Here is a 56,176-nt window from a genome sequence, read left to right on the forward strand (position 1 = left end):
AGCGCGAGCGAGACGGTTAGTCCCTTTTTGCAACGCGAAGGGAGAGAGCACCATGGCCGATACCGAACATTTCGTGCGCGACGACGTGCGCGCATTTCTCGACATGCTCGAGCAGATGGGGGGCAAGGGAGTCGAAGAAGTCGGCGCGGAAGAAGGCCGAACACAGATGAAAACGCTGGGCGCGCTGGCGGAAGCTCCCGCGCGCGATCTCGCGATCATCAAGGACCTCACCTGCCCCGGACCCGCAGGTGACATCCCGCTACGTTTCTATGATGCCAAGGAAACGCGTGATCCCTCCCCTTGCGTGGTCTTCATTCACGGTGGTGGGTTCGTGATCGGCGACATCGACGTCTATCATTCGCTCTGCACCGAGATCGCCTACCGGCTCGATCTGCCCGTGGTCTCGGTCGAATACCGGCTCGCACCCGAGCACCCCTTCCCCGCAGCACCCGACGATTGCGAGGCGGCAGCGCGATGGATCGCGTCGTCACCCGAAGCGCTCGGGCGCAAGATTTCAGGGCTGGTAATCACCGGCGACAGCGCGGGCGGCAATCTCACGATCGTCACCACCAACCAGCTCGTGAATGATCCAGCGGACGTGCCGGTGATCGTGCAGGCGCCGATCTACCCCGTGGCAAGCGACGTCTCGCAGCATCGCTCGCTCAGGGATTTTGCGGAAGGCTTCCTTCTGACCGGCGCGGCCATGAGCTGGTTCACCGAGCAATATGGCGGCAGCGCGGACGATCCGCGCCACACGCCGATGGTCGGCGACTGCTCGAACACTCCGCCGACGGTGGTTTGCACTGCCGGGCTCGATCCACTGCGGGATTCGGGCCGCGAATATGCAGCGCACCTGATCCAGCAGGGCACCGAAGTCGTCTATCTCGAATTTCCCGGGATCATTCATGGCTTTACCACGCTTAGGAAAGCGATGCCGAGCGGGCAGAGGGACCTCGATGCCTTCCTCGACGCGGTAGAACTCATGGTGGAGCGTTACAGGTGAGCGAACTCGGATACCGACCCTGTGTCGGCGTCATGTTGGTGAACAGCCAGGGCCGCGTTTTCGTCGGTCGGCGGATCGACAACAAGGAGGGCGACTGGTGGCAGATGCCTCAGGGCGGTGTCGACGAGGGCGAGGACCTCGATCAGGCGGCGCTGCGCGAACTGGCGGAAGAGACCGGTGCCAAGCCCGAGCACGTCTCGCTAATCGACCGGACCAAGGAACCAATACGCTATGACCTGCCGGAAGAACTCATCGGCAAGCTATGGGGCGGGAAATATCGCGGGCAGGAGCAGATCTGGTTCCTTGCGCGCTTTTCCGGCGCGGACGAGGACATAGACCTCGAGGCGCATGACCCGGCCGAATTCTGCGACTGGAAATGGGTAGAGCCCGAGCAGCTGCCCGAGCTCATCGTTCCGTTCAAGAAACGCGTCTATCGCGCAGTCGTAGCGGAGTTCCGCGAGCTAGTCTGACGATCAGTTGGACTGGGGAGCCGGCGCATCAGGGATCGTGGCCTCTGCGGTCACGACCGGAGCGCGCTGGCCTGCAGCAATTGCATTCGCCAGACCCTGCGTCTCAGGGCAGCTGTCGCCGCACAGCGACTGGACCTTCGCGAGGCTCAGTCGCGCCTTCTCAAGCGCGCCCTTCTCGGCGAGTGCCTCACCCTCGCCGGCAATCGCGGCGAGATTGTCGGGATCGCGCGAAAGCGCCTCGCGGTAATAACGGATTGCCTTGCCCTGCAACTTGTCCTCGCGCGCAGCCTCGGCAAGGTGGAGGAAGATCGGCGTATATCCCGGGTCCACGGTAAGCGCGGCCTCGAAGGCATCGGTCGCAGCTTGCGTGCTGCCTTGCTTAAGCGCCGCTTCACCCTGAGCGATAAGCATAGCCGCCCGCGGGGTCGGATCGCGTTCCTGTCCCACGCTAACGCTCGCAGTCATGGCAAGAGCCAGGGAAAGGGCGGCGGCGGCGGGGGCAAAACGCATAATCGTCTCCGTTAGCGATGATCTCGCGGAAGGCTGAGTGTTAGCCATAGCGGGAAAGCTAACACGATCTAGCTGCACGGGCGATGAAAAACCCGTCCGTACCATCGTGATACGGCGTCAGGCGGATGCCGTTCCCGCGTGGTCGGCCCACGGGAAGCGTCACTTCCTGGGCGCTAAACTCCTGATGCCGCGAAAGAAACGCCTCGAACTGGTCAGCACCTTCTTCATCGAGCAGCGAACAGGTCACGAAGACCAGTCGCCCGCCGGGCTTAACCAAATTCGTTGCGAGATCGAGGATTTCGGCCTGCAGGCTCGTCAGGCGTGCGAGTTCGCCTTCATCGAGACGCCAGCGCGCCTCCGGATTTCGTCGCCACGTGCCCGTGCCCGAACAGGGCGCGTCGATCAGGACGGCATCCGCCTGCCCGGTCAGGTCGTCGAGCGCTTCCATCTCCCGCTTGGGGTCGAGCAGGCGAGTCTCGATATTGGTCGCTCCGGCACGCTCGGCCCGCGGGGCGAGGCGCGAGAGGCGGTTGCGATCGGTGTCGGATGCGACGAGCCTGCCGAGATTGTCCATTGCCGCCGCAAGCGCGAGCGTCTTGCCACCGCCACCGGCGCACAGGTCGACCACGGTCTCGCCGGGCTGCGCATCGACAGCAAGGCACGCCAACTGCGAACCGGTGTCCTGCACCTCGATCTTGCCTTCGCGCCACTCGGGCCATTGCTCGACATGCGTACCGGGCTCTAGACGCAGCCCATTAGGCGCATCGGTCTTTACGGCTTCACTTGGGAGCGAGATCGTCGCGCGGTCAGCCTTGAGCGTGTTCACCCGCAGGTCGAGCGGCGCACGGCCGAGCAATGCGTCAGCTTCAGCTTCTCCGATCCCGGATTTCTCAAGCAGGCCAGCCAGCCAATCAGGAGCAACGCCGCCGGTCGCCGCAGTCTCATCGCCACTTACGGGTTCGGGCCCATAATTCGAGCCGTCGAACAAGGGCAGGATGCTGTCGTCGACCTCGGCGAGTCGAAGCATGGCTGCACGGCCGCTCTGCGGCACTGGGCCACAGGCGCGGATGGCGGAGAAAACCAGCTCGCGGATGGCGCGGCGGTCCTTCGACCCGGCGAAGCGGTTGTTGCGGAACCACTCGGCGAGGATCCGGTCCGCGGGCGCACCCTTGGAACGCGCGGATTCGATGATCGCGTCGAGCAACTCGATCGAGGTCTGGACGCGTGCGGCGGGGGTCATGTCTCCCCTCCCCGATCAGCGCGTCGGATAGTTCGGGGCTTCCCGAGTGATCGACACGTCATGGACGTGGCTTTCGGTCAGGCCGGCGTTGGTAATGCGCACGAAATGCGCACGCTTGCGCAGGTCTTCGATCGTCGCACTGCCGGTGTAACCCATCGCCGCCTTGATGCCGCCGACGAGCTGGTGGATGACCGCGCTCGTCGGGCCCTTGTAAGGGACCTGGCCCTCGATACCTTCGGGGACCAGCTTTTGCTGGCTGACGTCCGCCTGGAAGTACCGATCCGCACTGCCGCGCGCCATCGCGCCGACGCTACCCATGCCACGATAGCTCTTGTAGCTGCGGCCCTGGTAGATGAAGGTTTCGCCCGGCGCTTCTTCGGTGCCGGCCAGCATCGAGCCGACCATGATGCTCGAAGCGCCGGCAGCCAGCGCCTTGGCCGCATCGCCGCTGGTGCGAAGGCCGCCGTCGCCGATGACCGGAACGCCCTGCTTCTCGGCTTCCTCGACGCTGTCCATGATCGCAGTGAGCTGCGGCACGCCGACACCGGCGACCACGCGTGTGGTGCAGATCGAACCCGGTCCGATGCCGACTTTCACCGCGTCCGCGCCCGCGCCACACAGCGCCTTGGTCGCTTCGCCGGTCGCTACGTTGCCTGCAATGACCTGGACCGCGTTCGAGAGCTTCTTCACGCGCTCGACCGCCCTGGAGACTTCCTTGTTGTGGCCATGCGCGGTGTCGATCACGACGACATCGACACCGGCATCGATCAGCGCCTCGGTGCGCTCGAAGCCCTTGTCGCCGACCGTGGTGGCCGCCGCGACGCGCAGGCGGCCCTGCTCGTCCTTGGTGGCATCGGGATAGGCAACCGCCTTCTCGATATCCTTGACCGTGATGAGACCGACGCAGTGACCGCCATCGTCGACCACCAGCAGCTTCTCGATCCGGCGCTGGTGCAGGAGGCGGCGCGCTTCTTCCTGGCTGGTGCCGAGGGGAACCGTGGCGAGGTTTTCGGTCGTCATCAGCTCCTGGACGGGCTGACGAGGGTTTTCTGCGAAGCGCACGTCGCGGTTGGTGAGAATGCCGACCAGCTTGCCGCTGCGATCGGTCACCGGAATACCGCTGATGCGATTGGCCGTCATGATTTCCTGCGCATCGCCAAGCGTAGCATCCGGGTGAATAGTGATCGGGTTGACCACCATGCCGCTTTCATAGCGCTTCACGGCGCGCACGGCGGCGGCCTGTTCGTCGATCTCGAAATTGCGGTGCAGCACTCCGATACCGCCTAGCTGCGCCATGGCGATCGCCATGTCTGCCTCGGTCACCGTGTCCATCGCCGAGGAGATGACGGGGATATTGAGCTGGATCTCGCGCGTCAGCCGCGTGGCGGTATTCGCCATCGAAGGAAGGATATCGCTCTCGGCCGGACGCAGGAGAACGTCGTCGAAGGTAAGACCGAGGGGAATGTCGAGATGTGCCACTATGAGAATCGCCTGCCGGAGGAATGTGGCGGCCCATGTAACGACGGTTTGTGGCGGATGCTAGAGGGCGCGGCTACTCCGCCGTCCAGCCTCCGTCGACGCTCCAGTTTGCGCCGTTCACGTTCTGCGCTTCATCGCGGCAGAGGAACGCGGCAAGCGCGCCGATTTCCTCGGGCTGGACGAACTTCTTGGTGGCCTGCTTCACCAGCAGCACGTCGTTGATGACCTGCTCGCGGGTCATGCCGCGCGCCTTCATGGTATCGGGGATCTGGCCCTCGATCAGCGGGGTCCAGACATAGCCGGGGCTGATGCAGTTGGCGGTGATACCGTGCTCGGCCAGCTCGAGCGCAACGGTCTTGGTGAAACCGTCCACCCCGTGCTTGGTCGCATTGTAGGCGCTCTTGAAGGGGCTCGCGACCTTCGAGTGCGCGCTGGCGGTGTTGATGATGCGCCCCCAGCCCTTCTTCTTCATGCCCGGCACCACGAGGCGCGTGCAGTGGAATACAGCCGAAAGGTTGAGCGCCACGAGCTTGTCCCACTTGTCGAGCGGGAAATCCTCGACCGGCGAGACGTGCTGCATGCCGGCGTTGTTTACGAGGATATCGATCTCACCTGCCTCGGCCATCATGGCTTCGACCTGTGCCACGTCGGTCAGGTCGGCGCCGCTATGGGTTGCGCCCAGTTCCTCGCAAAGCTTGGCGATCTCCGCCTCGTCGCCGAAGCCGTTCAGGACGACTTTCGCCCCTTCGGCCGCCAGTGCCCGGGCGATGGCAAGGCCGATCCCGCTGGTCGATCCGGTGACAAGTGCGCGCTTTCCTTCGAGAAACATTTGGCTCTCCGAGCGTTAGGGGTACATTCGACAACGGCCATCGCGCATCGGTTGCGCACTGTAAAGCGGCCAGAACGATGGGGGAATGAATGCGGCTCAATCCGTTCAATACCAGCAACATCAAGGTCCGCTCCAGTGGAGGCGGCGGCGTAGGCAAGGCTGGCGGTCTGGGCTGCGGCACGATCGTCATCGCAGCGCTCGGCTATTTCGTTTTCGGTCTCGACCCTTTCCAGACCGCAGCGACGGTCGAGAGCGTCCAGCAGGGCACGCAGCAGGCCGGGCCTGCGAACACCAACGAGGAAGAGATCTGCAATTCGAGCGAATATGCGCTCGAGGCTTGCAATGGACTGCAGTCGCTCAACCAGACTTGGGCCCGCATCTTCCAGGAACAGGGCCTTGGCGACCGCTTCCAGCAGCCGACGCTCGACCTGTTCCGCAACGGCCGCGTGACCACGCAGGGCTGCGGCAGCGCGACTTCGGCTTCAGGCCCGTTCTACTGCCCGGCCGACCAGACGATCTACATCGACACCAGCTTCTACGACCAGCTGGCACGCATGGCAGGCAACCGCGGCGACTTTGCGCGTTACTATGTTCTCGCGCACGAGTACGGACACCATATCCAGACTATCACCGGCATTTCCGGCCAGATCAGGAGTGCGCAGCAGAGGGCCAGCCGGGCACAAGCCAACCAGCTCAGCGTGCGGATGGAATTGCAGGCCGATTGCTATGCGGGCGTCTGGGCGGGCCGGAACCGCAACCTGATCGAACCAGGCGATATCGAGGAAGGCATGCAGGCGGCTTCCGCGATCGGCGACGACCGGCTTACCGGCGGGCGCGTTTCGTCCGAGAACTTCACCCATGGTACCAGCGCCCAGCGCAGCCAGGCCCTTCGACTGGGTCTCCAAGGTGACGACCGGGCCTGTCACGAGATCACGGTCCTGCGCTGACAGACCAGCCGTACGAACAAGGGGGCGCGACCGGGCTTGGTCACGCCCCCTTTTCATTTGCAGAGCGATTGTCAGCTCTCAGCGAGCTCTTCGCTCCGTCCTGCGCGCGACCACTCGACGTTGCGGGTCGCGTACATGACACCGGCCAGTGCGAGGAACATCGAAAGCGATCCCACGATCAGCGATGCAGCCTCGAGGCTGAGCAAGATGTAGAGCCCGGCGTAGAGGGCCGTGAGCAGCACCCCGATGAAGCTGGCGCGCTTCCACCCGCCCAGCACTGCGGCGCTATAGGCAGTTAGGAGCCCGATGATCGCGGCACTCGCCAGCACATATGCAAGGGCGAAGCCCATCACCTCGGCAAAAGCGAGTAGCATCACGAAGAAGAGCACCAGACCGGCACCGGTCAGCAGGTATTCCGCAGGAGCGACACGCGCGCCGCCGACCACGTCGAACAGCAGGTAGGTAAGGAAGGTGAAGCCGATGAACAGGAACCCGTACTTCACGCTTCGGTCGACCTGCGCATAGATATCGGCAGGCTCGACCATCCTGATGGTTGCGGTCTTGCCCGACGCCGCTTCAGCAGGCTCGGAGGAGGTGTAAACGTCACCTGGGAAATTGCTCACGCGAACAGGCGGCAGGTCTTCCTGCATGACCATCGACTGGCCCAGCGCAAGATTGCCGATCGACCAGCTGGCATTGAAACCCTCCGAAGAAATCTCGCTGCGGTCGGGCAGAAAACTTCCGCCGAAGCCGGGGTGTGCCCAGGGCGAGGAAACCTTCCAGTCGGTCTGTCCGCCACGCGGCACGAGTGTCAGCGAAAGGCTGCCGCGCAAGGTGTAATCATAGGCGACCGAAAGCGGCTCGCCGGAAGACCAGTCGATGTTGCCGTGGAAACCGGCGCCTCCGCTCGAACGGACGCCCTCCCCCGGCTGCAACTCGATCCGTTCGCCATCGACGCGCACATCCGCCACCGCGCGGAGCCCCCGTGGGTCGGAGGTACCGAAGCGGATCTGCGCCTCGTCGAGCAGAAGCTGTTCGCGTGTCGCACCAAAGCGCGACAGGTCATCGGGCAGTACGAAACGTGCCGTCCCGTCCATCTGCGCGAGGTAGATTACAGTCTCGTAGAGTGCCTTGCGTTTGCGTTCGGGTTCGAGCGTTGTTTCAAGCGTATGGCGCTCTGGCGACAGGAACAGTTGCTTGCGGATCGTCTGCGTGCGTGTGGTCGCAACGCCGTTGACCGTTTCGTTACTGACGCGCTGCTCTTCATATGGAATGACAAGTACCGGGCCCGAGACGACCTGGGCACCACCCGATCCGGCCGTGATCGCGTCCTGCGCCACGCGCGCCTGGTGCTGTCGGTCGGACACCAGCCCATAGACCATGATGAGGGGAATCATCAGGACGAGCCCGACGAGTCCGGCGAGGACCAGTTTGAAACCGGGGGATCTTTCTTGCATCACACATCTCCATCGTTGCTGCGATGAAACGTTCTGTGTGAGCGACGAACTGAATACGCATTGAATTGCGCTCAGGTGAACGAAAACGGCCGGCGCATCGCTGCACCGGCCGTCGGGTTACGCAGGACCCGCAGTCCCTGCGCCTCTTACTTTCTCTTCTTTTGGAGCTCCGCGATCTCGGCATCGACGGAGCGCAGCGCTTCGGCACGTTCTTCGGCGGACAGCGAGCTCTCGCTGGCGATCGCCGTACGAGCCGACTTCAGCGCCTGGAGCGCCAGCTCGTTGGCTGCAGTCTCGCAAACGAAGAGCGTGGTCTTGCCCTTGGCATCGGTCGACGAAGTGACAGGCTTCGACTTGTCCTTGCATGAGACGACAACTTCGGGTGCCATCTTCGCGGCCTCGCCTGCCTGTGCGACAGCGAGACGCATTTCGCGGCGGAACTCGCCACCCTCGGCGAACTGTTCACGCAGCTTCTTCATTTCGATGTCGAAGTCGCCGCCTTCGGCGAACTGTTCACGCAGCTTGGCCATTTCGGCCCGGAGCTCGGCACGATCGGCGTCGCTCATCTTGTCCCAGTCCTTGCCGTTGACGCGAATGCGGCGCTTCTCGACCCGGCGCTCGTCGCCTTCGGCCAGCTCACGCTCGATCTCGACGATCTCGCGGCGGACCTCGGCAACTTCGCGCTCGGCCTCTGCGACTTCACGCTCGGCTTCGGCGAGTTCGCGCTCCACCTCGATTTCGGTTTCGATACGCTCCTCGCGGACTTCCTGAACATCGGCCTCGGTCCACTCCTCGACGGAAGTTTCCGCGGCCTGCGCCGTGGCAGCCAGCAAAGTGGGCGTGCCTTCGGCATAGCAGATCGATGCAGTCAGCGGCACGGCCAGGAAGGCCGAAGCCAGTGCACCCCGGCCCAGAAGGCGGCGGCGCGGCGAAATATCGGACATGGATAAACTCCTCAAACGATGGATTATCGACTTGTCCCCCAGAACCGGACAAGCCATCGGCGCAGCCAGCGCAGGGCGCGGCGCAAGTGCCGGACGGCGTGCATAATCGGCGATGACATTGGCGTAGGTTGCCCGTTCGTCGTGCGAACGGGCGGCCACGACACGGGCATCGCAAAATGCTTCCTGGTCGCGCCGCAGCGCATTCCACCCGATATGGCCGAGCGGGTTGAACCAGTGGATCGCGAACAGCGGCTGGACGAGCATGTTGACGATGAGATCGCCACCGCGGTGGTGCGAGAGTTCGTGCGCAATCGCGAGGTCACGTGCCGCCCTCTCGCGGCTCGACATGAAACCGTTAGGCAGGGCGATGACGCGATCGATCACGCCGAAAGCCATCGGGCCGGAGATGGCCGAGGTTTCGATCAGCCTGATGGAGCCGACCTCGCCTACCGGGCGGGCATCCTCAAGCAGTTCGCGGCGCAGCGCGAAATAGAGCCAGAACCGGCGCACGAGCATGACAATTGCTCCGCCCAGCCACAGGAGTAGCAGCGGTGTCAGGAAATCGAACGGCTCGGCCGCCGTGGAAAGTGTCGTCGGAAGCGCCGCACCCGATTGGGCGACCGGCAGAACGATTGTTTCGGACTGTAGCGCAAAGACTGGCTCAGCCTCGACGACGGTCTCGGTCATTGGGCGCATCCAGGCCGGAAGCGTGAAAGGAGGAATGACAAGGCGAGCAAGCGGGAGGAACCAGAGCGCGTAAGCTGCACCGGCACCGAAATTCCGCGCCACGGGGCGGCGAAGCACCATGACCAGCGCGATCAGCGCGCCCGTCCACACCAGCGTGTCGAACAGGAACCAGTCCCAATATTCTCTCAGGAGTTCGGTCATTTGCGCATCTCCTTGAGGAGTGCCTCGATCTCGGCGAGATCGTCATCGGTGAGCGCTTCGCTTTCGGCGAGATGGGCGAAAAGCGGTGCTGCACGGCCTCCGAAGAGGCGATCGACGAGGCGACGGCTTTCGCCGCCGACATAGTCCGAACGCTCGACCAGCGGATGGTAAAGGAACTTGCGGCCCTGGGGTTCCGTCCCGACCGCGTTCTTCGCTACAAGGCGGCTCAACAGGGTCTTCACTGTGGGGATCGACCAGTCGTTGGCCGCACAGACGCGGTCGCAGACTTCGGCAGCCGACAACGGGCTGTCGTCCCACAGCGCTTCCATGACGGCGTGCTCGGCTTCGCTGATCCGGTCACCGGGTCCCTGCTTGCGCCTGGCCATCACGTCGTACTCCCCTCTCGAATTGCGTTCGATTACGCCTGTAGCCGCATCGACTACGATTGTAAACATGAAGCATAGATGAACGCGCGTTCAGGAAGCATTTTCCGGTTTCGCGGTCCACCGGAGCTCTGCGTGGGCCATCAAGAATTCGATGGACGACAAGCATGCGCGCGGTATTCTTCGCTCCATGATCGCACGCATCCTTGCTCCGCTCGCCCTCCTCTCCACGCCGCTTGCAGCGCAGGACGAGACCGCAAGTCCGCCCCAAGAGGTTGATTTCGAGACCACATTGGTGGTCCTGGAGACGACCATGGGCGACATTACCGTCGCGCTCGAAACCGAACGCGCTCCGATCACGGCGGGCAATTTCCTGCGTTATGCGGACGAAGACAGGTTCGACGGGACGGTCTTCTACCGCGCCATGCATCTCCAGTGGGGCGAAGCGCCCAACGGCCTGCTGCAGGGCGGGACCCAGAACAATCCCGAGCGCATCCTCGAAGGCGTGGCGCACGAACCGACCAACGAGACGGGGCTCAGCCACACGGATGGCGCGCTGTCGATGGCACGACTCGATCCGGGTACGGCAACCGGCGACTTCTCGATCATGATCAAGGACCAGAAAGGTCTCGACGCCCAGCCCGATAGCGACGATCCAAATCTCAAGGCCGGCTATGCCGTGTTCGGTTACGTTGTCGACGGAATGGATGTGGTCCACGCAATCCACGCATCGCCCCGCGATCCGGAGCTCGGCGAAGGCTGGATGAAGGGCCAGATGCTGGCCGAACCGGTCACGATCGTCGACGTGCGCCGGGTAGAGGTCGCGGCGGGGGATTAAGACTCGATAGGGATCAGCTCGCCATCGTCGGTCCGCAGGACCAGGGTTCGTCCACTTCCCGCAAGACCATATGGGCGGGTGAACGCCTTCAAGCGGACGTTCTCGCCAGCCTCGAGTGTCGTTTCGACACAGTCAAATTTCCAGTCATTACCGCCTAGAGCGAGCGCAAACGCGGTCTTCGTCGTACGGGCGGGATCGAGGGCAATCCGTTCGACATTCGAAGGGCACATACGAAAGTCCTGCGCCTCTTCCGATCGATTGCTGATTGTGAACTGCCAGCCCTCCCAAGCCGGCGAGCGATGGTTCGCATCGACCTCTTCGAAATCAGCCACGAATGGCGAAGCTGTGGAGATTGCGGTTGCGGCGATTAATGTCAGCATTTCATTCCCCTTCTTCGACACTTCCACCCTGAACCCGCCAATATGAATACTGCACAACGGTCTCAGCAAACTTCGGCGGTATTCTCCGGGATCGGTCCGGGAGGTACTCTCGCGGAGCTCATCCAGAAAGGATCCGAGCTGAGGCGATGATTTTCGCCATATGCCTTGCCGAGCGCGGTGTAGAGTTGCGGGTCATAGCTCGCGAGGTCGGGATGGTTCAGGATCGGTCGCCCATCGACCACCACCAGGCGGTTCGAATTGAACCAGATCTGCGTCCCCTCGGCCCAGTATTCCTGGATCGTCGTGGTCGTATACTCATCGAGCCAGAGGTCGTTCGACAAGGCGTTGGCATAGGCAGCTTCGACCTCGACATAGAGCGCGGGATCTGTGGCCTGGATGGCATCGAGGACGAGATGCCCCATCTCGTGCACGAAGATGGTCTCGCCATAATAGCGGCTCGACGGAAGGCCGAGCACATCCTCCGCCCCGTCTGCCATGCGCTTGCCGCCGATCGCGCGGGCGCGCTCGCTCCAGTATTCGCGATCGGTCTTGGCACCAATGCGCACGTCGTAATGCTTGATCTCGCACCGCGTCAGCCGCGGATCATCGCGCGCCGGCTTGGTCCAGCTTGCCTTGTCGGGCAGGTCGAGCAGAGCCTCGTCCTCTGCGATGATGGCGATGCGATAGTCATTGCCAGCGAGCCATTCGGCGAGGTCCGGACGGTGAGCGAACATATCGCGGACCATATCACTTGCAGCGACCAGGGCTTCGTCGGGGACTTTGCCCGAGGAAAGGATCGGAATGCCGCGTGAGGACATGTGCTTAGCGTAGAATGGCTCGGCCCCGAGCACGGCAGGGGGTGCTCCCGGCGTCGTCACGCATGCCCATAGGGCAAGCGCTGCGATCGAAATCGCAATCCCGCGGATTGGCCGAGAGTGATGATGGCAATCCACCCCGGTCAGCTCTCCAGCCCACCGAAACGTATGGCCCGTGTCTCGATCTCCCGGCACAGGCGCTCGAATTCACCTTTTTCGGGAAAGGTATGAGCAGACAGCTGGATATTCTTCCCCGCTTTCGCCTTCAGCCTGACTGCGGGCAAATGCTGGATGCGGAAACGCGTGATCGCAGTGACATCGTCCCACCTGAGCGACACGTCCGATGCCATGGCGCGTCCGCCCACGGTCAGCTTGCGCTCGTCAAGCCGGACATGAGGCTTTCCGCCTCGCAAGAACCCGAGAAGAAGAAACACGCCGGGCGCCAGCATCCCCAGCGTGCCGAGGAAGAAAAGGAGTTTCCAGACCCACGGCTCCAGCGAGAAGCCGAGATCCACCCCGCGATACCGTACTCCCGAGGTGTCCTCGAAGAACAGGCCGTAGGCGAAGAGGATACCGAACGCGAAGAAGAGGACCATCACCAGCAGGCTGGTCCAAAGCGGCACGTGCATGTGGAACACCAGAGCGCCGTCCGGCCTTCGTTCGATTGTCATCCGCTTCCCCGCCGCAAGCTTCGTCACCGAAACCGGAGCATAGCCGCGACGGGGTGAGAAGTCAGTAAACGCGCTTCTTCGGTTCGATGTATTTCACATCGTCGGTGAGCGTGTATTCGTGGACCGGGCGGTAATCGATCTTCACGCCGCCGCCGTTTCCGCCCCAGCCATCGAACCATGCGATGGTGTGCTTCATCCAGTTCTTGTCGTCACGCTCGGGGAAATCCTCGTGGGCGTGAGCGCCGCGGCTTTCCTTGCGGTTTTCGGCCGATGCCATGGTGACATTGGCCTGCGCCATGAGGTTGTCGAGCTCGAGGGTCTCAATGAGATCGCTGTTCCAGATCAGCGAGCGGTCGTGGACCTTAACGTCCTGCATCCGCGTATTGACGTCCTTGAGAACTTCGACGCCTTCGGCGAGCAGCTTGCTGTCGCGGAACACGGCGGCGTGCTTTTGCATGCCCTTCTGCATGTCGGCGCGCAGGGCTGCGGTCGGCGTGCTGCCGTCGGCATGACGGAAGTGGTCGAGGCGCGAGAGCGAAAGCTCAGCGCTGTCCTTTGGCAGCTCGTCCTGGCTCACGCCCGGCTTGATGATTTCCTTGAGGCGATGGCCGGTTGCGCGGCCGAACACCACGAGGTCGATCAGCGAGTTCGAGCCGAGGCGGTTCGCGCCGTGGACCGAGACGCATGCCGCTTCGCCGACAGCGAAAAGGCCGGGCACGATCTTTTCCGGATCCTTCGGATCGCCGGCCATCACTTCGCCGTGATAGTTACAGGGGATGCCGCCCATGTTGTAGTGAACCGTCGGGGTAACCGGCAGCGGCTGCTTGGTCAGGTCGACACCTGCGAAGATCTTGCCACTTTCGGTAATGCCCGGCAGGCGTTCGCCCAGAACCTTGGGATCGATATGATCGAGGTGCAGGTAGATGTGGTCGCCATCGGGGCCGACACCGCGGCCCTCGCGCATTTCGAGAGCCATCGAGCGGCTGACGACGTCGCGCGATGCGAGGTCCTTAGCGGAAGGCGCATAGCGTTCCATGAAACGCTCGCCTTCGGAGTTGGTGAGGTAACCGCCCTCGCCGCGCGCACCTTCGGTGATGAGCACGCCGGCACCGTAGATGCCGGTCGGGTGGAACTGCACGAACTCCATGTCCTGAAGCGGCAGGCCCGCACGCAGCACCATGCCGCCACCGTCGCCGGTGCAGGTGTGGGCCGACGTCGCGGTGAAGTAGCAGCGACCATAGCCGCCGGTCGCGAGGACCACGGCCTGGCTGCGGAAACGGTGGATGGTGCCATCATCGAGGCACATCGCGATCACGCCACGGCAGACCTTGCCGTCGGCCGTGTCTTCCATGATCAGGTCAAGCGCGAAGTACTCGATGAAGAAGTCCGCGTCATACTTCAGGCTCTGCTGGTAGAGCGCGTGGAGCATGGCGTGACCGGTACGGTCGGCTGCGGCGCAGGTGCGCTGCACCGGCGGGCCTTCGCCCATGTTCTGCATGTGGCCGCCAAAGGGACGCTGGTAGATCGTGCCGTCGTCGTTGCGGCTGAAGGGCACGCCTGCATGCTCCAGCTCGTAAACTGCCTGCGGGGCTTCGCGGACCATGTATTCGATCGCGTCCTGATCGCCGAGCCAGTCGGAGCCTTTCACGGTATCGTACATGTGCCACGACCAGTGGTCGGGCGTGTTGTTGCCGAGCGAGGCGGCGATACCGCCCTGTGCGGCGACCGTGTGCGAACGCGTCGGGAAGACCTTGGTGATGCAGGCGGTCTTGAGGCCAGCTTCCGCGCTGCCCATGGTGGCGCGCAGGCCAGAGCCGCCGGCGCCGACGACTACGGTGTCATAGAGGTGGTCGACGATCGGATAGCTGCGACCGCCGATTTCGAAAGTAGCGCTGTGGGCCATCAGGCGGCTCCTCCAAGGGCGATACGGGCGATCGAAACGAGACCGAATGCGCCGCCGCCGATGGTTGCAAGATTGAGAATGGTAAGCGTAGCGAACTTGGTGCCGGCATCGTGGACATAGTCCTCGATCAGCACCTGGAGGCCGAGGCGTGCATGCCAGAACACGCTGACGATAAGCAGCGCCAGCGCGGTTGCGGGCAGCGTCTGCGAGGCCCAGCCGGTCATGGTCGAATAGCCATAGTCGGGAAGCAGCGCGAGGCTGATCACGAGGAACAGCATCAGCACCAGGTTGCCGATGGCGGTGAAGCGCTGCACCAGCCAGTGATGCGCGCCCTCATGTGCCGAGCCTAGCCCGCGGACGCGTTTGATGGGTGTGTCGTGTGCCATGTGTCCGGGTCTTCCTTAGCGAAGCAGGACGACCGCCCAGAAACCGGCGGTCAGGAGGATTGCGATGATCGGCGAGAGGATCGACCAGACCCGGTTCATGTCCAGCTCGTAGCCGGCGCCTATGTCGAGTACGAAGTGGCGAAGACCGCTCATCATGTGAGTGAAGAACGCCCAGCTCAGGCCGACGAGCACGATCATGCCGATCGGCGAACCCATGACTTCCTGGAAGGTCGCATAGGTTTCGGGGCCACCTGCCATTGCGCCGAGCCACCAGAGCAGGACGGCTAGGCCGACGATGGCCATCCCGTCGCCGGTGATACGGTGGAGGATCGAGACCAGCATATGCGGGCCCCATTTCCAGATTTGCAGATGCGGTGAGAGCGGGCGGTTTGCCATGCGTTATCGTCCGTTACGGTAATTCGTCGCGCCTCCTTAGCGAAGCTGGCGTACGAGGCAAGGCGCGCGGCCTCGACATTTGTCGCAAAGTTTCGAATAGCGTGATGCATGACATGCATTCTTCTCACCGGCTCATCGCGTGGAATCGGCGCTGCTGCGAAGGCGGCTCTCGAGGCGCGCGGCGCCAAAGTTATCGGGCAGGCAACCTCGAGTGACGCAACCGATACCGTGCCGGCGGACTTTCGCGAGCCCTTCACACCGCAGGAGTTGTGGCAGGCTGCCCTGGCCCGCGCCGGCGGCAAGATCGACGTGCTCGTCAACAATGCCGGACTCTTCGCGCCCAACCCTATCGAGCGCTCCGACATCGAGTGGCTCGATGCCTGGGAAGATACGATGCGGATCAACCTGACCGCCGCCGCCCAATTGAGCCGCTTCGCGATCAAGCACTGGCGCGCACGTGGATGCGAAGGGCGGATCGTCCATGTCGCGAGCCGTGCCGGCCACCGCGGCGATTCGCCTGCGCACTGGCACTATGCGGCCAGCAAGGGCGGAATGCTGGCGATGCACAAGAGCATCGCGCGCGCCTATGCGTCGGAGAATATCTACAGCTTCGCGATCACGCCGGGTTTCACCGACACGGCCATGGCAGGCGATTATCTGGAGAGCCGCGGCGGGGCTGGATTGCTTGCCGACATTCCGCTCGGCCGTGTGGCCGAACCAGAGGAAATCGCGAAGATCATCGAATTCTGTGCACTCGATGCACCGCCCAGCATGACGGGCGCGACGCTTGATGCCAACGGGGCAAGCTATGTTCGCTAGACTTGCGCTTCCCCTCGCCCTGATGCTCGGTGCCTGTGCCAACACTCACGCCGGTGGGTCCCCGTCCGTCCAGCCCGTCCAATCAGAACCGCAAGTGCCGGATGAGCGCTTCGTGGAGGCCTGCGAAAAGTGGGACGAGTGGGACAAGCCGGCCCGGCCTTTCCGCCTGATGGGCAACAGCTGGTATGTGGGCACCTGCGGTATCGCGGCCATTCTGGTCACGGGCGACGCGGGCCACATCCTGCTCGACAGCGGGGTGGAGGCCGCAGCCCCCCACGTGCTCGCTAGCATCCACTCGCTGGGTTTCGAGCCTTCCGACATCCGCTACATCCTCATGAGCCACGAGCATTTCGACCACGTGGCCGGACATGCCGCGATCGCCGAAGCGACCGGAGCCGAAATCGTGGCCTCCGAGCGCGCCGCGCCGGTCCTCGAGAACGGAAAGCTGGCGAGCGACGACCCGCAGGCCAACTCGGGGCATCCGGACATGGAGCCGGTTCAGGTGAGCAGGATCGTGGCGGACGGTGATGTCGTCGAGCTGGGCAATCTAAAGGTCACCGCGCACACGACACCTGGGCACACGCCGGGCGCGCTCAGTTGGACCTGGTGGTCCTGCACTCCGCCCGACCAGCCGCCGGTCTGCAGCCGCATGGCCTATGTGGACAGCCTCTCTGCAGTGTCCGCGGGCGACTATCGCTTCACCGACCATCCTGAAGTAGTCGCCGCGTTTCGCACCAGCATCGACAAGGTGCGCTTCCTGCCCTGCGAAATCCTGACCACTCCACACCCGTCATCGAGCAACATGATCGAGCGCTGGCGCGAAGGCACCTATGGCAAACCCGGTGAGTGCCAGCGCTATGCCAATGCGCTGAGCAAACGCCTCGACGAGCGCCTTGCGAAGGAAGCCGCGCAGTGAGCGCCTGGAAGCTTTCGGGCGAAGCCCCCAAAAAGGTCGTGCAGGCAGCTCTCCTCGCCCACGAGGACGCGTGGGATTTTCCCGAGGAGCTGGTCGTCTCCGGCCGAGAGATCGCCGAGGACAAGCCGGACGAATGGATCCTCGAGGTCTGGCTCGACCACAAGCCGAACGCTGAGGACAAGAAGGCCGTCGCATCGCTTTTTGCCGACGGCGCGCCCGATCTCGAGGCCGAGAAGCTGCCCGAACAGGACTGGGTGACGCTAAGCCAGCTGGGCGTCGATCCCATCCGGGCCGGTCGTTTCCACGTGCGCACGCCGGAGCATCCGGCCGACCCGGAACTCGTCGATTTCATCATTCCTGCCAGCCAGGCATTCGGCACCGGCCAGCATGAGACGACCGCCGCCTGCCTCGCAATGCTCGACCTTATGAAGCGCGAGGGGCTGGTGGTGAAGAACCACGCCGACATCGGCACTGGCACCGGGCTGCTCGCCTTTGCCGCCATGCACCTCTGGCCCAATGCCACGGCAACCGCGTCGGACATAGACTATGTCTGCGCCGGAGTGGTCGAGGACAATTGCGCCCTGAACAATGTGCCCACCGGTGCCGGTCCAGGAGAACTGACGATGATCATCGCTCCCGGTACTGACGACGCGCTGATCCAGGCACGCGCGCCTTATGATTTGCTGATCGCCAACATCCTCGCGGGTCCGCTCGTCGAACTCGCGCCCGATTTCGCTGCAGTCACGGAGAGGGGTGGCAGCCTCCTCCTTGCAGGTCTGCTCCATACGCAGGAAGCCGAAGTCCGCGCGGCATACGCTAGGCAGGGTTTCCGCCTCGCCCGCCGTGTCACGAATGGCGACTGGTCGATCCTGTGGCTGCGCCGGAGCCGCGTGCGGTGACCCGCAAGGGCGCGTTCAAGTGGCTCGGCGGCATTCTCTGCGTCCCGCTCCTGCTTGCGATGCTGTTCTTCCTTGCTGCCTGGATCGGCAGCTCGATTCCGCGAAACGCGGACTGGACCGAGCCGGAGACGGGCATCCGGATCATGGTCGAAACCAATGGCGTCCACACCGGCATCGTGATGCCCATCGTCACGCAGGAGAAAGACTGGCGCGAAACCTTCCCCTCGGCGGGAATGCCCCGCGATGCCGATGGCTGGATGCCGACCCACGTGGCGATCGGATGGGGTGAGAAAGAGGTCTTCCTCAACACGCCGACATGGGGAGATCTCAAGGTCAGCACCGCGCTGCGGATCGCCTTCATGGGCGGTGACGGCCTGATGCGTGTCGGCCACTACGTGAACCCGCGCCCATCCGAATACCATCGCTACCTGACGCTGAGGCCGGAAGAATACCGGCGCCTGGTGGCGGAGATTGAGGCGACCCTGCCCCCGCCCCCGGAGGCCGGCGAGCGCTTCAGTTACGAGAGTTTCGAGAAAGGCGCGCGCAATTACGACGCGCTTGGCCGTTATACACTCGGCAACACATGCAACCAGTGGGTGGGCGACACGCTTGCGCGTGCAGGCATGAAAATGGGCCAGTGGACACCGCTGGCGGGCGGCGTGATGAAGTGGGTGGACGATCCGACCGCTGACTAAGCGACCGGGTCCTGCCGCCCCTCGTGATAGCGGACTACCGACCGCGTGACTCCCTGCATCATGTCGAAACGCTCCGCATAGGATGTGCGGGTCTGCCCGATCAGTACGGCGATAGTGTATTGCGTGCCATCGGGAGCGGTGAGGACGCCGACGTCGTTATAGCCGGACTGCACACCGTCGAAGTACTGGCCCGTGCCGGTCTTGTGGCCGAACTCCCAACCCTCGGGCACACCGCCCTTGAGGCGCCGCGGACCGCTCTTCGTTTGCTTTAGCGTGTCGAGCATGAAGCTGGTTGACGCGGGCGCCAAGAGATCGCCGCGCGCCAGCTTCGCCAGCGCTTCGGATATCCCCGCCGCACTGGCACCGTCGATCGGATCCGCGAGATAGGCTTCGAATGCCTGCCGCCGCCGCTTCTCGGGTACGCGGTCGCGCGCCTGGTAGAAGGCGTTTCCCGTCGAATAAGACTGGCGCCACTCCAGTCCGGCAATCTCGCTCTGCTTGCTGCGCTCGTCGGTGCCGAACTGCACGCCGGCTATCCGGTTTCTTCTAAGGAATGCCTCTACCGCCTGCGGGCCGCCTACTCGGCGGAGAAGGCGATCATTGGCGGTATTGTCGCTTTGCGTAATCGCGCGGGTCAGGAGGTCGCGATAATCGCTCGTGAATGCCCCTCGCGCCTTCACGATGTTCCTGACGGGCTGATAGAACAGCGTGAGATCTGCGCTGCGGATCGTCACCATCTCGTCGAGCGAAAGGCCGCCCTCTTCCGCAAGGTCCAGCGCGGTCAACGCGACCCACAGCTTCGTGACGCTCTGCTGCGGGAATGGCTCTTCGCCATTGTGGGTCACGGTCGAAAGGTCGGATACCTGCGTGACCGCAATACCGACTTCGCCGGCAAATCCTTCGCCGATGCCTCGCAGCTCCTCTTGGAGTGCCAACTGCGCTTCTTCGAGTTCGGGCGGCGGTGGAGGCTCTTGGGATGCCGCACCCATAACACGCCGTTCAAACTCTTCAGGCGTTTCGCCGGGCGTGCTCACGGATGTCGCCAGCACCAGGAAGGCGCCGACTATCAGGACGGTCAGGAACAGGATCGGAGAGCGTCTCACATCCAACTAACGCCATCAAATCGGATGGTTTCCGAGATTGCCGTCAGCTTTTGAATCCGCGTCCTCGTCGTCCTCTTCATCGTCTTCGTTCTTCTTCGACATGGAAGCGCTAAATGCTGCACCAAAAGCGACACCCAGCCCGAGACCGATCGCGAGATTGTCGAAGACAACCCCGAACATGACCCCGAAGATCAGCCCCAGCGAGATGCCTTGCGCGTTCATGGCCCCTACTCTGCTTCCGCCACGATTTTCGCCCAGCCTGCCTCGTCGATCACCTCGATTCCGAGATCGGCGGCCTTCTTGAGCTTGCTGCCGGCGCCCGGGCCGGCGACCAAGAGGTCGGTCTTGGCACTGACCGAACCGCTTGCCTTGGCTCCGAGACGCTCGGCCTGCGCCTTGGCCTCGTCACGGCTCATCGTTTCCAGCTTGCCGGTGAATACCACGGTCTTTCCGCTGACGGGGCTTTCCTTCGTTTCGACCTCATAGCGCGGGGGCGAGACTTCATTCAGCAGGTCGTCCCAGACTGTTTTGTTGTGATCCTCGTGGAAGAAGTCGCCGAGCGCCTCGACCACCGCGCCGCCGATGCCGTCGATCGAGGTCAGCGCCTGTGCGGCGTCTTCGTCTCCCGCGCGTGCAGCCTCGGCAGTCTGGCGCAAGGCCGGCAACTCGTGGAAATGCTTCATCAGGTCGCGCGCCGTAACAGCGCCGACGTGGCGGATGCCCAATCCGAACAGCAACCGGGCCGCATCCGGCTCGCGCCGCGCCTCGATGCTATCCACAAGCTTATCCACAGAGCGCTCCTGCCAGCCTTCGAGCCCGAGAATGGCGTCACGACGTTCGTGGAGACGGAAAATGTCCGCTGGGCTTTCCAGCCAGCCCAGTGCGAAGAACTGGTCGATGGTCTTCTCGCCGAGCCCGTCTATGTCGAGCGCACCGCGACTGACAAAATGCTTCAACCTTTCAGTGCGTTGCGCAGGACATATGAGACCACCTGTGCAGCGCACATCGACCTCGCCCTCTGCCGCCACAGCCTCGCTTCCGCATTCGGGACAGTGATCGGGGAACACGAAAGGCTCGCGCTCCACCTCGCGGGTCAGGTTTTCCACAAGCTGTGGAATAACGTCGCCCGCTCGCTGGACGACCACTCGGTCGCCGGGCCTGACGCCCAACCGCTCGATCTCGTCGCGGTTGTGAAGCGTGACGTTCGTTACAGTGACACCGCCCACCAAGACAGGCGCAAGGCGGCCGACAGGGGTAAGCTTGCCTGTACGCCCGACCTGGATGTCGATCGCCTCGAGCGTGGTCTCAGCCTGCTCTGCCGGGAACTTGTGCGCCAGCGCCCATCGCGGTGCCTTGGCCACGAAGCCGAGGCGTTGCTGCCAATCCAGCCGGTCGACCTTGTAGACGACCCCATCGATTTCATACGGAAGGTCGGGACGCTGCGAACCGATGCTGTCGTAATGCGCCAGCATTCCGGCGACGTCCTGAACGACGGTGAATAGCGGCGAAACCGGCACTCCCCACTTTTCGATCTTACGCACTACCTCTTCCTGCGTGGCACCGGGCACATCGGAGGCCGCGCCCCAGCCGTGCGCCCAGAACCTGAGCGGACGCTTTGCCGTCACGCTCGCATCCTTCTGGCGCAGCGAGCCGGCAGCTGCATTGCGCGGATTGGCGAAGAGCTTGCCGCCTGCCTCTTCCTGCGCGGCGTTGAGCGCTTGGAAGTCGGCCTTCGACATGTAGACCTCGCCGCGGATCTCGAAGACCTCCGGCACATCGCCCGAGAGCTGCTGGGGAATATCCGAGATATGCGCGACATTGGGCGTCACGTCCTCGCCCACCTGCCCGTCCCCGCGCGTTGCAGCACGAACAAGCTTGCCGCTCTCGTATCGCAGCGAGCAGGACAGTCCGTCAATCTTGTCTTCAGCAGTAATCGAGACCTGCTCGCTTTCGTCGAGCGAAAGGAAACGCCGGACCCGTGCCACCCACTCCTCGACCTCTTCGGCGGAGAAGGCGTTGTCGAGGCTCATCATGCGAACCTCGTGGGTGACCTTGGATAAGGCGTTCTCTGACTTGGTGCCTACGATCCGTTGAACACTGAATAGATCATTGGGCTGGAATTCCAGCTGCTTCTCTAGACTTTCCGCTTCGCGCTGCAGGCCGTCGAACTCGAGATCCGAAATTTCGGGATCATCGAGCTCATCATAGCGATGGCGATGATATTGGATCTTTCGGAAAAACTCACTGTGCTCGGCGGACTGATGTTTCAACATCTCCCGCCTAAGCAGGTCCTTTTGCTTCTTATTGAGAGGGCCACCCGCTTTCTTCAATTCGGCAAGTGGCGCGAGTGGAGCCAAATGCGGGAAGTAAGCCAAGACCTCAATGGATTGTCGCACTAATTCATCAATCTTCGCTTGAGGCAATTCCTGAGATTTTTCGCGGATTTCCAACCAAATTGATCGACCGATCTGAAAGTTTGCGCTTTCGAGGAATTCCGACGCGCTCGCGACTGTTAATTCCTCAGGCATTTTTACGGGCGTTTCCCTAGAGTTGGTTGGCACGGTAACCTCGCCGCATAGCCTCGCCGAGAACCAAAACCATCAAGTAGCCAACGATTCGCACGGTCACACTCCCTCAAGCAATCGATCCGCCTGCGCCCTCGCTTCGGGCGTGACTTCAGCACCCGAGAGCATGCGAGCGATCTCTTCCTGGCGACCTGCCTCGTCGAGCAGCGCCACGCTGGTGCGTGTCACCGTGCCGTCGGAGCTCTTGGCGATCATGTAATGAATCTGCCCGCGCGCAGCGACCTGCGGGCTGTGCGTTACAGCCAGCAGCTGTCCGTCCGAGGCCAGCCTTGCGAGGCGTTCGCCGATAGCGCTGGCCACTGCGCCGCCTACACCGCGATCGATCTCGTCGAAAATTACCGTCGCTGCCCCGCCCTGCTCGGCCAGCGCAACCTTCAACGCAAGGATGAAGCGCGATAGCTCGCCGCCGCTGGCGATCTTCGCGAGCGGCGCGAAATCGGCACCCGGGTTGGTGGCGATGAGGAATTCGACGCTGTCGACCCCATGCGCGCCCCAGCGCTCTTCCGGAAGCGCGGTCACAGCCGTCTTGAAACGAGCCGCATCGAGCTTGAGCGGCGCAAGTTCCGCCGCGACGGCTTCGTCGAGACGCAATGCCGCAGCCACGCGGTTCGCATGCAGCGACTCAGCCTCGGCACGGTAGCGCTTGCCCGCTTCTTCTGCGGCGGCTTCGAGCGCATCGAGCTCGGCCTCGCCGCCTTCGATCGCATCGAGCTGGCTGCGCATCTCGCGGATCTTCTCGGGCAGCTCGTCGACTTCGCAGCGGTGCTTGCGGGCCAGAGCGCGCAGCTCGAACAGGCGGGTTTCCGCCTCTTCCAGAGCGGCAGGGTCATGGACCAGCGCCGCTGCGGCAGCTTCCAGCTTCTCTTCTGCCTCGCCAGCCTCGATCACGGCGCGATCGAGTGAGGCCAATGCGTCGGCCAGCAGCGAATGTTCTGGCGCGATCCGGTCCAGCTTCCGGGCAGCCACACGCAGCGAGGCGAGCGGCGAGTCCGAGCCTTCCCAGAGATGGCGGAGCTCTTCGAGATCGCCCGAAAGGCGCTCGCCCTTCTGCATGTCGGCGCGCGCTTCCGCCAGCCGGGCCTCTTCACCCGCCTGCGGTTCAAGCGCGGTCAGCTCGGCAAGATGCGCGAGCAGCAGGTCCTGATCGAGCTTCGCCTGTTCGAGTGTTTCGCGCGCTTCGGCCAGCCGAGCCTCGGTGCTGCGCCATTTGGTCCAGGCCTGTTCGACCTTCGCGGAATCCGAACCGGCAAACCGGTCCAGCAGCGCGCGGTGACCGCGCGGATTGACCAGCCCGCGATCGTCATGCTGGCCATGCAGTTCAACCAAGGCGCCGGCAATCTCACGCAGAAGCGCCACGCCAACTCCCTGATCGTTGATAAAGGCCTTGCTGCCCCCGTCCGCCTTGAGCTGGCGGCGGATGATGAGCGGTTCGCCCGGCTCGATCTCGATGTCAGCATCATCGAGCGCCTCGGCGATCGCATCGGGAAGCTTGGCGAACTCGAAGCTCGCCGAAACGCTGGCCTTCTCCTCGCCAGCGCGCACCAGCCCGCTGTCGGCGCGATTGCCCAGCACCAGCCCCAGCGAATCGAGCAGGATCGACTTACCCGCACCCGTCTCGCCCGTGAGCACACCGAGGCCGCGCCCGAAATCGAGATCGAGCGCTTCGATCAACACGATGTTGCGGATGGACAGGCGGGTCAGCATCCCCAATCCCTTAACGCAGGCCAAAGCCCGCGTCACCGTTCCCGTTATGATCGGGTGTGAATATTTGGCTTATCAGCTGGCGGTGACGCCCGGCGCGTGGTCCTGAACAAGCTCGTAGGCTTTCTCGTACCATTCGTTGCCCGGATAGTTCGCGCCGAGGACGGCAGCATATTTCACCGCTTCCGAGGGAATGCCCAGCGCGAGGCTGGTCTCGGTCAGGCGATAAAGCGCTTCGGGCGCGTGGCTGGTCGTCTGGTAATCGTCGACTACGTTCTGGAAACGCACCTGCGCGGCAATCCATTTGCCCGAGCGCTGGTAGAAACGGCCGATTTCCATCTCCTTGCCCGCGAGGTGATCCTGCACGAGGTCGATCTTGAGACGCGCATCGGCGGCATATTCGGTCTGCGGGAAGCGGCGGACGACTTCGTTGAGAGCCGTCAGTGCCTGCTCGGTGATTTTCTGGTCGCGCTGCACGTCGCTGATCTGCTCGTAATAGTTGAGCGCGATCAGGTAGTAGGCATAAGGCGCGTCCTTGTTGCCCGGGTGGATCGAGAGGAAGCGCTGCGCTGCCTGCACCGATTTGTTGTAATCGCTCGCGACGTAATAGCTGAACGAGCTCATGAGCTGCGCACGGCGGGCCCAAGGCGAATAGGGATGCTGGCGCTCGACCTCGTCGAAGAGAGCAGCCGCGAGCGGCGCGTTGCCGCGATCGAGCCGGTCCTTCGCCTCTGAATAAAGCGTCTCCACGTCGCGGGCCACGTAGGCAGTGTCCCTCGGGGCGGAACCCGAACCCGCGCAGGCCGCGAGGAATACGGTGGCGGCGAGGACGGTGCCGATGGCCGGCAGGCGGCGGAAGCGCGAAACAGTGTTCATAGGGTCGAGCCTATAGCCAGCACCCTGCTGAACGCCAAGTGAAGTTCGTAAGGATTTCCCCGTGCGTCGAGCCGCCGAGATGTGAGTGAACCCTTAAGTGGATTTTAAGGAAACGTGGCCAAATATTGGCAGCGATGCGGCTCACCCCGCAGAATCATGGACGGGATTTGGCAAAAATGAACGCAATCAAGCGCTTCCTTAAGGACGACAAAGGCGCGACGGCGATCGAATACGGTCTGATCGTTGCGCTCATCGCCGTGACCGCTATCGCGGCAATGCAGACCCTCGGCAACGAGTTCGGGGCGACCCTGGACACGGTCAGCACGACCATGTCCACTGCCAACGTCTGATCATTCCTTCACTGCGGGCCAGTCGGCCTCTTCTTCTCCTCTGGTCTTCCAGAGCGAATAGAGCACGCCTGCCGCAATCAGCGCAGCAGTAACACCAAGGCTGATCCACGCCGGGAACTTCGCCCCATCCAGCAGGAAATCCGCCACGAAGATCTTGCTGCCGATAAACACCAGGACCGCCGCTAGCGCATACTTCAGGTAGTGGAAGCGATGCACCATCGCCGCCAGCGCGAAGTAAAGCGCGCGCAGACCTAGGATCGCGAAGATGTTCGAGGTGTAGACTATGAAGGTGTCGGTCGTGATCGCAAAGATCGCCGGTACGCTGTCCACCGCGAACACCAGGTCCGCGAGATTGATCACCACCAGCGCCAGGAATAGCGGCGTTGCGGCGCGCACCATGCGGCCGGTTTTCTCGTCCTTCACCTTCACGAAGAACTTCTGGGCGTGCAGCTCGGGCGTCACGCGCATGTGCCGCGATATCCACTTCACGAAGGGATTGTTGCCAACGTCCATCGGCTCGTCGCCGGCGAAGAACATCTTGATGCCGGTCACCACGAGGAAGGCTGCAAACAGGTAGAGGACCCAATACGCCTCGGCGAGCAGGGCCGCGCCACCGGCAATCATCAGGCCGCGCAAGACGATTACCGCCATAATGCCCCAGAGGAGCGCGCGATACTGGTACTTCGCGGGAATGGCGAAATAGGTGAAGATCAGGCTGATCACGAAAACGTTGTCGATCGACAGCGCCTTCTCGATGAAGAACCCAGTGTAGTACTGCATCCCCGATTCAGGACCGCGCTCGAACCAGACCCACAGGCCGAACAGCAAAGCTACGCCGATATAGAAGACCGATAGCTTGAGGCTTTCACGTATGCCGAGCTCGCGGTCTTCCTTGTGCAGGACGCCCAGATCGAATGCCGTCAGGACGATGACAATCGTCAGGAAGGCGGCCCAGAACCAAACGGGGGTTCCGAGCCAGTCCTGCGCGAGAAATTCTACCATGTCTTTTCGATCTCGTTCTCAGCCTCGCCGGCGGGCAGCGAGATTTTCAGGAGGATGTATCCCGCAATCGCCGCAATGGTCGAACCGGACAGGACGCCGAGCTTCACGGCATCCACTTGCTCGGGTGTGCTGAAGGCAAGGTTGCCGATGAACAGGCTCATGGTGAAACCGATCGCGGCTAGAAGTGAAAGCGCGTGGATTTGGCGCCAGTTCACCTCGTCCGGGAGCTCCGCGAGCTTTGCCTTCACGGCCAGCCAGGCGAAGCCGAAGATCCCGATCTGCTTGCCGATAAGAAGGCCTAGCGCGATGCCGAGGGGCAGCGGCTCGAGCAGCGCCGAAGGCTGCAGGCCGACCAACGTCACACCGGCGTTGGCAAAGCCGAACACGGGGATGACCAGGAAGGCTACCCAAGGGTGGAGCGCATGCTCCATCCGCTCAAGCGGTCCGTGATCGCTCTTTGCATCCAGCGGGATCGTCATGGCAGCAGCCACACCGGCCAGCGTTGCATGAACGCCCGATTTGAGCACGAAGGCCCACATCAGGATCGCGAGCAGGATGTAGGGAATGGTCGACTGGACCTTGGCGCGACCGAGAGCGAGCATGAGTACGAATACAATCGCGGCAGCGCCGAGCATGCCGGTGTCGAGCTCGCCCGAATAGAACAAGGCGATGATGGCTATCGCGCCGATATCATCGATCACCGCGATCGCGAGCAACAGCGCCTTGAGGGCCACGGGGACGCGAGGGCCCAGCAGCGAGAGAATGCCGAGGGCGAAAGCGATATCGGTTGCGGCGGGAATAGCCCAGCCACGAATGTTGTCGGGCGAATCCAGATTGAGGCCAATGAAGACCAGCGCGGGGATGGCCATACCGCCGATCGCGGCAATCAGCGGGAGCGACGCTTTGTTCCAGCTCGATAGCTGGCCCTCGAGGACCTCGCGTTTGACTTCGAGACCGACGAGGAAAAAGAAGACCGCCATAAGGCCGTCGTTGATCCAGAGCAGCAGCGGCTTGTCGATGACGAAGCTGCCGAAAGCGGCGACGACAGGAATGTCGAGAAAACCGAAATAGCCCGCCGACAGGGGCGAGTTAGCAACGGCGAGCGCCAATGCGGCTGCAAGAATAAGGACTATGCCGCCTGCGCTTTCCTTCTGGAGGAAGTCGCGCAGCATGGGTGTTATCGCTCTGACCATTCTCGGGCCCCTGTCTTTCTGACGAAAACTTTTCGGCACCAACGCTCGGTATTGCCGGGGGTGCCGGTTTTCGTAATTTAAATGGCTATGGCCCGCCTCAGGCGGGCACTGCGCGACCCGTCAGCACAGCCAGTGCATTCTTCGCGCGCGCTTTCAGAGTGGCGAGGCGCAAGATCTCGAGACCATCGGGCCTCGCCTTGCGCGCCTCGAGCCGCAAGCGCTCGTCGATACGCTGATGAATCTGGGTAAGCTTGTACATCCGGGCCGTCATCGTGACCTCCGCAATCGAAATCGTGGGTTCGATCGGATAGCCGATGCGGCCGTGGGCTGGGATTGGGAGGGGAAAGGGGCCCACCAGCTCGCATCGGCTAATCCGATACGGTCCGACATCACGAGTGCCTGGAAAGACACCCGCCAGAGGGGCCCGGTCCGCAAAAACTTAAATACGACAGGATCAGTCTGGTTCCAAGAAGATCCGGATTTATTTCGTCGATTTCTGTGAGCGGTTCATCCGACCATCGCTTCGGGGGCTTCCCAAAGCAGGTGGCGGTTCTCCAGCATTACGAGGTTGTTCGAACGGATGATCTCGCCCCGGGTCTTGTAGCCGAGCAGCTGTTCCGCGCCGGTTTCGGGATTGTGGATCAGGACGCGCAACTCCTCAGACGTGAAATCGCTGAGCCCCCTTGCCCGCTCAATGCCCTTGCTGTCGTAGACATGCAGCACGTCGCCGCGGGTGAAATCGCCATCCATCGAAAGGATGTCACTACGCGAGATCGGGCGGTCGCCCTTCCCGAGCGCATCTGCCGTCTGCTCGCTCACAACGATGCTGCCGGCCATCTGCAGACGGTTGGCAATCCAGCTGTCCCAGCCTGAAAGCGGATTGGGATTAGGGATGACCTTGGTCGCGCGGCGCTCACCATTGAGGACAGTCGAAAGCGGACGATCGATCTCACCCTGGGCAATCCAGGTGGTCACGCCTGCCTCCTGCGCCATATTGGCTGCCTGGAGCTTGGTTTCCATGCCCCCCGTGCCAAGCGTGCTCTTGCCCTTGGTTGCGTTCATATATTTGTTCACGTCTTCGACCTCTGGCACAAATCGCGCCTCGGGATCGTCAGGATTGCGGTCGTAGAGGCCGTCTACGCCGGTCAAGATGATGAGATCGCTCGCCCCGACCATCTGCGAAACCTTGGCGGCCAGACGGTCATTGTCACCCACCCGGATTTCCTCGGTGGTAATCGTATCGTTCTCGTTGACGATCGGCACGATGCCCGATTCCAGCAGGCGATGGACCGTATTGCGCGTATTGAGGAAGCGGCGATGGTCCTCGAAATCGCCGAGGGTCAGGAGAACCTGCGCGATTTCGAAGCCGAACTCGTGCCCCACCTGCTTATAGGCGTTGAGCAATAGCGGCATTCCGCATGCGGCAGCTGCCTGCTTGTCGGAAACTCCCGCGCTGTCCGGCGTTTCGCCGATGATACGCAAGCCGAGCGCGACCGAGCCGGAGGAGCAAAGGATTACATTGAAGCCCTGCGATCGCAGTACGGCGATGTCTTCCAGCAGGCGCTGGAGGAAGCCGTAGCGCGGCGTCAGGAGGTCCTGGTTCGCGAGAAGCGCCGAACCGATTTTAACAACGATGTTTCGTTTCTGGGTCATATTCCGAATATCTGCATAACTTGAAATTTCTCGCATACAATGTAGATAGGGATTGTGCAGTGCACAACCGACTTTTCCAAAATATCGAATGCGCAAGTAGAGAGCCTTAATCACATCAGAACAAATCTACGGTCCTCGAATCGATATTTTACATTCAAATAAACTCAAGACTTACATAACGTGTGATTTACACGGGAATGGATTTCTAAGATCATCAATTCAGTTCTTATTATCGGATGCGGAAAAATGGGTTCCGCTTTACTGTCGCAATGGGTGGTCGGACCCGAATCGGTTACCGTCGTCGACCCGATGGCAAGCGACCTTCCTGAAGGGGTCACGCTGGTGCCCGACCGCGAGGAAATCGCCTCGCAGCACTTCGACTGCATCGTTGCAGCGGTGAAGCCGCAGCTAATCGACGAGGTCATGCCCGCGTATCGCGATAACCTCGCGCCGGGTGGCTACATCCTTTCGATTGCCGCGGGCTATTCCGCCGGGCGCCTATCGCGCCTGCTGGGCGATGCGCCGGTCGTGCGCACCATGCCTAACCTGCCGGCCGCCATCGGCCGCGGAGTGAGCGGCATCTGCCCTGGTCCCCACGCCTCGTCCGACCACCTCGTGCATGCTGAGGCCTTCATGCGCCGGGCCGGTTCGACCATCACTGTCGACAGTGAAGAGAAGCTCGACCGCGTGACGGCTGTCGCAGGCTCAGGCCCCGGATACGTTTTCGAGATCGCCCGCGCCTATTCCGAGGCAGCGATGGCGCAGGGTTTCGATGAGGACGAGGCACGCGATATGGTGCTCGGCACGATGGGCGGCGCAGTCGCCATGGCCAGCGAACCATCAGCACCAGGCCTCGAGGAATTACGCAATTCGGTCACCAGCAAGGGCGGCACCACCGCCGCAGGCCTCGATGCGCTCAATTCTGACGATGGCCTTTCCGATCGCCTGCATGCTACATTGCAGGCAGCTTACGACAGGGCGGTCGAGCTGCGCTGACATCACAGCGCCTCCTGCCCCGCAAACAAACAGAGAGATATCATGAACGACCAGACGCTAGATCCCCAGATCCATATCGCCACGCTCGGCCAGAATGCCCGTAAAGCAGCCAAGGGCCTGCTCTCGGCGAGCACCGAGGCGAAAAACACCGCGCTGCGCGAAGCCGCCAAGGCACTGCGCAACTCGATGGATGAGCTTCTCGCTGCCAATGCCAAGGACGTAAAAAGCGTCGAGGGCAAGAAGCCTGACAGCTTCATCGACCGCCTGAAGCTCACCGAAGACCGTGTCGAAGGCATGGCCGGTGCGCTGGAAGAGATTGCAGAGCTGCCCGACCCTGTCGGCCGCACGCTCGCGACCTTCGAGCGCCCCAACGGCCTCAGCATCGAACGCGTCGCCGTCCCCATCGGCGTGATCGGCATGATCTACGAAAGCCGCCCCAATGTCGGCGCGGACGCGAGCGCGCTCTGCCTGAAGAGCGGCAATGCCGTGATCCTTCGCGGTGGCAGCGAAAGCCGCCACTCGACCCGGGTCATCGTCGATTGTATGCGCGAGGGCCTCAAGGCAGCAGGCCTGCCGGAAGACGCCGTGCAGACCGTCGGCACTACCAATCGCGACGCCGTTGCAGCGCTGCTCAAGGCCGACGAATTCGTCGACCTCGTCATTCCGCGCGGTGGCCGCGGCCTCGTCGAACTGGTTCGCGACCAGGCAAGCGTCCCCACGCTCCTACACCTCGACGGTAACTGCCACAGCTACGTCCACGAGGCGGCCGACCTCGACAAGGCGGCCGAGGTCATCCGCAACGCGAAGCTGCGCCGCACCGGCGTATGCGGCGCGACCGAGAGCATCGTCGTCGACCGCGCCGTGGCGAAGGATTTCGTCCCCCGTCTCACCGCGTTCATGGGCAGCGACTGCGAACTGCGCGGCGATGAAGAAGCCGTCGCGATCGACAGCAGCATCAAGCTCGCGACCGAAGCCGACTGGAACACCGAATATCTCGACCCCATCGCCTCGGTGAAGGTCGTTGGCGGTCTCGACGAAGCCATCGAGTGGGTAGACGAGCACAGCTCGCACCACACCGATGCGATCATGACCGAGGATGACGATGCTGCGCGCCGCTTCATGACCGCGATCGACAGCGCGATCGTCATGCGCAACGCCAGCACCCAGTTCGCCGATGGCGGCGAATTCGGCATGGGCGCCGAAATCGGTATCGCGACGGGCAAGATGCACGCACGCGGCCCCGTCGGCCTCGAACAACTGTGCAGCTTCAAATACCTCGTCCACGGCACCGGCCAGACGCGTCCCTGAGCCAAATCTCAAACGCCGCGTTAACCATAAGGTAAATACCTAGGGCTATGGTCTCCCCCGAGATTTATTCCCGGGGGACACAGGCCGCATGGCTGCAAGCAACGGCAAGAACCGCATCGAAGTAAACGGACGCCTCGAAGCGTTTGGTATCGGCGCTGCCGAACAGGACCTGCTGGGGAAAATCGGCAGCGAGATCGTCGGCGAGATCGACTGGATCCTCGAACCGCTGCGCCCTTCGCTCGAGAGCATGCGCGATAGCGGCAACCTCTCTACCGATTGCGACATCGACAAGTCGTGCGCCCAGTTCCGCGACTGGATGATCAGCCGCCTCACGCAGCCGGTCGACGAGGCGTGGATGAAGGCCGCCGCCTCGCTCGGCAACTGGACGCACGAGAACGCTGCCGTGCCCTACCGCGTCGTCGGCGTGCTCCACCACGTCTTCTCGCGCGCCTCCCAGCTCGCCAGTGCGCACGCCTCGGACAAGGATGACCGCGAGGCGCGCATGCTCGTCCTCGGAGCCGTCGACCGCATCACGGCCGAGCTCATGGTCGCCCGCCTCAACCGCATCACTCGCCGCCTCGAGGAAGCCCGCCGCGCCGAGATCGCCGAGCGCTTCCACAGCACCATTGCCGAACTCGTCGGCGAGACCACCAAGCGGAGCTCGCTCGTCACCAAGCTCGCCCAGCGCGCCCGCCGATCGACCACCTCGATGGCCTCCGACGCCGCCGAGATCGCCGCTGCCGCCGAGCAGTCGGCTACCGTCATGGGCAATGCCGCACGCGAGAGCGGCGACCTCGTCCAAAGCATCGAGAACGTGCGCGGCTCCGTCGGCGCGATCAGCCAGGCGAGCCGCGATGCTGCCGGCCAGGCCCTCCACGCCAGCGAGGTCATCGAGACGCTCGGCAAGGACACCCGCGAGATCGCCAACGTCGTCGACATCATCCGCGAAGTCGCCGACCTCACCCGCATGCTCGCACTGAACGCCACCATCGAGGCCGCCCACGCGGGCGAAGCCGGTGCAGGCTTTGCGGTCGTCGCCGAGGAGGTGAAGGCCCTCGCCCGCCAGACCGAGAACGCCACCGACGACATCGTCCGCCGCATCGCCGAGATCCGCTCCTCGGGCGACCGCACGGTCGAGGCCAACCGCTCGATCAGCGATCACATCGGCGCCGTCAGCAACTCCAGCGAAGCCTTCGAGCGCACCATGCAGGAGCAGACCGGCCAGGTGACCAGCATCGCCAGCATGATCGACGAGACCGCGATGACCGCCAGCTCCATGGCCGAGACCATCGCCGGCGTCAGCACCGCCGCGCAGGACGTCGACAAGCAGTGCAGCCGCGTCGAGGACATGTTCGCGCTGATCACCGACCAGCTGGGCGAACTCGAAACCGCCGTCGGCGAGTTCCTGAACGACATCGCCGCCTAGGCCCCGCCCGACCCCGCAAGCCCCTCGGTCATCCTACAGGGTGGAACGGATGGAACACGGTCCAAGGCGGAAAAGTTTTCCCCTTCGATTTGGGTGCCGGAAGCCCGGGGTTTGCCGGTTTTTGGCGTGTGAGGCGTTGTTTGAGGTGACGGCTTAGTCAGCTGCGCTCATGTAGGAAACAACGTTTGGATCCGAGCAGCCAAAACACCGGTGGTCATGCGCCGATCCGGTCCGCGAGCAGCGGACCGCAAGGCCGACCGGCCGGCCGAGCTTATGCGAGGAAGCCAAGCGACGCGGACGCGTCGCGCCCGGCGTTTGAGGGCGCAAACAAAAGACCCCTCGCTTCGTCGCGCATCGTTACCTAGTACCACCCTCATGGTGGATAACCTCAGTCCTGAAGAACGCAGTAGCTTGATGTCGCGTGTTCGCGGCAAGGATACGAAACCGGAGATGGTTGTGCGGCGCTTGGCCCACCGTTTGGGCTACCGCTTCCGCCTTCATCGGCGAGACCTCCCGGGTAGCCCAGATCTCGTGTTTCCGGGAAAGAAGAAAGTGATCTTCGTTCATGGCTGCTACTGGCATAGGCACAATTGCAGAAAGGCCACGACACCGAAGACAAACGTGGATTTCTGGCAGAAGAAATTTGACGATAACATCATGAGAGATAATAAGAACTTGAGCGACTTGAGAGCTATGGGGTGGGAAACGATGGTCGTGTGGCAGTGCGAGGCCGAAGAACCCGAGCAACTATCCGATCGTCTGATCCGATTTTTGGAGATGACGCAATGACTGCGAAACCGGAAGTCGTAGACCTATTTTGTGGTGTCGGGGCCCTGAGCCATGGCTTGAAACTTGCCGGTTGTAATATTCTGGCCGGTTACGACACTGATGCTCGATGCAAGCACGCATACGAGAAGAACAACGGCGCCAAATTCATCGAGGCAGATGTAGGCGACCTGAGCGCCAGCGAGATCAAGAAGCATTACTCCGGAACTGCTCCCACCATTTTGGCGGGCTGTGCCCCATGCCAGCCGTTTTCCACCTACAAGCAACGTTATGCCGAAGACCCCCAGTGGGGGCTGGTCGAAAAATTCGCGCGGTTGGCTGCCGAAGTACAGCCCGATTTCGTGACAATGGAGAATGTGCCCGCACTGAAGCGATACAAGGGCGGTGAAGTCTTTCGAAAATTCAAGCAGATTCTCAACGATGCTGGCTATCCAGTGCGAGCCACGATTGCGAAATGCGAACTTTTCGGTGTGCCTCAGAAGCGACGGCGGTTGGTTGTAGTAGCCGCGCGGGGGAGGAAAATCGGCCCTCTCATTCCCGCCGCGAATGTCGGATTGACGGTGAAGGATGCGATTGGACATCTCCCGCCTATCGAAGCAGGAGCGAAGCACCCGATAGACCCCCTTCACACCTCTTCGTCGCTATCGGAATTAAATATGAGGCGAATGAAGGCGGCCAAGCCTGGCGGCACTTGGCGAGACTGGCCCGAAGAACTGCGTGCCGACTGTCATCGTCGAGCGAGTGGGAAAACCTATCCTGGCGTTTATGCCCGGATGACTTGGGACGATCCCGCCCCTACGATGACAACACAGTGCTTTGGCTTCGGAAATGGTCGATTTGGCCATCCTGAGCAGGATAGGGCCATTAGCCTTCGAGAAGCGGCGATCCTTCAGTCCTTTCCACCAGAATATGAGTTTTTGCCGCCGGACGATAGGCCCAATATGAAAGAAGTTGGACGGTGGATTGGAAACGCGGTCCCGGTGAATTTAGGCCAAGCGATCGGTAAAACAATAATTGCTGGATGCAGAATAAATGACCGATAAAAAATCCAAAGATAAATATGAACTGACTATTAGTCTGAATTCCCTAGAGCACCTCGGGATCAACCTTTACAGCAACATGGCGGCCGTCCTCTCAGAGATCGTAGCAAATGCCTACGACGCTGACGCCGAATGCGTAGAGATTAGCTGGAATAGACCGAAGACTAAGATCGTCATCAAAGATGATGGTCTAGGTATGACCGAGGATGAAGTTAACGCCAGATTCTTGACGGTCGGCTATCGCCGAAGAAGCGGGCAGCCAGGCCTCACCCCGAAACATAAACGTAAGCCGATGGGCCGAAAAGGCATCGGCAAACTCTCACTTTTCTCTATCGCCGACACTGTCCTTATCGAGACTGCAAAGAATGGCGAACGCAATGCATTCAAAATGCATTTGCCGGACATTAGGGCGAAAATAGAAGCGGGAGGAAATGATTCAACGACCTACGCGCCGAAAGAGGTAAGCGCCTCCAAGATCGACTTTGCGCATGGCACTCGCATCACGCTCACCAACCTGAGACGCAAGCAAACGATAGCTACGCCCAAGGCGCTCCGCAAACGTGTCGCTCGCAGATTTCAGGTCATTGAGTCCGATAGTTTTCGCGTATTTATCGATAAGGCGGAAGTAAAAGTCGAAGATCGGGAATACTACGACAAGCTACAGTACGTCTGGACCTACGGAAATCAGAAAGACGTGACTGCACTTGCTACTAATCTCGAGCATAGGGAGAGTCGCAGCACGAGCGCAGCGCCGGGCGGGGTAAAGGTTTCTGGCTGGCTCGGGACCGTAAAAGAGTCCAGTCAACTTAAAGATGATGAGGACGGCGATAACCTCAACAGGATCGCGATCTTTGTCCGCGGGAAAATGGCGCAAGAAGATATCCTCGATGCCTTCACAGAACGCGGAGTATATGCAGGGTATCTTATTGGCGAACTACGTGTCGACGGTCTCGATCTATGGGTAGACGATAAATCAAAAGATGATGATGCGGCCACAAGCAGTCGGCAAAGTTTAGTTGAGGGAGACCCCCGTTATCTCGAACTCAAAGAATTCATCGCGACAGAATTGAAGTATATTCAGAATAAGTGGGCCACCCTCCGAGTGGATTCTGGGGCGAAGAATGCGCTCAAAATACCGGAGGTCAAGGACTGGATCGAGACCTTAAAGCCTGCGACTCGGGTGAAAGCTAAGAAATGGATCGGGAAATTAAACAAGATTGAAGCGTCAGACACCGAAGAGAAATCTCTGATAAAGCAATCTGTTCTGGCATTCGAATTCCATAGACTTAATGAAAATCTCGATAGGCTTGAGAGTATCACAGATGAAGGGGTACCGACCCTCCTAGAACTATTCTCCGAGGTAGATGGCCTCGAAGCGAATTTGTATGGTCAAATCGTGAAATCCCGAGTGGGCGTTTTAAGAGCCCTAGAAGACAAGGTCGAAGAAAACGCGCTTGAAAAGGTAATACAAAAATATTTGTTTGATCACCTTTGGCTAATCGATCCTGCTTGGGAAAGAGCAGATTCCACCGCTTACATGGAACGACAAGTTAACAAGGTAATAGATCAAGTTACCTCAACTCTTACGGCGAAGGAACGAAAGGCGCGTATCGATATTGGTTATCGAAAAACCGCCGGAAAACACGTGATCGTCGAGTTAAAGAGGCCAAAAGCGTCTACAACTTCATTTAAACTTGCTGAACAAGTAGCAAAGTATCGCTCAGGGATGGCAAAGGTCCTTAAGAAGGCCGATCTCGACAAGGAACCGGTAGAAATAGTTATCGTTCTCGGAAAAGAGCCGACGGATTGGGCTGATCCAGGCGGCGAAACAGCCTCGCAGAAAGTTCTTGATGCACATGAAGCTAGGATAATTTTCTACGAAAATCTTATCGACACTTCGACGAAAATATATGGCGACTATTTAGAACACCGCAAAGACGTAGATAAGCTGCAAAAGTTGATGGCAGCAATCGACGATTTCTCGGCGACCTAGCGCGCCTACTCTTCCCCCATCCTCAGCGCAGCAATAAACGCCTCCTGCGGGATGCTCACGTTCCCGTATTCGCGCATCCGGGCCTTGCCCTTCTTCTGCTTCTCGAGCAGCTTTTTCTTACGCGTGATGTCGCCGCCGTAGCATTTGGCGGTGACGTCCTTACGCAGGGCAGCGATGGTTTCGCGGGCGATGATCTTGCCGCCGATCGCGGCCTGGATCGGGATCTTGAACAGGTGGCGCGGGATGAGGTCTTTCAGGCGCTCGCACATGCCGCGACCGCGCTCTTCGGCGACCGAGCGGTGGACGATCAGCGATAGCGCGTCGACCGGCTCGTTGTTGACAAGGATGTTCATCTTCACAAGGTCGCCTTCGCGCAGGCCGATCTGCTCGTAATCGAAGCTGGCATAGCCGCGGCTGATGCTCTTCAGGCGGTCGTAGAAGTCGAACACCACCTCGTTAAGCGGCAGCTCGTAGGTCACCTGCGCGCGGCCGCCGACATAGGTGAGGTCGGTCTGGATGCCGCGGCGGTCCTGGCACAGCTTGAGGATCGCGCCCAAGTATTCGTCGGGCGTGTAGATCACCGCCTTGATCCATGGCTCCTCCACCACGTCGATACGGTTCACGTCCGGCCAGTCGGCAGGGTTGTGGATGTCGACGACGGCGGCGTCCTCGTTCTTCGTGCGAGCGAGGTGCACGCGGTAGACCACGGACGGGGCCGTGGTGATGAGGTCGAGGTCGTATTCGCGGCTGAGGCGTTCCTGGATGATCTCGAGGTGCAGCAGGCCGAGGAAGCCGGCGCGGAAGCCGAAGCCCAGCGCGGCGGAGCTTTCCATCTCGTAGCTGAAGCTCGCATCGTTGAGGCGCAGCTTGCCGATGCTTTCGCGCAGTTTCTCGAAATCGGCGGCGTCCACCGGGAAGAGGCCGCAGAAGACCACGGGCTGGACTTCCTTGTAGCCCGCCAGCGCCTTTTCCGCCCCGCCCTTCACCGTGGTGATCGTGTCACCGACGCGGGCCTGTTCGACTTCCTTGATCTGCGCGGTGATGAAGCCGATCTCGCCCGGGCCGATTTCGGGCAGGTCGACGCGCTTCGGGGTGAAGGCGCCCACGCGGTCGATCAGGTGCTGCGTGCCGCCCTGCATGAACTTGACGTTGAGGCCCTTCTTGATGACCCCGTCGATCACGCGCACGAGGATGACGACGCCGAGGTAGGGGTCGTACCAGCTGTCGACGAGCATGGCCTTGAGCGGAGCGTCGCGGTCGCCCTTGGGCGGCGGGATGCGCGCGACGAGCGCCTCGAGCGTGTCCTCGATGCCGATGCCGGACTTGGCGCTGGTGAGGACTGCGTCCGATGCGTCGAGGCCGATGATGTCCTCGATCTCAGCCTTGACCTTGTCGGGCTCTGCGGCGGGCAGGTCGATCTTGTTGATGACGGGCACGATCTCGTGGTCGTGCTCGATCGACTGGTAGACGTTGGCGAGCGTCTGCGCTTCCACGCCCTGCGCCGCGTCGACCACCAGCAGCGCGCCCTCGCAGGCAGCGAGGCTGCGGGAGACTTCGTAGGCGAAGTCGACGTGGCCGGGCGTGTCCATGAGGTTGAGCTCATAGGTCTCGCCATCCTTGGCGGTGTAATTCAGGCGCACGGTCTGCGCCTTGATCGTGATCCCGCGCTCCTTCTCGATGTCCATGTTGTCGAGCACCTGCTCGGACATCTCGCGCGCGGTCAGGCCGCCGCAATGCTGGATCAACCGGTCGGCCAGCGTGGACTTGCCGTGGTCGATATGGGCGATAATCGAAAAGTTACGGATCTTGGAAAGGTCGGTCATCGCCCGCGCAATTAGCGACGAACGACGACCGTGTCAGCAGCTATGCGCGCCTCTCGGCGCTTTTTGGCTCACTTGAGCGGCGCGGCGCCGAAAAATACGCCGAATGCGCGGCACCAGATGACGACCGATTGGGCCTTGGCGAGGTCGTAATTGGCCGGCAGGCGATAGATCTGCTCGCCGCTCGAGGAATCGAGGCCGCCGAGGTCGATGTGACCTGCCGAGCGCACTGCGCTGGAGCCGCGCGGGGCATTCGCTTCGCTGACCCAGACACGCAGGTCAGGGCCGCCGCGGACCTTGAAGTCGGAATGGAGCTTGATGCCGTAGCCGCCGCCCTTAAAGCGCACGACGGTTGCGGTGCCCGATGCGGGATGGCTGCGGTCGCCGATGAAACTGCCCTTGGAAGCTAACTCGGCTGCTGCGGCAGGCTGGGCGTGGAGGACGCCGACACCTGTCCCGAAAACGGTCAGTGTGCTCGTGAGGGCAAGTGCGATAGGGGCAATCGATTTGAGAACGGACATGGTAGGAAACCTTTCGGTGTAGTCGTTGGATACACCGCAAGGTTCGCGCTCCTGCCTCGATTGGTTACGGCAAAAGCGATTATTTGGACTTTGAAAGATCGACCTGATCGATCTAGGGCCTTTATGCCGCCTGCGGGCCTGTTCCCTGCGAGGGCGCGTTTGCCGACAGCTTGAACTGGGCGAAACTGCCCGGTGCGGCCTCGGGCGCCTGGCTGTATTTGCCGGGCGGAAGCGCGGTGAGCGGTGCCCCGGCGGCTGCAAGCGCATAGGGGCTGACACGGTGGCGGGTGCAAAGTCCCCCAGCCCCGTCGTCGACGAGTTCCTGTTCGAATTCCACGCCCTGAGTATCGTCCATCGAACGGCGCACGGTGCACACTGCAAGCTGACCCTGCCCGAAGTCGAGCACGAATTGGGTGCCAATGGGGACCTCTTCGAGACCCTGGATCATCGCACCAGAGCGCGACATGTTGCGTAGGGTCACGTCGTAATAGTGGTCTTCGTGGATCAGGCCGATCTTGCGGAAAACGGTGCGGCGGCTGGCGCGCTGCGAGCCCTGATCGGTGGGCTCGAGCACCCACTCGCCCTGCGCAATTTCCTCGAGCACGCGCTCTGCACTCACCGCTTCGCAGAAGACGAAGCCTTGGACGTTGCTGACGCCGATCTTCTTGAGTTCGTTCATCAGCTTCATAGCGTGAACGCCGCTGGCGACGGTCTCCATGCCCATGGCGCCGGCGAGCGCGACAACGGCCTGCACCAGTTCCATATCGCCAAGTTCGTTACCCATCATGGGCTCGAAGAAGTTCGCCCCGATCTTGAGCGAATTGAACGGTGCGCGGCGCAGGTAGGAAAGCGACGACAGGCCCGTGCCGAACTGGTCGAGCGTCAGGCGAACACCGAGCTTGAACAGCGCGCCGAGCGCGCCGTCGACCTTGCTCGCTTCACCGAGAAGGACGGATTCGTTCAGCTCTAGGTCGAGACGCGCAGGATCGAGCCCGGTCTCCTCAAGCACCGATGCGACCATTTCGACGAAGCCATTGGCCTCGAACTGGACGGGCGAAATATTGATCGAAAGCCGCAGGCTCTCGGGCCATTCCTTGGCCGTTTCGCAAGCCTTGCGCAGGGCCCATTCGCCGATTGGGACAATCAGGCGGCTGCCCTCTGCCACCGGCAGGAAGGTTTCCTGGGCGACCCGGCCGCGTTCCTCGTCTTCCCAGCAATACTGGGCTTCGAGGGCTACGACCTTGTTGCTGCCAAGATCCACACACGGCTGATATTCGAGTGTGAAATTGCCCGCATCGATCGCCTGCGCGAGGTCGTCTTCCATGCGCTTGCGAAGGTTGGCCTCATGCTCGAGGTCGGCGGCATAGAAACGGAACTGGCCGCGGCCACCGTTCTTGGAAGCGTAAAGCGCCAGATCGGCTGCGCGGGTCAGCTCTTCGCGCTCGACCCCGTCATAGGGCGCGATCGCGATACCGACCGAACAACCGATCGAGCAGCGACCTTCTTCAACCGAGTAGGGCTGCGAGATGATCTGGATGATCTTCTTGGCCATTTCGCCAAGCTCGCCGCGGTCGTCCATATCTGGGACGAGGATCTGGAACTCGTCACCGCCCAGGCGCCCAATTTCGCCACGGCTCGAGATAACGCCGTTGAGGCGCTCTGCGACCTGCTGGAGCAGCTGGTCGCCGGCTGCATGGCCGAGCGTGTCGTTGACCTGCTTGAACCGGTCGAGATCAAGCATCAGCAGCGCGGCTGCACGCTTGGCGCTGCGGAAAGCATGGAGCGTGGAATCGATCCGCTGCTCCATGCGGTGACGGTTGGCGAGGCCGGTCAAGGAATCGAACTTGGCGAGGCGGCTTGCCTCCTCCTCGCTGCGATATTCCTCGGTGATGTCGGTCGCGGTGCCGCGGAAGCCGATGAATTCGCCGGAACGGTCATGGAGTGGCCGACCGGAGAGGCGCAGCACGAGGTCGGCATCCGGATCACCCGTCTCGACGGTCAGGCCGGCAAAGCTCTTGCGGGTTCCTAGCTTGAGGCCCAGCGAACGGGCATCGCCATCGCCGGCGGCAGGATCGAAAACGTGCTGCAGCGGAAGTTCGAAAGCCTTGGCCGCTTTGCGTCCCATACGTTCGTAGATGGCATTGCTGAGATAGGTCAGCACACCCTTGGAATCGGTGGCCCAGAAACAGGCGGCACCGGTGCTTTCCAGCTGTTCGACGATGGCGAGCTTTTCAGAGGCAGAGAATTCGGGAGGCGCGGGTACACCCCGGTCGCCGCCAGACCCTTTCTTGCCCTTGAAAAATTCTGTGAAGGGCATGGCGCCCATGTCAGTCAGACCTCGTCAAACCCGTTTTGGTTCATCCGGCCTAGCGAGAAATGGTTAGTATTGACCTAACGCGGCTAGGAAAAAGCGCTGCAATCGAGGCGATTATCCGCCGCTGACTTCCACTTCGGCAAACTGCGGAATGGACGCAGTCGCGACGGCCCCCGGTCCCTTCAGAGCGCCATAGGCATCCGACGGCAGGGCGGCCAGCGGACGGCCTGCAGCCTCGATGGCGTAAGGCGAAACGCGGTGGCGCGTGCAGAAACCATCGGCGCCATCGCTGATCAGCGAGGTTTCGAATTCGAGACCTAACGCATGGCCCTTCGAGCGACGCACCTTCGCCACTGCCAGCTGACCGTCGCCCAGATCGAGCACGAAATCGGTTCCGACCGGTACATCCAGCAGCCCTTCGATCTTCGCCCCGGTCTTGGAGATGTTGCGCAGCACGACCTTGTAGCGATGGTCGTCGTGAATCGCGCCGATCCGGCGGAAAACGCTCCGGCGTTCCGAGCGCGAATGCTCCGGACCGCGCGGTTCATAGACGAGGTCGCCTGTTCCCAGCTTCTCCATCGTTTGCTCGTGCGAAATGGGACGCGAGAAAAGATATCCCTGGATGTGCGTTGCACCGCGCGACGACACGAGCTTGAGCTCGTCCTTGGTCTCCACGCCTTCGCAGACGGTTTCCATGCCCAGCGCATCGGCAAGGCCGACAATTGCGCTCATGATCGCTGCATTGTTGTTGTCGGGCTCGGTCGCGCCGCGCACGAAACTCTGGTCGATCTTGATCTTGTCGAACGGCGCGTGCTGCAGATAGCTGAGCGAGGAATAGCCCGTACCGAAATCGTCGAGCGCCAGCCGCACTCCGAGCTTCTTCAGCGCGAGGAAGGTTTCCTGGGTCTGCTCGGCATCGCCGATGAAGACGCTTTCGGTGATCTCGAGTTCGAGGCGCGCAGGATCGAGTTGGCTGGTTTGAAGAGCGCTCTTCACCACGTCGACGAAGTTCTCCTGCACGAACTGCGTCGCGGAGACATTCACCGCCACGCGCAGTTCGACCGGCCACTGGACGGCATGCTCGCACACTTTCCGCAGGGCCCACTCGCCGATCTCGTTGATGATCCCGAGGTCTTCCGCAACCGCGACGAACTCGTCGGGAGACACGAAGCCCCGTTGCGGATGCTCCCAGCGGATGAGCGATTCGAAGACGGCGACCTTGTAGGAGTCCGACTTGACGATCGGCTGGTAGTGCATGCTCAGCTCGTCATTGACGAGCGCATCGCGCAGGTCTTCCTCGAGCATGCGGCGCAATGCGGCGCCTTCCTTGAGGTCGCCTGAATAGAAGCGGTACTGACCTCGCCCGCCACCTTTCGCAGCATAGAGTGCAAGGTCCGCCGCCTTGACCAGCTCCTCCGTGTCGAGGCCGTCGTAGGGTGCAATCGCAATGCCGAGCGAGACACCGATGATCGCACGCGAACCGTTGATCGAATAGGGTTGGCCGACCATCTGTATCACGCGTGCGGCAAGGTCGCCCAGCTCTCCGCGATCGTCGACATCGGACAGGATGATCTGGAACTCGTCGCCGCCGAGCCGTCCGATCTCGCCGCGATCCCCGACAATACGCTCAAGCCTAGCGGCGACCTGCTTGAGCAGTTCGTCCCCCGCCGGATGGCCGAGCGTGTCATTGACCTGCTTGAACCGGTCGAGGTCGAGCATCATCAGCGCGCAGACACGTTTCGAGCTGCGGAATGCGGTGAGCTTGGCGCCCAGCACCTTGTTCATGCGGTGCCGGTTGGAAAGGCCGGTCAGCGAGATCGTACTGCGCCAGCCGTTCGGCATCGCGTTGGGATTCACGAGTAATGGTGACGTCCTTGGCGCTGCCGCGATAGCCGATGAAGCGCTGCTTGGAATCGAACTGCGGCTTGCCGGCCAGCTCCCACCAGGCGACCTTCTTCGCGCAAGCGAGCTGCACCTCGATCTGCGCGATCGAGTTGCGCGCGCTCAGATAGAAGGCCAGCGGACGTTCGCTTGCGGCCAGCTGCCCGTCAGGGTTCTGGCTGCAGGGTATGAAGAGGTCGGTCAGCGGCTTGCCGATGGTCTCGTCGGGGTGGAGGCCGAAGCGTTCCATCGCATTTTCGGATAGGTAGATGAGTCGACCGTGCGCGTCCGTGGCCCAGAACCATCCAAGGCCTGCATTTTCGAAGCTGTCGAGAAGTTCTACGCGCCGCGCGAAATCCTTCGGAGTAATGGGCACGACCGGTGCGGCTGCGTTACCACTATGACCCCGCTTGGCCTTTTTGGAAAAGAAGCCGCCCATTCCCGTTCAACTCACCCTGCTTGCAACCCTTTTGTTCTTTATGAGGCGGTCCTGAGACACGCCGAGCTTCCGCATAGTCAGTATTCCTTACCAAACGCATAACCATGCACGCTAAGCAGGACTGCGGCGCTGCGCGCTTGCCTCTGGACCGCATGCGCTTCATGAAGGGTGAAATTGATCGGGGGGAGAGACCGTCAATGCGTCACATCGCTATCGTAGGTTCGGGTCCGGCGGGTTATTACACCGCCGAAGCGGCGGGCAAGCAATGGGGCGATGATGTCAGTGTCGACGTGTTCGATACCCTGCCCGTCCCCTATGGACTGATCCGCACCGGCGTTGCTCCCGACCACCAGTCGATCAAGAAGGTATCTCTACGTTACGAGAAGACGGCGCTAAGCGAGAATGTCCGCTTCGTCGGCAACGTCCACGTTGGCAGGGACGTGTCCGTCGCGGAACTGAAGGAATTCTACGATGCGGTGATCTTTGCCACCGGCGCGCCGCATGACCGCAAGCTTGGCCTCGAGGGCGAGGATCTCGATAACGTCTTCGGCAGCGCTGCTTTCGTGGGCTGGTACAACGGCCACCCGCAATTCGCCTCGCTCGATCCGGATTTCTCCGGCAGGCACGCGGTCGTGGTCGGCATGGGCAACGTCGCGCTCGATGTCGCGCGGATCATGTCCAAGACCGAGGCCGAACTCGACGGTTCCGATATCGTCGCGCATGCACTCGAGGCTTTGAAGACCTCGAACCTCGAGACCGTCACCATTCTCGGTCGCCGCGGACCGCACCAGATCATGATGACGCCCAAGGAACTGGGCGAGCTGATGCGGCTCGAACGGGCAAGCCCCTATGTCGACAAGTCAGACCTTCCGCCGGAAGATGACGACGCAATCCTCGAGCCGGGGCTGCGCAAGTCCGTGACGCTGCTGCGTGACTTCGCCGCGATACCCGAGAACATCCATGGCGAAACCCCGATCACGATCGAGTTCGACTTTTTCGCCAACCCGAAGGCCTTCCTTGGCGAGGACGGAAAGGTTCGCGGCGTCGAGGTCGAGCGGACCACTATCGAAAAAGGCCGCGCGGTCGGCACGGGGGAAACCTACGAAGTGCCGGCAGACGTGGTCATTACCTGCATCGGCTACCGCTCCTCGCCCATCGAAGGCGTGCCATTCGACGAGCGCGCCGGGCGCTTTGCCAATGACGAAGGTCGCATCCTGCCGGGCCTCTACGCCGTCGGCTGGGCCAAGCGCGGTCCGACCGGCACCATCGGTACCAACCGGCCAGACGGCTACGGCGTTATCGAGTTGGTTGCCGAGGACATCGGCATGGGCTCGCGCAAGCGAGGCCGCGAGGCTTTCGACGAACTTGCCGCCGAACGCGGGCTGGATATCGTGACCTTCCGCGACTGGCAGAAGATCGAAGAGGCCGAGGCTGCAGCGGCACGCGATGGCTCGCCAAGAGAGAAATTCGTCGATATCGAAAGCATGATCGCCGCAAGAAACTGACACGGAACGGCTGGGTCGCACCGCCCGTTGATTTGAAACAAGACAGATCGAACAAGGACAAGCCTGCCAAATGCCCAAGCTCGAAGACGAAGCCGCCCAGCACACCAGCGCCCTCGGCCCACTGATCGGCCTGACGCGCGAAGACATTTTCGGCGCGGTCGCCGTCATGCTGCGCGAAACGGCCTCCGATCCGCAGCGCCTGATGAAACACAGTCAGGCAATGGGCGAGGACATGATCAAGATCATGACCGGCAAGAGCGATCTTGCTCCCGACCCGAAGGATCGCCGCTTTCAGGACCCGACCTGGCAGTACAACCCCTTCATGCGCGCCGGCATGCAGTATTACCTCGCCGTCCAGAAAGGCGCATCGCGCTGGCTCGAAGACCTCGAGCTGGACGAGCTGGAAAAGGACCGCGCGCGGTTCATCTCCAACATCATCATCGACAGCCTCGCACCTACCAACACGCTGGTCGGCAACCCGAGCGCGCAGAAGATGGCCATCACCAGCGGCGGCCTCAGCCTCGTGAAGGGTCTGAAGAACGCCTATGACGACATGGTCAACAACAAGGGCATGGTCAGCCAGGTCGACAAGAAGCCGTTCAAGCTGGGCGAGAATATCGCAACCTCGAAGGGCGATGTCGTCCTGCGCACCGAGATGATGGAGCTGGTGCACTACGCACCCACGACCGACGAGGTCTACGAGATCCCGCAGCTCACCATCCCGCCGCAGATCAACAAGATGTACATCAACGACCTCAGCCCCGAAAAATCGGTGGTGAAGTATCAGGTCGACAACGGCATCCAGACTTTCGTGATCAGCTGGAAGAACCCCAGCAAGGACCAGGGCCACTGGGACATGGCCGATTATGTCCGCTCCTGCCGCGAGGCGATGGAAGCGGTCAGCAAGATTACCGGCAGCAAGAAGGTCAATGTCTCGGCCGGTTGCTCGGGCGGTCAGACCGCATCGATGCTGGCCAGCAAGATGGCCGCGGACGAAGACGACCTTCTCGGCGCGCTCACGCTGATGGTTTGCGTGCTCCATCCCAAGCAGAACGATATCGAAGCAGGCTCGCTGGTGAGTGAGAACGGGCTTGAGCTTGCTCGCCGCCGCGCTTCGAAAAAGGGTGTCATCAAGGGCGACGATCTTGCCCGCGGTTTCGCATGGCTGCGCCCGAACGACCTCATCTGGAACTACGTCATCAACAACTACTTGCTCGGCCAGGATCCGCCCGCATTCGACGTGCTGTTCTGGAATGCGGACGCCACGAACCTGTCGGGGGCACTCATGGGCGACTTCCTGACCGTGTTCGAAACGCTCGCCTTCACGAAGCAGGGCGAGGTCGAGATGGTCGACCACAAGATCGACCTGTCGAAGGTGACGAGCGACCTCTTCATCCTCGGCGGCGTGACCGACCACATCACCCCGTGGAAAGCGACCTATCGCTCCACCCGCCTCTTCGGATCGAAGGACATCACCTACGTCCTGTCGCATTCCGGGCACATGCAGGCGATTCTGAACCCTCCCGGTAACCCGAAGGCGAAGTATTACCTCCAGAAGGATGCAAAGAAGAAGCTGCCCGAGACCGCCGACCAGTGGCTCGAGGGCACTGAAGAAGTCGCAGGCTCCTGGTGGCCTTACTGGATGAACTGGGTGCAGGAACGCTCGGGCGACAAGAAGAAGGCACCGGCGAAAACGGGGAACAAGGCCTATCCGCCTCTGGACCCGGCCCCGGGCCTGTACGTTATGGAAGCCTGCTAAGGGCCATTCGGGACAAATCGCGTGAATGCAAAAACGAAGAACGACATGACCGCCACGGTCGAAATGATGGACATTGGCGGCCGTACACTGCGGGTAGCCCACTGGCGGCTCGACAAGCCGAGTGACCACCCTCCCCTGTTGTTCTTCAACGGCATCGGCGCGAATATCGAAGCGGTCGCACCGCTTGCCGAGATGCTCACCGAGCGCGCTTTCGTCATGTTCGACATGCCGGGCACCGGTGAAAGCCCCGATCCGACGATCCCCTACAATCCCTTCACCATGAGCTGGACGGCGACGCAGATCCTCGATCGCCTCGGCCTGGAAGAAGTCGACGTGATGGGTGTCAGCTGGGGCGGCGCGATGGCGCAGCATTATGCGCTGCAGTACCCGGGTCGAACGCGCCGGCTTGTGCTCGTTGCGACCACGGCAGGCATGCTGATGGTGCCGGGCAATCCGGCTGCACTGACCAAGATGGCCAACCCGCGCCGCTACATCGACCCCAAGTTCATGAACGAGCATTTCCAGACGCTCTACGGCGGTGTCGACAAGGACGGGGCGGCCCACCAGAAGGACAGCCATATCGGCCGCCTCAAGCCGCCCTCCCCGCGCGGCTATTTCTACCAGCTGATAGCCATGCTCGGCTGGACCAGCCTTCCCGCACTTCCCTTCATGAACAAGGAAGTGCTGATCATGATGGGTGACGACGACCAGATCGTCCCGCTCGTCAACGGCAAGATCCTCGCCTCCGCGATCCGCAATTCGCGGCTAGAGGTGATCGAAGGCGGCGGACACCTGTTCCTGCTGACCCATGCCGACGAAAGCGTGGCGACCTTGCGCGATTTCCTCGATGCTCCCGGTGGCGAGGACCGTGCGGCAGCCTGATCACGGCATTAGCGGCTGATGGAAAGCGCCGCCCCCGACCCGCTCGTCCGTCCGCTGGCGGCGCGCGAAACACGGGGGAATGGCGGCGCTCTGGGCAAGACGGGGTTTGCCTGGGCGGTCTTCGAATGGGCCCGCAACCCCTATTACATCCTGATCGTCATCTACATATTCGCGCCCTATTTCGCGCGCGACATCATCGGGGCCGACCTGCTTGCGAGCGGAGAACTTGACGGGTTGCCTGCCGAGGAAGCGCAGGCAGCAGCCAATGCCCAGGGCCAGGCGACGATCGCCTCGGTCACCAAGTGGGCCGGCTTCATAGCCGCACTTACCGCCCCGTTCCTCGGTGCAGCGCTCGACAGGGGCGGCAGGTTGAAGCCGATCCTCGCCATCTTCCTCGGTGCGATCACGATCTGCTCGGCTCTGCTGTGGTTCGCCATGCCCGGCGGACAGGGCCTGTCTGTGCCCGTGATCATGATGCTGCTGGTGATCGCCTATGTCAGCTACACCTATTCCGAGGTCACGCATAACGCGATGCTGAGCGTCGCGGGCGAGCCGCGGCGACTGGCGATGATATCGGGCCTTGGCCTCGGCCTCGGCAACCTTGCCGCATCGCTCATCTTCATCGCTATCGCGCTGCTCTTCGTCCTGCCCGCGCTCGTTGGCTGGCCATTTGCGGAAGCGCAATTCGGCGTCGATCTCACCAAGTTCGAACATGCCCGGCTGGCGGGACCGGTCTGTGCAGCATGGCTGGCTGGTTTCTCGATACCCTTCTTCCTCAATGCGAAGGATCCGGGCACGCCCGGTGCGAGTTGGTTCAAAGCATTTCGCGAGGGGGCGCAGAGTGTCATCCGGACGGTACGCGAGGCGGCGCACTACCGCGAGCTCATGAAATTCCTCCTCGCCCGCATGTTCTATGCAGACGGGATGGCAGCCCTGCTGGCGCTCGGCGCGGTCTATGTCGCGCTGTTCCTCGAGTGGAATTTCCTCGAAATGCTCTGCTACGCGATCTTCGCGAGTATTTGCGCATTCGGGGGCGGCATCTTCGGCGGCTGGCTCGAAGAGAAGGTCGGCGTGAAGCGCGCGCTCGCGCTCGAAATCCTGGCCATGATCGTCACCGGCCTAGTCCAGCTCTCGATCACGCAGGAGAGCCTTTTCCTAGGCCTCGTCCAGAATTTCGAGGTCTGGGACGGTCTCGTGTTCTCGACCCTTTCCGACCTCGCCTACCTCGGCCTCATCAGCATTATCGCAGTGACCGCGACCGCCAGCATTTCTTCCAGCCGGACCATGCTGGTGGCACTAGCACCCGAGGGCCGCAGCGGGGAATTCTTCGGGCTCTACGCCATTGCCGGAACGATCACCGTCTGGATGGGACCGCTGCTGGTCGAGCAATTCACCCTTTGGTCGGGCGACCAGCGGATCGGCATGCTCTCGATAAACCTGCTCTTCCTCGTCGGCCTCGCAACACTGCTGACCGTGCGAATGACAAGCCGTCCCGAATAGTCGGCGCTGGACTCATAAGTTGCAATGTGGAACCTTCTCTGGCGAGAGAGGAGCCACAACCATGCCAGCATACGACCTGATCATCCGCGGCGGGACCATCACCGACGGGACCGGAGAGGATCGCTTCACCGGAGATGTCGCCGTCAAGGACGGCCTGATCGCCGCAGTGGGCGAGATTTCGGGCGATGCGGCAGAAGAAATCGACGCCTCCGGCTTGCTGGTGACGCCCGGCTTCGTCGACATCCACACGCATTACGACGGACAGGCCACGTGGGACCAGGAAATGGCCCCCAGCAGCTGGCACGGAGTGACCACGGTCGTGATGGGCAATTGCGGCGTAGGCTTCGCGCCTGCCAAGCCCGACAAACACGAATGGCTGATCGGCCTGATGGAAGGGGTCGAAGACATTCCCGGCACCGCGCTTGCCGAGGGAATGAGCTGGGACTGGGAGACCTTCCCCGAATATCTCGACGCACTCGAAAAGCTTCCGCGCACAGTCGATGTCGGCACGCACGTCCCGCATGGCTCGGTGCGCGCCTATGTGCTTGGCGAGCGTGAACGCCCCGGCGCCGTTCCGACCGACGAGGACATCAGGCAGATGTCGGCCATCGTCGAGGAAGGCGTGCGCGCGGGCGCATTGGGCTTCTCGACCTCGCGCACGGTCCTACACCGCGATGTCGAAGGCGAAGTCGTGCCTGGTACGACAGCGACCAAGGAAGAGCTCATCGAGATTGGCCGCGCCATGGGCCGCGCTGGTCACGGTGTGTTCGAGATGGCCAGCGACATGAAGCGCGACTGGGACGAGTTCGGATGGATGGGGGCGCTCAGCCGCGAAACCGGCCTGCCCTGCACCTACGCCGCGCTGCAATCGATCGCCAAGGAAATGCCGCTCGACGAGCAGATCTCCTCAATGCGTGCACAGAACGACAATGGGGCAAACATCGTCGCCCAGATCGCGCTGCGCGGGAACGGCATCGTGATGGCATGGCGCGGCACGGTCCATCCCTTCCGCCTCAAGCCGAGCTGGAAGGAAATCGAGGACCTGCCGTGGGAAGAGCAGAAGGCAAAACTGTTCGATCCCGAATTCAAGGCGAAGCTGCTGGCCGAGGAACACGATTTTTCCGAGGTGAACCAGGACATCATCGGCCTGATCATGGTCGTGTGCGGCGGCTGGAACATGCAGTTCGAGATGGACCCCGACTTCAACTACGAGCCGACTGCTGCCGAGAGCATTCTAGAGCGCTCCAAGGCGGCCGGTGTCTCGGGGGACGAGTACGCCTACGACCTGCTCTGCAGCGACGATGGCAAGGGCTTCATTTACCTGCCGATCCTCAACTATGCGGACGGCAATCTCGATTTCCTCCACGACCTCCAGCGCGCCGACGACACTGTGAACTCGCTGTCGGACGGCGGTGCGCATTGTGGCACGATCTGCGATGCCGCCTCGCCCACCTTCATGCTCCAGCACTGGGTGCGTGACCGCTCGCGCGGCACCATTAGCTTGGAAAATGCGATCAAGCGGCAGTGCAGTGACACGGCGCGGCTCTATGGCCTTGAAGACCGCGGCGTTCTCGCGCCCGGCTTCCTTGCCGATATCAACATCATCGACATGGAACGATTGAAGCTGGGCAAGCCCTGGCTCGCTTTCGATCTTCCGGCAGGTGGCAAGCGCCTCCTGCAGAAGGCGGAGGGCTATGTCGCCACGATCAAGAACGGCACCGTCACTTTCCGCGAAGGCGAATGGACCGGCGAGACCCCGGGCGGCCTCATCCGCGGCCCGCAGCGCGCCGAGCTGGCTGAAGCCGCCGAATGAGCGCATTCGTCCCGCAACCCGGCGACCATGCGCTGGTCACCGGAGCGGGCAGCGGGATCGGCAGGGCTCTGGCTAGGCATTTTGCGGCCAAGGGCATGGCGATCATAGCGCTCGATATCGACGGGGATTCCGCAAGCGAGGTGGCCAGCGAATGCGGCAACGCCTCGCTATCCTACGCCTGCGACGTCACCGACCCTGAAGCCCTGCTGCAAATTGCAGCCGACCTCAAGGCACGCGGCATCGTGCCATCTATCCTGTGGATCAATGCCGGCGTCGGAAGCGCCGACAGGATCGTCGATGCCCGCATGCGGACCATTGAGTGGCTCATGGCTGTCAATGTCATGAGCCCGATGCATACCGCGCGTGCCTTCCTGCCCGCAATGCGCAAGGCAAAACCCGCCGCGCATGTCGGTGTGACGGCAAGTTCGGCATCGGTTACGTCGGTCGCTGGCCCCTTCACGCTCTACGCCACCACCAAGCAGATGACCGCCGCCGTTGCCGAAGCGCTGGCGGCAGAGCTGGCCGATGACGACATCGGCGTCACCATCCTTTGCCCCGGCATCCTCGATACGCAGATATGGAACGCGGCGCGCGTCCGGCCAGACCAGTTCGGCGGAGCGCGCGAAACGCCCGACGCGATCGGCGATCACTGGCGCAGCAAGCCCGATGCGGGGGTCATCTCACGCGGCGTCGACGAGACGCTCGCGGCCGGTGGTGGCTGGTGCATCATTGCCACCGAAGAAGATACCGGACCCAAGATGGAACAACGCCATCAGGCGCAGCAGGCCGGATTCAAGGACTATGTCCTTTCCGAAGGAGACAGCAAGTGAAAGCCATCCGCACGGGCGCAACGCCATCCACGCTCGAAGCCCTCGCCTTTGTCGATGTGGACGATGCCCCCGCACCCGCTGCGGGCGAGATCACGGTCGACCTGAAGGCCAGCTCGCTCAACTATCACGACTATGCGGTCGTGAAGGGCATGATCCCGGCTGCCGAAGGCCGCATTCCCATGTCCGACGGCGCTGGCGTAGTCACGGCGGTGGGCGACGGGGTGACCGAGTTCGCCGTGGGCGACCACGTCGTCAGCACCTTCTTCCCCGACTGGCTCGACGGTCAGCCGCCGCAGACTGCTTTCACCCGCGTACCTGGTGACGGGATCGACGGTTACGCGCGCGAGGCGATCACCGCTCCGACGTACTGGTTCACGCGCGCTCCCGCCGGTTTCAGCCATGCGGAAGCGGCGACGCTGACCTGTGCCGGCCTGACCGCATGGCGCGCGCTTTTCGTCGACTACACGCTCAAGCCCGGCGACACGGTGCTGGTCCAGGGCACGGGCGGTGTGTCGATCTTCGCGCTGCAGCTCGCCAAGGCGGCGGGCGCAACCGTGATTGCCACCAGCTCGTCCGACGAGAAGCTGGGGCGTGTGAAGGCGCTCGGGGCCGATCATCTGATCAATTACAGAGAGGTCGAAGCCTGGGGGCCCAAGGCCCTGGAAATCACCGGCGGCCGCGGAGTCGACTGCGTGGTCGAAATCGGCGGCGCTGGCACGCTCGACCAGTCGATGCTGGCGACCCGTGTCGGCGGACACGTGGCGCTGATCGGCGTATTGGCGGGCTTTGCAGGACCGGTCCAGACCGCGCTACTGTTCTCGAAAAACCTGACAGTTCAGGGCCTTACTGTCGGTAGCCGCAAGATGCAGCAGGACATGATTGCGGCGATCGAGGCGAACGGTATCCGCCCTGCAATCAGCGACACATTCGCGCTCGAGAACCTTGCCGATGCCTTCCGCCACCAGGAAAGCGGCGGTCACTTCGGCAAGATCTCTATAGAGATTTAGGGCTCGATCTAGGGCTCGATCACGATACCCTTGGCGGGATCGATCTTGCCGCCGAGCATCTCGACGAATACGGAACGCGCTTCTTCGATGCCGCTGTGGCGTTCGATATCGATCGAGCCGCCCGCATCCTCGAGGAAGCCGTGCCAGCTCTCGGCGACCATTGCGCCCGCCTTTTCCGGCCCGTGTTCCTTGAACAGGGCCACCGCGTGATCGGGCGCGAAGAACAGCGTCGGCGTCGGTCCGGGCAGGTCGCCGCCCGCGCCCAGCCCTGCGCCGCGCTCCTCGATATGCGTTGCGCCGACCAGGCAGGAATATTTCAGATTGTCGCCGAGATGGTGGTGCAGCTGGCCGAGCAGCTTGGCATTGCCCGCGAAATCGACCGTAACGCTCGGTTCGCCCGCGATGTCGCCTACGGCATCATAGGAAAGGACCTCGTCATAGAGGCCGCTGTCTTTCACGAACTGGATATTGCCTGCCGAGGTCAGGCCGATGCGTTTCACCTGCGGCGAGCGACGCTTGGCGACGCTGGCGAGACCCATGGCGGTCTTGGACGATGCGCTGGTGAGGATCACCTGCCCTGCTCCGAACCAGTCCTCGTTACGCATGAAATACTCGATCAGGAAGCCCGTCTTGAATAGCGGGCCGAAGATCATCCGCTCGCCTTCGCGCGCCGGATCATGCTCCGGATCAGCGGCAAGGCGCGAATACTGGTTGTAGATCGGGCTCATCGGCTGGCGATGCTCGGCCATGTCGACGAAGCCGCCCTTGGTGACCTTGCCGGGAATGACGTCGAGATGCGTCGCCATGGGGAGATAGCCGTAGACACGCTCGCCCACCGCGAATTCGGGGTGGTTGCTCTCGACCACTTTCGCGTGGCCCCACATGGGGACGATGCCCTTGCCCTCGGGCGCGGGGAAGAAATTCCAGTAGCCGAAGCCGTCACCGACCACGGCATAAGTCACGTTGTTGGCAGTGACCGAGAAGCTCTCGATGGCGAGACGCACGGCATTGTCCGCAAGCGCACCTTCGTCCTTCTCGACCACTTCGGCCTTGGTGAGTTCGGACTTGTCGACGTGAACCTGCTTCATGACTGCTCTCCCTCTTCGCCGGGCCAACGTGTGGCGGCAATGCTGGGGCGGTCATGCAACTCCTGCATCCAGCTTGCAAGCGCCGGACACTGGGCAAGGCCCGCCTCGCCCTGCGGCGTCAGCTCGACACTACGCAGCATCGGGTAGAGGAAGACATCGGCGAGATCGAAGCAGGTCAGGTCCCAGCGGCCGTTCTGCTGGATCTCCGCCTCGCAGAAAGCGAGTGCGCGGGAGATTGCCGGCAATGAGCGGTCGACCGTCTCGCGGTCGAGCGGGAAGCCTGAATAGCGGTGCATCACCCAGGGCATCACGAGACCGCGCTCGAACAGCGGAAACAAGTAGGTATTCGCAACCGCTATCCAGCGGTCCATCACCGCCCGGCGCGCAGGATCGCGCGGCTGCAACGCGCCGGAATTGTGAGCATTGTCGACATATTGCGCCACGCTGACGCTCTCGTAGAGCTCCAACCCGTCGAGATCGACCACCGGCACCTTGCCGAACGGATGCCGGTTGTCCGGCGACTGGGCGGCAGTCGCCACGGTGCGATGCGCCAGACCAGCCTCTTCGCAGGCGATCTCGACGATCCGCGTATAGGTTGAAATGACAGTGCCGTGGATGACCGCTTCGGCGGTCACCCGGTCATACCCGCATCGGCATCAGGACGTAGAGAGCCGGGCTGTCGTCATTCTTGCGGATCAGCGTCGGCGCGCCAGCGTCGGCGAGGTGGATTTCCACCTCGTCGGCGTCGATCTGGCTGAGAATGTCCTTGAGGTAGCCGGCGTTAAAGCCGATCTCGAAGCCGTCCGAGCCGTATTCGGCTGCCAGCTCTTCCGAGGCGGTACCGTTGTCGGGCGAGGTGACGGTGAGCGTCACCTTGTCCTTGTCGAGGCCCATCTTCACGGCGCGGGTCTTCTCGGTGGCGATGGTCGCCACGCGGTCGACACCGGCGAAGAAGCTCTTCGGATCGATCTTCAGGAGCTTGTCATTGCCCGTCGGGATCACGCGCGAATAATCGGGGAAGGTGCCGTCGATCAGCTTGCTGGTCAGCACCACGCCGCCTTCGCCGCCTAGCGTGAAGCGGATCTTGCTGGCCGACAGGTCGATCGTGACATCGCCGTCCATGTTCTCGTCGAGCAGCTTGCGCAGCTCTGCTACCGCTTTGCGCGGCACGATCACGTCGGGCATGCCCTCTGCGCCATCGGGGCGCGGAATGGTGAAGCGTGCGAGGCGGTGACCGTCAGTGGCAGCCGCCTTGAGCACCGGCTGGTCATCGTCCGAGACGTGGAGGAAGATGCCGTTGAGGTAATAACGCGTTTCCTCGGTCGAGATCGCGAAGCGCGTACGGTCAATCAGCTCGGCCAGCGTCTTGGCAGGCAGCGTGAAGCTGGTCGGAAGGTCACCTTCGACGATCACGGGGAAGTCGTCGCGCGGCAGGGTCGGGAGCTTGAAGCGGCTGCGACCGGCCTTTACGTCCATCCGGTTTTCAGCGGTCTCGAGGCTCACCTGGCTGCCTTCGGGCAGCTTGCGGGCGATGTCGAACAGGAGGTGGGCCGAGACGGTAATCGAACCGTCGGAGTCGACGCTGGCGGCATCCATGTGCTCGACCACCTGGAGGTCGAGGTCGGTTGCCATGACACGCAGTCCATTGCCCTCGGCCTCGATCAGCACGTTCGACAGGATCGGGATGGTATTGCGACGTTCCACCACCGACTGGACATGGGAGAGACAGCGCAGCAGCGTAGCGCGTTCGATTGTGGCCTTCATGGTCCTTCTTTCGTCCCTTTTGGGCGCGGTGAAGGCCGGAATCGCTCCACCAGCGCCGGAATACGGATAACGACCTTAGCTATGCTGGCATGACCCGCAAGCTTCCGGCGCTAGTGGACGGATTTCCCTTGGGGATAAGTGAAATTACCCCATCATCGCCATGCCGCCGTTGA

53 protein-coding genes (1 of these 53 running past the window's edge) are annotated in these 56,176 nt (G+C 62.1%); 22 read left to right on the forward strand and 31 right to left on the reverse strand.

Annotated features, from left to right (window positions below; all coding sequences use genetic code 11):
- The first annotated feature begins 52 nt into the window (after positions 1–52).
- On the forward strand, positions 53–1,003 hold the full coding sequence (locus tag ACZ1G8_RS00270) for an alpha/beta hydrolase (protein WP_472679877.1): 951 nt from the start codon (positions 53–55) through the stop codon (positions 1,001–1,003).
- 32 nt (positions 1,004–1,035) lie between these two features.
- Positions 1,036–1,473, forward strand: coding sequence for an RNA pyrophosphohydrolase (locus ACZ1G8_RS00275; protein ID WP_247710200.1), 438 nt, complete (start codon positions 1,036–1,038; stop codon positions 1,471–1,473).
- Positions 1,474–1,476: 3 nt separating this feature from the next.
- On the opposite strand, the gene ACZ1G8_RS00280 is transcribed toward ACZ1G8_RS00275, so the two are convergent.
- From ACZ1G8_RS00280 to ACZ1G8_RS00295, 4 genes are all read right to left on the reverse strand, one after another.
- The gene (locus ACZ1G8_RS00280; protein ID WP_472679878.1) at positions 1,477–1,938 is read right to left on the reverse strand and encodes a tetratricopeptide repeat protein; all 462 of its coding nucleotides are present in this window, start codon (positions 1,936–1,938) and stop codon (positions 1,477–1,479) included.
- A 103-nt stretch (positions 1,939–2,041) separates the two neighbouring features.
- Entirely contained in the window at positions 2,042–3,223 is a 1,182-nt protein-coding gene (locus ACZ1G8_RS00285) for an RsmB/NOP family class I SAM-dependent RNA methyltransferase (protein ID WP_472679879.1), read from the reverse strand.
- 15 nt (positions 3,224–3,238) lie between these two features.
- Positions 3,239–4,702 carry an IMP dehydrogenase gene (gene guaB / locus ACZ1G8_RS00290; protein ID WP_472679880.1) on the reverse strand — a complete coding sequence of 488 codons (1,464 nt, stop codon included), beginning with the start codon at positions 4,700–4,702 and terminating at the stop codon, positions 3,239–3,241.
- Positions 4,703–4,775: 73 nt separating this feature from the next.
- Positions 4,776–5,531 carry a 3-hydroxybutyrate dehydrogenase gene (locus ACZ1G8_RS00295; RefSeq protein ID WP_472679881.1) on the reverse strand — a complete coding sequence of 252 codons (756 nt, stop codon included), beginning with the start codon at positions 5,529–5,531 and terminating at the stop codon, positions 4,776–4,778.
- Positions 5,532–5,620: 89 nt separating this feature from the next.
- Between ACZ1G8_RS00295 and ypfJ the strand changes: the two genes are divergently transcribed.
- A complete protein-coding gene (ypfJ, locus tag ACZ1G8_RS00300; RefSeq protein ID WP_472679882.1) occupies positions 5,621–6,478 on the forward strand; it encodes a KPN_02809 family neutral zinc metallopeptidase in 858 nt (285 codons plus the stop codon).
- Positions 6,479–6,549: 71 nt separating this feature from the next.
- Here ypfJ and creD read toward each other — a convergent pair whose 3' ends face one another.
- The 3 genes from creD to ACZ1G8_RS00315 all read right to left on the reverse strand — a co-directional run bounded on the left by creD (position 6,550) and on the right by ACZ1G8_RS00315 (position 10,153).
- Positions 6,550–7,935 carry a cell envelope integrity protein CreD gene (creD, locus tag ACZ1G8_RS00305; protein ID WP_472679883.1) on the reverse strand — a complete coding sequence of 462 codons (1,386 nt, stop codon included), beginning with the start codon at positions 7,933–7,935 and terminating at the stop codon, positions 6,550–6,552.
- Between the two features lie 146 nt (positions 7,936–8,081).
- On the reverse strand, positions 8,082–9,767 hold the full coding sequence (locus tag ACZ1G8_RS00310) for a M56 family metallopeptidase (protein ID WP_472679884.1): 1,686 nt from the start codon (positions 9,765–9,767) through the stop codon (positions 8,082–8,084).
- A complete protein-coding gene (locus tag ACZ1G8_RS00315) occupies positions 9,764–10,153 on the reverse strand; it encodes a BlaI/MecI/CopY family transcriptional regulator (RefSeq protein ID WP_472681267.1) in 390 nt (129 codons plus the stop codon). The genes ACZ1G8_RS00310 and ACZ1G8_RS00315 overlap by 4 nt, the downstream gene beginning before the upstream one ends.
- Before the next feature lie 187 nt (positions 10,154–10,340).
- Here ACZ1G8_RS00315 and ACZ1G8_RS00320 point away from each other — a divergent pair, with 187 nt between their 5' ends.
- Positions 10,341–10,988, forward strand: coding sequence for a peptidylprolyl isomerase (locus tag ACZ1G8_RS00320; protein ID WP_472679885.1), 648 nt, complete (start codon positions 10,341–10,343; stop codon positions 10,986–10,988).
- Here ACZ1G8_RS00320 and ACZ1G8_RS00325 read toward each other — a convergent pair.
- From ACZ1G8_RS00325 to sdhC, 6 genes are all read right to left on the reverse strand, one after another.
- The gene (locus ACZ1G8_RS00325) at positions 10,985–11,320 is read right to left on the reverse strand and encodes a hypothetical protein (protein ID WP_472679886.1); all 336 of its coding nucleotides are present in this window, start codon (positions 11,318–11,320) and stop codon (positions 10,985–10,987) included. The genes ACZ1G8_RS00320 and ACZ1G8_RS00325 overlap by 4 nt on opposite strands.
- 110 nt (positions 11,321–11,430) lie before the next feature.
- On the reverse strand, positions 11,431–12,246 hold the full coding sequence (locus ACZ1G8_RS00330) for a glycoside hydrolase (protein ID WP_472679887.1): 816 nt from the start codon (positions 12,244–12,246) through the stop codon (positions 11,431–11,433).
- Between the two features lie 80 nt (positions 12,247–12,326).
- Entirely contained in the window at positions 12,327–12,854 is a 528-nt protein-coding gene (locus ACZ1G8_RS00335) for a hypothetical protein (protein ID WP_472679888.1), read from the reverse strand.
- Positions 12,855–12,915: 61 nt separating this feature from the next.
- Positions 12,916–14,757, reverse strand: a complete 1,842-nt coding sequence (sdhA, locus tag ACZ1G8_RS00340) for a succinate dehydrogenase flavoprotein subunit (RefSeq protein WP_472679889.1) — start codon at positions 14,755–14,757, stop codon at positions 12,916–12,918.
- Positions 14,757–15,143: a succinate dehydrogenase, hydrophobic membrane anchor protein gene (gene sdhD, locus ACZ1G8_RS00345; RefSeq protein ID WP_244920576.1), complete on the reverse strand. Its 387-nt coding sequence runs from the start codon at positions 15,141–15,143 to the stop codon at positions 14,757–14,759. The genes sdhA and sdhD overlap by 1 nt, the downstream gene beginning before the upstream one ends.
- Before the next feature lie 15 nt (positions 15,144–15,158).
- On the reverse strand, positions 15,159–15,539 hold the full coding sequence (gene sdhC, locus ACZ1G8_RS00350; RefSeq protein WP_221428292.1) for a succinate dehydrogenase, cytochrome b556 subunit: 381 nt from the start codon (positions 15,537–15,539) through the stop codon (positions 15,159–15,161).
- Positions 15,540–15,647: 108 nt separating this feature from the next.
- On the opposite strand from sdhC, the gene ACZ1G8_RS00355 reads away from it, so the two are divergent.
- From ACZ1G8_RS00355 to ACZ1G8_RS00370, 4 genes are all read left to right on the forward strand, one after another.
- The gene (locus ACZ1G8_RS00355) at positions 15,648–16,358 is read left to right on the forward strand and encodes an SDR family NAD(P)-dependent oxidoreductase (protein WP_472679890.1); all 711 of its coding nucleotides are present in this window, start codon (positions 15,648–15,650) and stop codon (positions 16,356–16,358) included.
- A 112-nt stretch (positions 16,359–16,470) separates the two neighbouring features.
- The gene (bla, locus tag ACZ1G8_RS00360) at positions 16,471–17,274 is read left to right on the forward strand and encodes a subclass B3 metallo-beta-lactamase (RefSeq protein ID WP_472679891.1); all 804 of its coding nucleotides are present in this window, start codon (positions 16,471–16,473) and stop codon (positions 17,272–17,274) included.
- Positions 17,271–18,173 (forward strand): 50S ribosomal protein L11 methyltransferase, encoded by a 903-nt coding sequence (locus ACZ1G8_RS00365; RefSeq protein WP_472679892.1) that lies wholly within the window; start codon positions 17,271–17,273, stop codon positions 18,171–18,173. The genes bla and ACZ1G8_RS00365 overlap by 4 nt, the downstream gene beginning before the upstream one ends.
- A complete protein-coding gene (locus ACZ1G8_RS00370; RefSeq protein ID WP_472679893.1) occupies positions 18,170–18,868 on the forward strand; it encodes a DUF2459 domain-containing protein in 699 nt (232 codons plus the stop codon). The genes ACZ1G8_RS00365 and ACZ1G8_RS00370 overlap by 4 nt, the downstream gene beginning before the upstream one ends.
- Here the strand turns inward: ACZ1G8_RS00370 and ACZ1G8_RS00375 are convergent.
- From ACZ1G8_RS00375 to ACZ1G8_RS00395, 5 genes are all read right to left on the reverse strand, one after another.
- Positions 18,865–19,971, reverse strand: coding sequence for a serine hydrolase (locus tag ACZ1G8_RS00375; RefSeq protein WP_472679894.1), 1,107 nt, complete (start codon positions 19,969–19,971; stop codon positions 18,865–18,867). The genes ACZ1G8_RS00370 and ACZ1G8_RS00375 overlap by 4 nt on opposite strands.
- A 15-nt stretch (positions 19,972–19,986) precedes the next feature.
- Positions 19,987–20,193 (reverse strand): glycine zipper domain-containing protein, encoded by a 207-nt coding sequence (locus ACZ1G8_RS00380; RefSeq protein WP_472679895.1) that lies wholly within the window; start codon positions 20,191–20,193, stop codon positions 19,987–19,989.
- Between the two features lie 5 nt (positions 20,194–20,198).
- Positions 20,199–22,244 (reverse strand): NAD-dependent DNA ligase LigA, encoded by a 2,046-nt coding sequence (ligA, locus tag ACZ1G8_RS00385; protein WP_472679896.1) that lies wholly within the window; start codon positions 22,242–22,244, stop codon positions 20,199–20,201.
- Between the two features lie 351 nt (positions 22,245–22,595).
- A complete protein-coding gene (recN, locus tag ACZ1G8_RS00390; RefSeq protein ID WP_472679897.1) occupies positions 22,596–24,260 on the reverse strand; it encodes a DNA repair protein RecN in 1,665 nt (554 codons plus the stop codon).
- 72 nt (positions 24,261–24,332) lie between these two features.
- Entirely contained in the window at positions 24,333–25,133 is an 801-nt protein-coding gene (locus tag ACZ1G8_RS00395; protein WP_472679898.1) for an outer membrane protein assembly factor BamD, read from the reverse strand.
- Positions 25,134–25,309: 176 nt separating this feature from the next.
- Here ACZ1G8_RS00395 and ACZ1G8_RS00400 point away from each other — a divergent pair, with 176 nt between their 5' ends.
- Positions 25,310–25,483, forward strand: coding sequence for a Flp family type IVb pilin (locus ACZ1G8_RS00400; protein ID WP_472679899.1), 174 nt, complete (start codon positions 25,310–25,312; stop codon positions 25,481–25,483).
- Here ACZ1G8_RS00400 and ACZ1G8_RS00405 read toward each other — a convergent pair whose 3' ends face one another.
- From ACZ1G8_RS00405 to proB, 4 genes are all read right to left on the reverse strand, one after another.
- Complete coding sequence (locus ACZ1G8_RS00405; RefSeq protein WP_472679900.1) at positions 25,484–26,485, reverse strand: TerC family protein; 1,002 nt, start codon at positions 26,483–26,485, stop codon at positions 25,484–25,486.
- Positions 26,479–27,678, reverse strand: coding sequence for a Na+/H+ antiporter NhaA (gene nhaA, locus ACZ1G8_RS00410; RefSeq protein ID WP_472679901.1), 1,200 nt, complete (start codon positions 27,676–27,678; stop codon positions 26,479–26,481). The genes ACZ1G8_RS00405 and nhaA overlap by 7 nt, the downstream gene beginning before the upstream one ends.
- Before the next feature lie 97 nt (positions 27,679–27,775).
- Positions 27,776–27,949 (reverse strand): DUF465 domain-containing protein, encoded by a 174-nt coding sequence (locus ACZ1G8_RS00415; RefSeq protein WP_472679902.1) that lies wholly within the window; start codon positions 27,947–27,949, stop codon positions 27,776–27,778.
- A gap of 236 nt (positions 27,950–28,185) precedes the next feature.
- Positions 28,186–29,331 carry a glutamate 5-kinase gene (proB, locus tag ACZ1G8_RS00420; RefSeq protein ID WP_472679903.1) on the reverse strand — a complete coding sequence of 382 codons (1,146 nt, stop codon included), beginning with the start codon at positions 29,329–29,331 and terminating at the stop codon, positions 28,186–28,188.
- 246 nt (positions 29,332–29,577) lie between these two features.
- Here proB and ACZ1G8_RS00425 point away from each other — a divergent pair, with 246 nt between their 5' ends.
- The 6 genes from ACZ1G8_RS00425 (at position 29,578) to ACZ1G8_RS00450 (ending at position 36,880) form a co-directional block, all read left to right on the forward strand.
- On the forward strand, positions 29,578–30,327 hold the full coding sequence (locus ACZ1G8_RS00425; RefSeq protein WP_472679904.1) for a pyrroline-5-carboxylate reductase family protein: 750 nt from the start codon (positions 29,578–29,580) through the stop codon (positions 30,325–30,327).
- Between the two features lie 42 nt (positions 30,328–30,369).
- Positions 30,370–31,635, forward strand: coding sequence for a glutamate-5-semialdehyde dehydrogenase (locus ACZ1G8_RS00430; RefSeq protein WP_472679905.1), 1,266 nt, complete (start codon positions 30,370–30,372; stop codon positions 31,633–31,635).
- 88 nt (positions 31,636–31,723) lie between these two features.
- On the forward strand, positions 31,724–33,061 hold the full coding sequence (locus ACZ1G8_RS00435; RefSeq protein WP_472679906.1) for a methyl-accepting chemotaxis protein: 1,338 nt from the start codon (positions 31,724–31,726) through the stop codon (positions 33,059–33,061).
- 375 nt (positions 33,062–33,436) lie between these two features.
- Positions 33,437–33,850 (forward strand): very short patch repair endonuclease, encoded by a 414-nt coding sequence (locus ACZ1G8_RS00440; RefSeq protein ID WP_472679907.1) that lies wholly within the window; start codon positions 33,437–33,439, stop codon positions 33,848–33,850.
- The gene (locus ACZ1G8_RS00445) at positions 33,847–34,890 is read left to right on the forward strand and encodes a DNA cytosine methyltransferase (protein WP_472679908.1); all 1,044 of its coding nucleotides are present in this window, start codon (positions 33,847–33,849) and stop codon (positions 34,888–34,890) included. The genes ACZ1G8_RS00440 and ACZ1G8_RS00445 overlap by 4 nt, the downstream gene beginning before the upstream one ends.
- Complete coding sequence (locus tag ACZ1G8_RS00450) at positions 34,880–36,880, forward strand: BbrUII/HgiDII family restriction enzyme (protein ID WP_472679909.1); 2,001 nt, start codon at positions 34,880–34,882, stop codon at positions 36,878–36,880. Before ACZ1G8_RS00445 ends, ACZ1G8_RS00450 begins: the two co-directional genes overlap by 11 nt.
- 5 nt (positions 36,881–36,885) lie before the next feature.
- Here the strand turns inward: ACZ1G8_RS00450 and lepA are convergent, their stop codons facing one another.
- From lepA to ACZ1G8_RS00475, 5 genes are all read right to left on the reverse strand, one after another.
- Positions 36,886–38,703 (reverse strand): translation elongation factor 4, encoded by a 1,818-nt coding sequence (lepA, locus tag ACZ1G8_RS00455; protein ID WP_472679910.1) that lies wholly within the window; start codon positions 38,701–38,703, stop codon positions 36,886–36,888.
- 68 nt (positions 38,704–38,771) lie between these two features.
- The gene (locus ACZ1G8_RS00460) at positions 38,772–39,221 is read right to left on the reverse strand and encodes a DM13 domain-containing protein (RefSeq protein ID WP_472679911.1); all 450 of its coding nucleotides are present in this window, start codon (positions 39,219–39,221) and stop codon (positions 38,772–38,774) included.
- Positions 39,222–39,342: 121 nt separating this feature from the next.
- A complete protein-coding gene (locus ACZ1G8_RS00465; RefSeq protein WP_472679912.1) occupies positions 39,343–41,538 on the reverse strand; it encodes a putative bifunctional diguanylate cyclase/phosphodiesterase in 2,196 nt (731 codons plus the stop codon).
- 111 nt (positions 41,539–41,649) lie between these two features.
- Positions 41,650–43,320, reverse strand: coding sequence for an EAL domain-containing protein (locus ACZ1G8_RS00470; RefSeq protein WP_472679913.1), 1,671 nt, complete (start codon positions 43,318–43,320; stop codon positions 41,650–41,652).
- The gene (locus ACZ1G8_RS00475; RefSeq protein WP_472679914.1) at positions 43,220–43,855 is read right to left on the reverse strand and encodes a PAS domain-containing protein; all 636 of its coding nucleotides are present in this window, start codon (positions 43,853–43,855) and stop codon (positions 43,220–43,222) included. The genes ACZ1G8_RS00470 and ACZ1G8_RS00475 overlap by 101 nt, the downstream gene beginning before the upstream one ends.
- Positions 43,856–44,052: 197 nt before the next feature.
- On the opposite strand from ACZ1G8_RS00475, the gene ACZ1G8_RS00480 reads away from it, so the two are divergent.
- The 7 genes from ACZ1G8_RS00480 (at position 44,053) to ACZ1G8_RS00510 (ending at position 53,151) form a co-directional block, all read left to right on the forward strand.
- Complete coding sequence (locus ACZ1G8_RS00480; protein WP_472679915.1) at positions 44,053–45,360, forward strand: FAD-dependent oxidoreductase; 1,308 nt, start codon at positions 44,053–44,055, stop codon at positions 45,358–45,360.
- 70 nt (positions 45,361–45,430) lie between these two features.
- Complete coding sequence (locus ACZ1G8_RS00485; RefSeq protein ID WP_472679916.1) at positions 45,431–47,119, forward strand: PHA/PHB synthase family protein; 1,689 nt, start codon at positions 45,431–45,433, stop codon at positions 47,117–47,119.
- Between the two features lie 63 nt (positions 47,120–47,182).
- Complete coding sequence (locus tag ACZ1G8_RS00490) at positions 47,183–48,001, forward strand: alpha/beta fold hydrolase (RefSeq protein WP_472681268.1); 819 nt, start codon at positions 47,183–47,185, stop codon at positions 47,999–48,001.
- A gap of 18 nt (positions 48,002–48,019) precedes the next feature.
- Complete coding sequence (locus ACZ1G8_RS00495) at positions 48,020–49,501, forward strand: MFS transporter (protein ID WP_472679917.1); 1,482 nt, start codon at positions 48,020–48,022, stop codon at positions 49,499–49,501.
- 61 nt (positions 49,502–49,562) lie between these two features.
- Entirely contained in the window at positions 49,563–51,314 is a 1,752-nt protein-coding gene (locus tag ACZ1G8_RS00500) for an N-acyl-D-amino-acid deacylase family protein (protein WP_472679918.1), read from the forward strand.
- Positions 51,311–52,144: an SDR family NAD(P)-dependent oxidoreductase gene (locus ACZ1G8_RS00505; RefSeq protein WP_472679919.1), complete on the forward strand. Its 834-nt coding sequence runs from the start codon at positions 51,311–51,313 to the stop codon at positions 52,142–52,144. The genes ACZ1G8_RS00500 and ACZ1G8_RS00505 overlap by 4 nt, the downstream gene beginning before the upstream one ends.
- Positions 52,141–53,151 carry a zinc-dependent alcohol dehydrogenase family protein gene (locus ACZ1G8_RS00510; protein ID WP_472679920.1) on the forward strand — a complete coding sequence of 337 codons (1,011 nt, stop codon included), beginning with the start codon at positions 52,141–52,143 and terminating at the stop codon, positions 53,149–53,151. The genes ACZ1G8_RS00505 and ACZ1G8_RS00510 overlap by 4 nt, the downstream gene beginning before the upstream one ends.
- Positions 53,152–53,159: 8 nt before the next feature.
- On the opposite strand, the gene ACZ1G8_RS00515 is transcribed toward ACZ1G8_RS00510, so the two are convergent.
- From ACZ1G8_RS00515 to fabG, 4 genes are all read right to left on the reverse strand, one after another.
- Positions 53,160–54,239 (reverse strand): DUF2855 family protein, encoded by a 1,080-nt coding sequence (locus tag ACZ1G8_RS00515; protein ID WP_472679921.1) that lies wholly within the window; start codon positions 54,237–54,239, stop codon positions 53,160–53,162.
- On the reverse strand, positions 54,236–54,874 hold the full coding sequence (locus ACZ1G8_RS00520; protein ID WP_472679922.1) for a glutathione S-transferase family protein: 639 nt from the start codon (positions 54,872–54,874) through the stop codon (positions 54,236–54,238). The genes ACZ1G8_RS00515 and ACZ1G8_RS00520 overlap by 4 nt, the downstream gene beginning before the upstream one ends.
- Before the next feature lie 4 nt (positions 54,875–54,878).
- Positions 54,879–56,003 carry a DNA polymerase III subunit beta gene (dnaN, locus tag ACZ1G8_RS00525; protein ID WP_472679923.1) on the reverse strand — a complete coding sequence of 375 codons (1,125 nt, stop codon included), beginning with the start codon at positions 56,001–56,003 and terminating at the stop codon, positions 54,879–54,881.
- Positions 56,004–56,147: 144 nt separating this feature from the next.
- Positions 56,148–56,176 carry the final stretch of a 3-oxoacyl-[acyl-carrier-protein] reductase gene (gene fabG / locus ACZ1G8_RS00530; RefSeq protein ID WP_472681270.1) on the reverse strand. 724 nt of this gene lie beyond the right edge of the window, so the window shows 29 of its 753 coding nt (coding positions 725–753); the start codon falls outside the window, past its right edge — the gene reads right to left on this strand; its stop codon occupies positions 56,148–56,150.

The organism is Qipengyuania sp. BR81-2, assembly GCF_055693895.1.

Excerpts from the sequence above, each read along its gene's own strand:
- ACZ1G8_RS00505 (WP_472679919.1), top strand. The coding sequence starts at position 51,311 with ATGAGCGCATTCGTCCCGCAACCCGGCGACCATGCGCTGGTCACCGGA.
- ACZ1G8_RS00400 (WP_472679899.1), top strand. The coding sequence starts at position 25,310 with ATGAACGCAATCAAGCGCTTCCTTAAGGACGACAAAGGCGCGACGGCG.
- ACZ1G8_RS00310 (WP_472679884.1), bottom strand. The coding sequence starts at position 9,767 with ATGACCGAACTCCTGAGAGAATATTGGGACTGGTTCCTGTTCGACACG.
- lepA (WP_472679910.1), bottom strand. The coding sequence starts at position 38,703 with ATGACCGACCTTTCCAAGATCCGTAACTTTTCGATTATCGCCCATATC.
- ligA (WP_472679896.1), bottom strand. The coding sequence starts at position 22,244 with ATGTTGAAACATCAGTCCGCCGAGCACAGTGAGTTTTTCCGAAAGATC.
- ACZ1G8_RS00335 (WP_472679888.1), bottom strand. The coding sequence starts at position 12,854 with ATGACAATCGAACGAAGGCCGGACGGCGCTCTGGTGTTCCACATGCAC.
- ACZ1G8_RS00490 (WP_472681268.1), top strand. The coding sequence starts at position 47,183 with ATGATGGACATTGGCGGCCGTACACTGCGGGTAGCCCACTGGCGGCTC.
- ACZ1G8_RS00380 (WP_472679895.1), bottom strand. The coding sequence starts at position 20,193 with ATGAACGCGCAAGGCATCTCGCTGGGGCTGATCTTCGGGGTCATGTTC.
- proB (WP_472679903.1), bottom strand. The coding sequence starts at position 29,331 with ATGACCCAGAAACGAAACATCGTTGTTAAAATCGGTTCGGCGCTTCTC.
- ACZ1G8_RS00515 (WP_472679921.1), bottom strand. The coding sequence starts at position 54,239 with ATGAAGCAGGTTCACGTCGACAAGTCCGAACTCACCAAGGCCGAAGTG.
- ACZ1G8_RS00285 (WP_472679879.1), bottom strand. The coding sequence starts at position 3,223 with ATGACCCCCGCCGCACGCGTCCAGACCTCGATCGAGTTGCTCGACGCG.
- ACZ1G8_RS00395 (WP_472679898.1), bottom strand. The coding sequence starts at position 25,133 with ATGAACACTGTTTCGCGCTTCCGCCGCCTGCCGGCCATCGGCACCGTC.
- ACZ1G8_RS00270 (WP_472679877.1), top strand. The coding sequence starts at position 53 with ATGGCCGATACCGAACATTTCGTGCGCGACGACGTGCGCGCATTTCTC.
- recN (WP_472679897.1), bottom strand. The coding sequence starts at position 24,260 with ATGCTGACCCGCCTGTCCATCCGCAACATCGTGTTGATCGAAGCGCTC.
- sdhD (WP_244920576.1), bottom strand. The coding sequence starts at position 15,143 with ATGGCACACGACACACCCATCAAACGCGTCCGCGGGCTAGGCTCGGCA.
- ACZ1G8_RS00445 (WP_472679908.1), top strand. The coding sequence starts at position 33,847 with ATGACTGCGAAACCGGAAGTCGTAGACCTATTTTGTGGTGTCGGGGCC.
- ypfJ (WP_472679882.1), top strand. The coding sequence starts at position 5,621 with ATGCGGCTCAATCCGTTCAATACCAGCAACATCAAGGTCCGCTCCAGT.
- sdhC (WP_221428292.1), bottom strand. The coding sequence starts at position 15,539 with ATGGCAAACCGCCCGCTCTCACCGCATCTGCAAATCTGGAAATGGGGC.
- creD (WP_472679883.1), bottom strand. The coding sequence starts at position 7,935 with ATGCAAGAAAGATCCCCCGGTTTCAAACTGGTCCTCGCCGGACTCGTC.
- ACZ1G8_RS00355 (WP_472679890.1), top strand. The coding sequence starts at position 15,648 with ATGACATGCATTCTTCTCACCGGCTCATCGCGTGGAATCGGCGCTGCT.
- ACZ1G8_RS00495 (WP_472679917.1), top strand. The coding sequence starts at position 48,020 with ATGGAAAGCGCCGCCCCCGACCCGCTCGTCCGTCCGCTGGCGGCGCGC.
- ACZ1G8_RS00295 (WP_472679881.1), bottom strand. The coding sequence starts at position 5,531 with ATGTTTCTCGAAGGAAAGCGCGCACTTGTCACCGGATCGACCAGCGGG.
- ACZ1G8_RS00430 (WP_472679905.1), top strand. The coding sequence starts at position 30,370 with ATGAACGACCAGACGCTAGATCCCCAGATCCATATCGCCACGCTCGGC.
- sdhA (WP_472679889.1), bottom strand. The coding sequence starts at position 14,757 with ATGGCCCACAGCGCTACTTTCGAAATCGGCGGTCGCAGCTATCCGATC.
- dnaN (WP_472679923.1), bottom strand. The coding sequence starts at position 56,003 with ATGAAGGCCACAATCGAACGCGCTACGCTGCTGCGCTGTCTCTCCCAT.
- ACZ1G8_RS00435 (WP_472679906.1), top strand. The coding sequence starts at position 31,724 with ATGGCTGCAAGCAACGGCAAGAACCGCATCGAAGTAAACGGACGCCTC.
- ACZ1G8_RS00470 (WP_472679913.1), bottom strand. The coding sequence starts at position 43,320 with ATGAACAAGGTGCTGGGCGCCAAGCTCACCGCATTCCGCAGCTCGAAA.
- ACZ1G8_RS00450 (WP_472679909.1), top strand. The coding sequence starts at position 34,880 with ATGACCGATAAAAAATCCAAAGATAAATATGAACTGACTATTAGTCTG.
- ACZ1G8_RS00320 (WP_472679885.1), top strand. The coding sequence starts at position 10,341 with ATGATCGCACGCATCCTTGCTCCGCTCGCCCTCCTCTCCACGCCGCTT.
- ACZ1G8_RS00485 (WP_472679916.1), top strand. The coding sequence starts at position 45,431 with ATGCCCAAGCTCGAAGACGAAGCCGCCCAGCACACCAGCGCCCTCGGC.
- ACZ1G8_RS00475 (WP_472679914.1), bottom strand. The coding sequence starts at position 43,855 with ATGGGCGGCTTCTTTTCCAAAAAGGCCAAGCGGGGTCATAGTGGTAAC.
- ACZ1G8_RS00460 (WP_472679911.1), bottom strand. The coding sequence starts at position 39,221 with ATGTCCGTTCTCAAATCGATTGCCCCTATCGCACTTGCCCTCACGAGC.
- ACZ1G8_RS00405 (WP_472679900.1), bottom strand. The coding sequence starts at position 26,485 with ATGGTAGAATTTCTCGCGCAGGACTGGCTCGGAACCCCCGTTTGGTTC.
- ACZ1G8_RS00440 (WP_472679907.1), top strand. The coding sequence starts at position 33,437 with ATGGTGGATAACCTCAGTCCTGAAGAACGCAGTAGCTTGATGTCGCGT.
- ACZ1G8_RS00500 (WP_472679918.1), top strand. The coding sequence starts at position 49,563 with ATGCCAGCATACGACCTGATCATCCGCGGCGGGACCATCACCGACGGG.
- ACZ1G8_RS00465 (WP_472679912.1), bottom strand. The coding sequence starts at position 41,538 with ATGCCCTTCACAGAATTTTTCAAGGGCAAGAAAGGGTCTGGCGGCGAC.
- ACZ1G8_RS00425 (WP_472679904.1), top strand. The coding sequence starts at position 29,578 with ATGGGTTCCGCTTTACTGTCGCAATGGGTGGTCGGACCCGAATCGGTT.
- ACZ1G8_RS00415 (WP_472679902.1), bottom strand. The coding sequence starts at position 27,949 with ATGACGGCCCGGATGTACAAGCTTACCCAGATTCATCAGCGTATCGAC.
- ACZ1G8_RS00280 (WP_472679878.1), bottom strand. The coding sequence starts at position 1,938 with ATGACTGCGAGCGTTAGCGTGGGACAGGAACGCGATCCGACCCCGCGG.
- ACZ1G8_RS00480 (WP_472679915.1), top strand. The coding sequence starts at position 44,053 with ATGCGTCACATCGCTATCGTAGGTTCGGGTCCGGCGGGTTATTACACC.
- ACZ1G8_RS00315 (WP_472681267.1), bottom strand. The coding sequence starts at position 10,153 with ATGGCCAGGCGCAAGCAGGGACCCGGTGACCGGATCAGCGAAGCCGAG.
- ACZ1G8_RS00275 (WP_247710200.1), top strand. The coding sequence starts at position 1,036 with ATGTTGGTGAACAGCCAGGGCCGCGTTTTCGTCGGTCGGCGGATCGAC.
- nhaA (WP_472679901.1), bottom strand. The coding sequence starts at position 27,678 with ATGGTCAGAGCGATAACACCCATGCTGCGCGACTTCCTCCAGAAGGAA.